The sequence below is a fragment of the Methanothrix sp. genome (genome assembly GCF_030055635.1).
Taxonomy (GTDB): Archaea; Halobacteriota; Methanosarcinia; order Methanotrichales; family Methanotrichaceae; genus Methanothrix_B.
The window spans coordinates 1-57,671 of record NZ_JASFYM010000008.1 but is presented as its reverse complement, the minus strand read 5'-3'; the positions used below and the strand labels follow the sequence as shown (position 1 = coordinate 57,671).

General features: G+C 54.5%; 48 protein-coding genes and 1 rRNA gene (1 of these 49 running past the window's edge). 29 read left to right on the top strand and 20 right to left on the bottom strand.

Annotation, left to right across the window (positions count from 1 at the left end):
- Positions 1-345, top strand: partial view of a hypothetical protein gene (locus QFX31_RS04785; RefSeq protein WP_348530981.1) — the 3' portion only. It extends 96 nt beyond the left edge of the window; the window shows 345 of its 441 coding nt (coding positions 97-441); the start codon falls outside the window, past its left edge; its stop codon occupies positions 343-345.
- Between the two features lie 38 nt (positions 346-383).
- On the opposite strand, the gene QFX31_RS04780 is transcribed toward QFX31_RS04785, so the two are convergent.
- Complete coding sequence (locus tag QFX31_RS04780; protein WP_348530980.1) at positions 384-1,796, bottom strand: DHH family phosphoesterase; 1,413 nt, start codon at positions 1,794-1,796, stop codon at positions 384-386.
- Positions 1,797-2,193: 397 nt separating this feature from the next.
- Here QFX31_RS04780 and QFX31_RS04775 point away from each other — a divergent pair, with 397 nt between their 5' ends.
- From QFX31_RS04775 to QFX31_RS04755, 5 genes are all read left to right on the top strand, one after another.
- On the top strand, positions 2,194-2,787 hold the full coding sequence (locus QFX31_RS04775; protein WP_348530979.1) for a VIT1/CCC1 transporter family protein: 594 nt from the start codon (positions 2,194-2,196) through the stop codon (positions 2,785-2,787).
- Between the two features lie 305 nt (positions 2,788-3,092).
- Positions 3,093-4,640, top strand: coding sequence for an ATP-binding protein (locus tag QFX31_RS04770; protein WP_348530978.1), 1,548 nt, complete (start codon positions 3,093-3,095; stop codon positions 4,638-4,640).
- A 9-nt stretch (positions 4,641-4,649) separates the two neighbouring features.
- Positions 4,650-5,777 carry an exonuclease SbcCD subunit D gene (locus QFX31_RS04765; RefSeq protein WP_348530977.1) on the top strand — a complete coding sequence of 376 codons (1,128 nt, stop codon included), beginning with the start codon at positions 4,650-4,652 and terminating at the stop codon, positions 5,775-5,777.
- Positions 5,764-8,940 (top strand): SMC family ATPase, encoded by a 3,177-nt coding sequence (locus tag QFX31_RS04760; protein WP_348530976.1) that lies wholly within the window; start codon positions 5,764-5,766, stop codon positions 8,938-8,940. Before QFX31_RS04765 ends, QFX31_RS04760 begins: the two co-directional genes overlap by 14 nt.
- A 444-nt stretch (positions 8,941-9,384) precedes the next feature.
- Positions 9,385-9,666, top strand: coding sequence for a hypothetical protein (locus tag QFX31_RS04755; protein WP_348530975.1), 282 nt, complete (start codon positions 9,385-9,387; stop codon positions 9,664-9,666).
- 158 nt (positions 9,667-9,824) lie between these two features.
- Here QFX31_RS04755 and QFX31_RS04750 read toward each other — a convergent pair whose 3' ends face one another.
- Positions 9,825-10,124 carry a hypothetical protein gene (locus QFX31_RS04750; protein ID WP_348530974.1) on the bottom strand — a complete coding sequence of 100 codons (300 nt, stop codon included), beginning with the start codon at positions 10,122-10,124 and terminating at the stop codon, positions 9,825-9,827.
- A gap of 194 nt (positions 10,125-10,318) precedes the next feature.
- Between QFX31_RS04750 and QFX31_RS04745 the strand changes: the two genes are divergently transcribed.
- A complete protein-coding gene (locus QFX31_RS04745; protein WP_348530973.1) occupies positions 10,319-10,879 on the top strand; it encodes an aldolase in 561 nt (186 codons plus the stop codon).
- A gap of 503 nt (positions 10,880-11,382) precedes the next feature.
- Here QFX31_RS04745 and QFX31_RS04740 read toward each other — a convergent pair.
- Both QFX31_RS04740 and QFX31_RS04735 read right to left on the bottom strand, forming a co-directional pair.
- Positions 11,383-12,117 (bottom strand): tetratricopeptide repeat protein, encoded by a 735-nt coding sequence (locus QFX31_RS04740; protein WP_348530972.1) that lies wholly within the window; start codon positions 12,115-12,117, stop codon positions 11,383-11,385.
- Positions 12,118-12,298: 181 nt separating this feature from the next.
- Positions 12,299-13,525: an ORC1-type DNA replication protein gene (locus QFX31_RS04735; protein ID WP_348531009.1), complete on the bottom strand. Its 1,227-nt coding sequence runs from the start codon at positions 13,523-13,525 to the stop codon at positions 12,299-12,301.
- Between the two features lie 998 nt (positions 13,526-14,523).
- Here QFX31_RS04735 and QFX31_RS04730 point away from each other — a divergent pair.
- From QFX31_RS04730 to QFX31_RS04720, 3 genes are all read left to right on the top strand, one after another.
- Positions 14,524-14,781, top strand: a complete 258-nt coding sequence (locus tag QFX31_RS04730) for a UPF0147 family protein (RefSeq protein WP_297759605.1) — start codon at positions 14,524-14,526, stop codon at positions 14,779-14,781.
- 946 nt (positions 14,782-15,727) lie between these two features.
- Positions 15,728-16,147 (top strand): Sjogren's syndrome/scleroderma autoantigen 1 family protein, encoded by a 420-nt coding sequence (locus QFX31_RS04725; protein ID WP_348530971.1) that lies wholly within the window; start codon positions 15,728-15,730, stop codon positions 16,145-16,147.
- Positions 16,148-16,624: 477 nt separating this feature from the next.
- Entirely contained in the window at positions 16,625-17,308 is a 684-nt protein-coding gene (locus QFX31_RS04720; protein WP_348530970.1) for an Ada metal-binding domain-containing protein, read from the top strand.
- A 791-nt stretch (positions 17,309-18,099) separates the two neighbouring features.
- On the opposite strand, the gene QFX31_RS04715 is transcribed toward QFX31_RS04720, so the two are convergent.
- The 5 genes from QFX31_RS04715 to QFX31_RS04695 form a co-directional block, all read right to left on the bottom strand.
- Positions 18,100-18,870, bottom strand: a complete 771-nt coding sequence (locus QFX31_RS04715) for an ABC transporter ATP-binding protein (protein ID WP_348531008.1) — start codon at positions 18,868-18,870, stop codon at positions 18,100-18,102.
- A gap of 359 nt (positions 18,871-19,229) precedes the next feature.
- Positions 19,230-20,402, bottom strand: coding sequence for a nucleotide sugar dehydrogenase (locus QFX31_RS04710; RefSeq protein ID WP_348530969.1), 1,173 nt, complete (start codon positions 20,400-20,402; stop codon positions 19,230-19,232).
- Between the two features lie 11 nt (positions 20,403-20,413).
- Positions 20,414-20,983, bottom strand: a complete 570-nt coding sequence (locus tag QFX31_RS04705) for an acyltransferase (RefSeq protein WP_348530968.1) — start codon at positions 20,981-20,983, stop codon at positions 20,414-20,416.
- Positions 20,980-21,891, bottom strand: coding sequence for a Gfo/Idh/MocA family oxidoreductase (locus QFX31_RS04700; RefSeq protein WP_348530967.1), 912 nt, complete (start codon positions 21,889-21,891; stop codon positions 20,980-20,982). The genes QFX31_RS04705 and QFX31_RS04700 overlap by 4 nt, the downstream gene beginning before the upstream one ends.
- Positions 21,892-21,895: 4 nt before the next feature.
- Positions 21,896-22,987, bottom strand: a complete 1,092-nt coding sequence (locus QFX31_RS04695; RefSeq protein ID WP_348530966.1) for a DegT/DnrJ/EryC1/StrS family aminotransferase — start codon at positions 22,985-22,987, stop codon at positions 21,896-21,898.
- 102 nt (positions 22,988-23,089) lie between these two features.
- Here QFX31_RS04695 and QFX31_RS04690 point away from each other — a divergent pair, with 102 nt between their 5' ends.
- Both QFX31_RS04690 and QFX31_RS04685 read left to right on the top strand, forming a co-directional pair.
- Positions 23,090-24,280: an MFS transporter gene (locus tag QFX31_RS04690; protein ID WP_348530965.1), complete on the top strand. Its 1,191-nt coding sequence runs from the start codon at positions 23,090-23,092 to the stop codon at positions 24,278-24,280.
- A 440-nt stretch (positions 24,281-24,720) separates the two neighbouring features.
- Positions 24,721-25,860: a DUF2202 domain-containing protein gene (locus QFX31_RS04685; RefSeq protein WP_348530964.1), complete on the top strand. Its 1,140-nt coding sequence runs from the start codon at positions 24,721-24,723 to the stop codon at positions 25,858-25,860.
- 453 nt (positions 25,861-26,313) lie between these two features.
- Here QFX31_RS04685 and QFX31_RS04680 read toward each other — a convergent pair whose 3' ends face one another.
- Entirely contained in the window at positions 26,314-27,012 is a 699-nt protein-coding gene (locus QFX31_RS04680) for a hypothetical protein (RefSeq protein WP_348530963.1), read from the bottom strand.
- Positions 27,013-27,311: 299 nt separating this feature from the next.
- On the opposite strand from QFX31_RS04680, the gene QFX31_RS04675 reads away from it, so the two are divergent.
- Positions 27,312-28,742, top strand: a complete 1,431-nt coding sequence (locus tag QFX31_RS04675) for a hypothetical protein (RefSeq protein WP_348530962.1) — start codon at positions 27,312-27,314, stop codon at positions 28,740-28,742.
- Between the two features lie 895 nt (positions 28,743-29,637).
- On the opposite strand, the gene QFX31_RS04670 is transcribed toward QFX31_RS04675, so the two are convergent.
- On the bottom strand, positions 29,638-31,377 hold the full coding sequence (locus QFX31_RS04670; RefSeq protein WP_348530961.1) for a glutamate--tRNA ligase: 1,740 nt from the start codon (positions 31,375-31,377) through the stop codon (positions 29,638-29,640).
- Positions 31,378-31,382: 5 nt separating this feature from the next.
- On the bottom strand, positions 31,383-31,796 hold the full coding sequence (locus QFX31_RS04665) for an NUDIX hydrolase (RefSeq protein WP_348530960.1): 414 nt from the start codon (positions 31,794-31,796) through the stop codon (positions 31,383-31,385).
- 317 nt (positions 31,797-32,113) lie between these two features.
- Here QFX31_RS04665 and folP point away from each other — a divergent pair, with 317 nt between their 5' ends.
- From folP to QFX31_RS04650, 3 genes are all read left to right on the top strand, one after another.
- Positions 32,114-33,358, top strand: coding sequence for a dihydropteroate synthase (gene folP / locus QFX31_RS04660; protein ID WP_348530959.1), 1,245 nt, complete (start codon positions 32,114-32,116; stop codon positions 33,356-33,358).
- A gap of 4 nt (positions 33,359-33,362) precedes the next feature.
- The gene (gene cofE, locus QFX31_RS04655; protein WP_348530958.1) at positions 33,363-34,541 is read left to right on the top strand and encodes a coenzyme F420-0:L-glutamate ligase; all 1,179 of its coding nucleotides are present in this window, start codon (positions 33,363-33,365) and stop codon (positions 34,539-34,541) included.
- Between the two features lie 152 nt (positions 34,542-34,693).
- Positions 34,694-35,425, top strand: a complete 732-nt coding sequence (locus tag QFX31_RS04650) for a DUF128 domain-containing protein (protein WP_348530957.1) — start codon at positions 34,694-34,696, stop codon at positions 35,423-35,425.
- 61 nt (positions 35,426-35,486) lie between these two features.
- Here QFX31_RS04650 and QFX31_RS04645 read toward each other — a convergent pair whose 3' ends face one another.
- Positions 35,487-38,009, bottom strand: coding sequence for a cation-translocating P-type ATPase (locus QFX31_RS04645; protein WP_348530956.1), 2,523 nt, complete (start codon positions 38,007-38,009; stop codon positions 35,487-35,489).
- A gap of 5 nt (positions 38,010-38,014) precedes the next feature.
- Entirely contained in the window at positions 38,015-38,971 is a 957-nt protein-coding gene (locus QFX31_RS04640) for a TerC family protein (protein WP_348530955.1), read from the bottom strand.
- A gap of 85 nt (positions 38,972-39,056) precedes the next feature.
- On the opposite strand from QFX31_RS04640, the gene QFX31_RS04635 reads away from it, so the two are divergent.
- The gene (locus QFX31_RS04635; RefSeq protein ID WP_348530954.1) at positions 39,057-39,347 is read left to right on the top strand and encodes a hypothetical protein; all 291 of its coding nucleotides are present in this window, start codon (positions 39,057-39,059) and stop codon (positions 39,345-39,347) included.
- A 377-nt stretch (positions 39,348-39,724) separates the two neighbouring features.
- On the opposite strand, the gene QFX31_RS04630 is transcribed toward QFX31_RS04635, so the two are convergent.
- Together QFX31_RS04630 and QFX31_RS04625 are read right to left on the bottom strand one after the other, a co-directional pair.
- On the bottom strand, positions 39,725-40,405 hold the full coding sequence (locus tag QFX31_RS04630) for a type I 3-dehydroquinate dehydratase (protein ID WP_348530953.1): 681 nt from the start codon (positions 40,403-40,405) through the stop codon (positions 39,725-39,727).
- A gap of 42 nt (positions 40,406-40,447) precedes the next feature.
- On the bottom strand, positions 40,448-41,536 hold the full coding sequence (locus QFX31_RS04625; RefSeq protein ID WP_348530952.1) for a 3-dehydroquinate synthase II: 1,089 nt from the start codon (positions 41,534-41,536) through the stop codon (positions 40,448-40,450).
- Positions 41,537-41,995: 459 nt separating this feature from the next.
- On the opposite strand from QFX31_RS04625, the gene QFX31_RS04620 reads away from it, so the two are divergent.
- Positions 41,996-42,559: a toll/interleukin-1 receptor domain-containing protein gene (locus QFX31_RS04620; RefSeq protein ID WP_348530951.1), complete on the top strand. Its 564-nt coding sequence runs from the start codon at positions 41,996-41,998 to the stop codon at positions 42,557-42,559.
- Positions 42,560-42,821: 262 nt separating this feature from the next.
- Here the strand turns inward: QFX31_RS04620 and QFX31_RS04615 are convergent, their stop codons facing one another.
- Both QFX31_RS04615 and QFX31_RS04610 read right to left on the bottom strand, forming a co-directional pair.
- Complete coding sequence (locus QFX31_RS04615) at positions 42,822-43,706, bottom strand: permease (RefSeq protein WP_348531007.1); 885 nt, start codon at positions 43,704-43,706, stop codon at positions 42,822-42,824.
- A 93-nt stretch (positions 43,707-43,799) separates the two neighbouring features.
- On the bottom strand, positions 43,800-44,078 hold the full coding sequence (locus QFX31_RS04610; RefSeq protein WP_348530950.1) for a hypothetical protein: 279 nt from the start codon (positions 44,076-44,078) through the stop codon (positions 43,800-43,802).
- A 370-nt stretch (positions 44,079-44,448) separates the two neighbouring features.
- Between QFX31_RS04610 and prf1 the strand changes: the two genes are divergently transcribed.
- The 10 genes from prf1 (at position 44,449) to QFX31_RS04560 (ending at position 53,645) form a co-directional block, all read left to right on the top strand.
- Positions 44,449-45,690 carry a peptide chain release factor aRF-1 gene (gene prf1 / locus QFX31_RS04605; protein WP_348530949.1) on the top strand — a complete coding sequence of 414 codons (1,242 nt, stop codon included), beginning with the start codon at positions 44,449-44,451 and terminating at the stop codon, positions 45,688-45,690.
- Between the two features lie 69 nt (positions 45,691-45,759).
- Complete coding sequence (locus QFX31_RS04600; RefSeq protein WP_348530948.1) at positions 45,760-46,179, top strand: hypothetical protein; 420 nt, start codon at positions 45,760-45,762, stop codon at positions 46,177-46,179.
- Positions 46,176-46,937 (top strand): sugar phosphate isomerase/epimerase family protein, encoded by a 762-nt coding sequence (locus tag QFX31_RS04595; protein WP_348530947.1) that lies wholly within the window; start codon positions 46,176-46,178, stop codon positions 46,935-46,937. The genes QFX31_RS04600 and QFX31_RS04595 overlap by 4 nt, the downstream gene beginning before the upstream one ends.
- Positions 46,938-46,980: 43 nt before the next feature.
- Positions 46,981-47,652, top strand: a complete 672-nt coding sequence (locus QFX31_RS04590) for a translin family protein (protein ID WP_348530946.1) — start codon at positions 46,981-46,983, stop codon at positions 47,650-47,652.
- A gap of 3 nt (positions 47,653-47,655) precedes the next feature.
- Entirely contained in the window at positions 47,656-49,293 is a 1,638-nt protein-coding gene (gene sepS / locus QFX31_RS04585; RefSeq protein WP_348530945.1) for an O-phosphoserine--tRNA ligase, read from the top strand.
- Positions 49,271-49,975 (top strand): ribose-5-phosphate isomerase RpiA, encoded by a 705-nt coding sequence (rpiA, locus tag QFX31_RS04580; protein WP_348531006.1) that lies wholly within the window; start codon positions 49,271-49,273, stop codon positions 49,973-49,975. Before sepS ends, rpiA begins: the two co-directional genes overlap by 23 nt.
- On the top strand, positions 49,965-50,981 hold the full coding sequence (locus tag QFX31_RS04575) for an S-methyl-5-thioribose-1-phosphate isomerase (protein WP_348530944.1): 1,017 nt from the start codon (positions 49,965-49,967) through the stop codon (positions 50,979-50,981). The genes rpiA and QFX31_RS04575 overlap by 11 nt, the downstream gene beginning before the upstream one ends.
- A 254-nt stretch (positions 50,982-51,235) precedes the next feature.
- Positions 51,236-51,589 carry a hypothetical protein gene (locus tag QFX31_RS04570; RefSeq protein ID WP_348530943.1) on the top strand — a complete coding sequence of 118 codons (354 nt, stop codon included), beginning with the start codon at positions 51,236-51,238 and terminating at the stop codon, positions 51,587-51,589.
- Between the two features lie 128 nt (positions 51,590-51,717).
- Positions 51,718-52,446 (top strand): ABC transporter ATP-binding protein, encoded by a 729-nt coding sequence (locus QFX31_RS04565; RefSeq protein WP_348531005.1) that lies wholly within the window; start codon positions 51,718-51,720, stop codon positions 52,444-52,446.
- On the top strand, positions 52,434-53,645 hold the full coding sequence (locus QFX31_RS04560) for a SufD family Fe-S cluster assembly protein (protein WP_348530942.1): 1,212 nt from the start codon (positions 52,434-52,436) through the stop codon (positions 53,643-53,645). The genes QFX31_RS04565 and QFX31_RS04560 overlap by 13 nt, the downstream gene beginning before the upstream one ends.
- A gap of 21 nt (positions 53,646-53,666) precedes the next feature.
- Here QFX31_RS04560 and QFX31_RS04555 read toward each other — a convergent pair whose 3' ends face one another.
- Positions 53,667-54,374 carry a metallophosphoesterase gene (locus QFX31_RS04555; RefSeq protein ID WP_348530941.1) on the bottom strand — a complete coding sequence of 236 codons (708 nt, stop codon included), beginning with the start codon at positions 54,372-54,374 and terminating at the stop codon, positions 53,667-53,669.
- Positions 54,371-56,983 carry an ATP-dependent helicase gene (locus QFX31_RS04550; RefSeq protein WP_348530940.1) on the bottom strand — a complete coding sequence of 871 codons (2,613 nt, stop codon included), beginning with the start codon at positions 56,981-56,983 and terminating at the stop codon, positions 54,371-54,373. Before QFX31_RS04550 ends, QFX31_RS04555 begins: the two co-directional genes overlap by 4 nt.
- A gap of 536 nt (positions 56,984-57,519) precedes the next feature.
- On the opposite strand from QFX31_RS04550, the gene QFX31_RS04545 reads away from it, so the two are divergent.
- A 16S ribosomal RNA gene (locus QFX31_RS04545) occupies positions 57,520-57,671 on the top strand; the annotation flags it as partial.

The window sequence follows — 57,671 nt, the reverse complement described above, 5'->3', positions numbered from 1 at the left end:
GACCCTGAGGCTCATCTCTTCACCTACGACCAGAAGTTCAGGGAGAGCACGCGCTTCATGAACTACAATCTGAGCATGGTCGGTGAGAAGGAGTTCGAGGACTGCAGCAGGCTTTCATCGCGCATGGATCTCAGGATGTTCCCGAGCTGGACCGAGCTGGTCATAAACGCGAACTTCAGCGGTATGGGCAGGATGGGCTATGTTGTGTACGATGAGGAGCGCGAGCAGCCAAGGGAGGAGCAGTCGACGATCACACACATGTTCATAGGAAACTTCAGCATGGACGAAAGGTTGCTGGTTGCCAAGAACCATGCTGTGGAGTCCGGCTACCTGCCTCCTGTGTAGATCCGAGTCCTAACGGCGCCTGGCGAGGATCCCCGCATTCAAGCGCTCTGGTTTCTCCTCAGCTGCTCCCCGACGATTCTGTCAATGATCGAGAGGAACTCATCCCTGCTCTGTGGGGGTATTGTGGCACCGGCTGCGATGCTGTGGCCTCCTCCGACGCCGCCGACATCACCGGCTGATGCAGAGACCGCACGCGAAAGATCCAGGCCTGCTCTCACAAGGTCCTGTGTTCCCCGCGCCGAGACCTTGAGCATGCCATCCGGAGTGGATGCGAATGCCAGAATGGGCTTCGATCTGTCTGCTATCTGAAATACCATCCCCGCCACGATGCCCACTATGGTATCGAGTATATCCTCACCCGCATCGAAGTACTGTATGTTCGACAGCTGTATCAGACCGCGCTCCTTCACAAGCTTGATGCCATTGAGAAGGTTCTGCCTGTGCTGGCTCAGAAGAAGCCTCGCCTCCTCAAGCGCCCCATCCCTGTCGCCGAGGCATACATCCAAGCCGATCTTGGAGTGGCCGTACCTAGCCGTGGCGTTCAGCAGGGTGGAGAATTCGCTCGCATCCCTGAGCTCCGTGCCCTCCCTCTCACGCGTGAGCGTGTATACCTCCCCGACGAGACGCTCAAGCCTGAATCCAGGAATGCCAGAACGCAAACCATGACGGATCAGCGCGGAGACAACCCTCGCGCGCTCATCCCGGTCGAGATCTATCCACCTCCTCCACCGCTCCCCGCCGAGCCGTATCCCTATCTCCTTCAGGAAGGAGATGCACGCCTCCTCATCCCCCGATAATCCGGGAATGTAAGGATCTGTGGAGTACTCGAGCATCTTGAATACAGGACGCGTCTGCTTGCCGAAGAGCCTGAGATCCGGGCCGAAGGACAGAACGCCTGCTCTCGAGCCTGTATCGATTATCCTGCGGTTGAGACCGACGAGCCTGCCAGACGAGAGATCCTGGAGATCGCCGACTGCGCCAACCACAGCGAGCGCAGATAGATCCTCGTTCTTCCCCAGAGCATTCGCGAGAAGGAATGCGGCCCCGCTGCCGCTTATCTGGGTCGCGCCATCCCCGCCAAGAAGATGTGGATTGATGTGCACTATTCCCCTGTACCGCTCAGTGCTTCCAGGACGGTGGTGGTCAGCGATAACAGCTTTGATATCAAGAGCCGAGATCTCCTGGATGATGCCGCTTCCAAGATCTGTGAAGATCACCAGATCTGATCCCACATCTGCGATGCTCTCGAGCTCGTTTTTAGTAAGCTGCTTGAAGAAGAGAGGTGTGTAATCCATGCCCTTTCTCGAGAGGGCTGTGCATATCACTCCAGCTGCGGTCAGACCATCAGCATCGATATGCGATACAACCAGGACATCCCCCGCCCTGGAGATCGCATCCGCACCATCCTCAGCCAGCTTCCTCAGAGATGCGCAGAGGTTCTCTATGTTCACCGACCCCCTTCAGGAGATAAATCACACAACTTTTAAGCCTTCTGCGAGAATGCATCCGTCCTTCTGGATGAGCGTGCCTGTAAGCCATTCATCCACTGGGACATGTCTCCCTGGTGATCGCTTTTGCGTTTTCAGCAACTTAGAGGTCAAGCAGGTTGCTGGAATCGCACATTCATTTTCCAAAAGCGCATAGCAGGACCAGCACCTCCTCTGGAAGTCATCATATGTATGAGAGCGTTGGTGATTTCGTGAGGTACTGTGTCAGTAGGTGTTGATTTCTGACTGGACTTTCAATAGTTCGAGCTCGCCAGAAAATCCGTGAGCCCATCCTGAGGTCGCGCGTATCCCGGATTCAAAACGTTAAAGATCCTGTGAATCATCTCCTGTGTGGTAGATCGTGGTGACCTCGCGCATAGAGCTTTACAGGAGGTACCTCAAAGCCAGCGGCGCTCTGGAGATAGCCAGGCGTCTTTTCGTGATGAACGCATTTGATGGCGTTCTCACGATCATGGGCGTGGTTCTCGGAGCGTACCTCTCAGGCGTCCAGGATTCCGGATTTGTGATAACCGCCGGAGTGGGAGGAAGCATAGCGATGGGCATATCTGGAATGAGCGGCGCTTACATGGCCGAGAGGGCTGAAAGGATGAGGGACATCCGGAAGCTCGAATCCGCAATGCTCAGAGATCTCGATGGCACGCACGTCGTCAGGGCATTCAGAACTGCGAGCATCGCGGTCGCGCTCGTCGACGGCCTGAGCCCGGCGATCGCAGCCCTCCTCCTGATCTCACCGTTCTTCATGGTCCCGCTGATAAGCATGAGCGCTGCAGCAATGATGTCGCTCGCCCTGGGGCTGGTCGTGCTATTTCTCCTCGGGCTCTTCCTGGCCAGAATAAGCGAGGAGGTGGCGCTGATAAGCGGTCTGAAGATGCTGCTTGTCGGCGTTCTGACCATAATAATCGTGAGCCTTGCCGTATCTCCGGATTCGCTGTAAAGGCTCTCGATACTGATGAGGCAGTGGCTCATCCAGTTGAATTAGTGGATTGATAGAGAGAAAAGAACCCCAATGAATCCCAGAAACTCTGCCCAATCCAGATCTCCGATAGTCTGCGGAGGTGAGCCGAGATGGTTTTCTGTTCGGCCCGAAGGCCGGAGTTTGCGCCCTGCCGTCCCCCACATAGCATGAGGGTCTGTGTCAGAGGCCCTGCGTGCAGCCTCTCCAGCGGTCCGCGCCTACAACCCATTCCAGGCATCACAAAGTTCAAAGATGAATGACGTTCAGAAAGGAAGGGGATCGCCTTGAGTTCCACGGAGAGGATGGTGCTGAAGAGCATGCCAGGAAATGCGTACAGAATACTCGCAAAGGACGTGCGCTCATACGAGTTTGTAATACCATATGATGAGAAGGCAGATGTGGGGGAGATCTTCACTGTGGAGGACAGGGATATGCTCTTTCTCGCCCGTGTAGTCAATGTGCAGCACGACTCGAACTACGATGGGAGATGGGATACGAGTATCAGGGGCACGGAGCTCTATGATGAGGAGCAGATCTTCAACAGGGTCATCGCAGAGCCGCTCGGATGCATACCCCGCGATCAAACTAAAAGAAAGGGCGCATTCAGAAAGGCGAAGACCATACCCACCAAATTCTCCAGGGTGAAGAGGACAGAGGCGAAAGAGTTCGATTTTTTAAAGGAGACCATGGGCGATATCGAGGTCGGCGTCCTGAGAAACGGCAGCAGGGATACAGATGTGGCCGTGGCGCTTCACAGCAGCGTGATGGACCATCACATGGGCATATTCGCGACCACTGGAATGGGCAAGTCCAACTTCATGAAGGTCTTCGCAGCCTCATGCATGAAGCTGGCCTCCGAGAACAGATCCGAGTTCGGCCTCCTCATAGTCGATCCCCATGGAGAGTACCTGAGAGGCAGCAAGAACGCCAAGGGGCTTCTTCACCTCACCCCGTACTTATCAAGCCTGAAATGCTACTCCACCGAGCCGAGGAATTGCAGCCTCCCGGAGGTCAGCGAGCTCAGGATCTCCAGAAAGGATATACTGCCGGAGGACATCAAGGTGCTGCACGACTGGACCGGTGCGCAGATGGACGCCCTGGACAGCCTTGAGCGGATCTTCGAGGGGGATTCGTGGATAGATGAGATCCTCGATGAGAAGGGCAGAGAGGTGCTGACAGAAAAGGCGAAGTTATCAGAGAAGACGGTCGGCGTTCTTATCAGGAAGCTGGAGAACATACTTTCAAGAAATAAATATATAAAATCCTCTGAAGACTCCAGCATCCCGGGGATAATCGAGGGGATAAAGAGCGGGAGGGTCGTGCTTATCGACATCCCCAACCTGAGCGAGAGCAGCGAGCTCTTCCTTCTGTCATTGATATCCAGACGGATAATGGAGGAGTACAGAAACGAGGAGGAGGGCAGAAAGAAGTGCATGATCGTCATCGAGGAGGCGCAGAGGGTTCTTGGGAGTGACAGCAGGATAGCGCGCTTCGAGGAGATCGCCAGAGAGGGCCGGAAGTTCGGCGTGGGCCTTTGCGCGATAACCCAGCAGCCAAAGCTGATAGACAGGGAGCTTCTATCGCAGTTCAACACGATGGTCGTGATGGGGCTCGCAGACAGGAACGACAGGATGCGCGTGGAGGAGTCTGCGAAGCAGGATCTTTCGTCGCTGGATGTTGAGATCCAGACTCTGGAGAAGGGGGAGGCGATCATAAGCACGCTGAACGTGCCCTTCCCGATACCTGCGAGGATCCACAGGTACGAGGATTACATAGAGCGGCTCCGGCCGAGCGCCCCAGTAAGAAGATCATTCAGACCGACACCGGACTGAGGGGATAGTTTGAGAGTTGTCCACATCGCAGACACCCATCTCGGCTTCCAGAGCTTCAGCAGGATGGACGAGAAGGGCAGGAACCTCATGGAGGAGTGCATATACAGGGACTTCAGGCGAGCCATCGAGAGGATAATAGAGCTCAAGCCTGATGCGGTGGTGCATGCTGGCGATGTATTCCACCACGTCCGTCCCAGGATAAGACCGCTCTGTGTATTCAAGCAGTCTCTTGAGAGCCTAAGCAACGCCGGCATCCCTGTGATTGTGATAAGCGGGAATCATGATGCCCCCAAGAGCTACTCGGCGCTGAGCCCGTTCTACCTATACGATGGAATGGAGGACGTTTATATCGCCCACAGATACAGATACGAGCGATTCGAGGTCGGAGATCATGTCTTCCACTGCATACCATTCTGCTTCACCCAGGAGGACTACCTGGAGGAGTTCAGAAAGATCGATATGTGTGGTTCGGATGTGCTGGTGATGCATGGACTCGTGGAGGCGCTGCGTGATCAGAGCATGAACACGGTGGGAGAGCACATCGTCAGCGACAGCTTCCTGAAGAGCGATTTCAGCTACATCGCGCTCGGACACTATCACGATCAGAGGAGGATTGCTCAAAACACCTGGTACAGCGGCTCGATCGAGTACTTCAACTTCAACGAGGCTCCCCAGAGAAAGGGAGCTCTGATGGTGGATCTGAGCACTGGAGAGGTGGAGAGCATCGGGGTGCCGAACGTCGGGATGAGGGTCGTGGAGCTGGACTGCTCTGGAAAGACCGCTGAGGAGATACTGGATCTCATCGAGGAGAAGTGTGGAGAGGATAAAAATAAAATCGTCCGCGTCGACCTCAGGAGGGTAAACAGAGCCGCGTACAGAAGGATGGACCAGAGAAGGCTGAGCAGGCTTGCGTCCTCGATGTTTTGCCTCAAGATAAAACCTGAGTACGATGAGGTCGGAAGAGCTGAGGATATAAAACCTCCGGAGCGCCTCGATCTTGAGTTTATGCGCTTCCTGGAGGCCGAGATGGAAAAGATACCGAATGCAATCAGGCAGGATGTCATGAGCTACGGTACCGAGCTGATCAGAAAGGTGATAGATAGGAGAGGCACAGAGGGTATGGATGCATCTCAATAGGCTGGTGCTGCGAAACTTCAAGAAGTACAGGCAGGCGGACATAACTTTCCAGGACGGGCTCACGGGCATCATCGGAGGGAATGGAGCCGGCAAGAGCACGATCGTCGAGGCGATAGCCTGGGCGCTCTACGGCAACAGGGCATCAACTGTGGAGAGGAAGTTCATAAAGAATGTCAATGCGAGGCCGGAGGAACCGGTGGAGGTTCATCTAACACTATCCATTGGAAAAAAGGAGATCCTCATATCGAGAATCATGAAGGGGAAGGGCATGCTGCCCGATGCATCCCTCTGCATAAACGGCCAGCAGGTCGCCAAGGGCGTGCGCGAGGTTGATGCTCACCTCTCCAGGCTGATAAGGATAAGCTTCCAGGACTTCATGAGGACCTTCTACGCGAAACAGAAGGATCTTGATAATCTGATAAGAGAGGGGGGAGCCGGAAAGAGGGATTACCTGCTGAAGCTCCTCGGCCTTGAGGACATACGCGAGATCGGGCTCGAGATCACGAAGGAGGATCTGAGGGAGATCGAGACAGAGGTCAACCTGGCCTCCGGAGCGCTCTCGGAGCTGGGCGATGTGGAGAGGAGGATCGAGGAGATCAGGGCGCAGGAGGCATCGGCCAGAGCAGAGCTGAGCAGAAGGGAGATGTCGCTCAGAGATGCTGAAAGGGAAAGGGAGACGGCCGGCAGGGATCTCCAGCTCCTCGAGCAGAAGAGACGGGAGCATGAGCATCTGAGGAGAGAGATCGAGCACATTCAGGGCTACATCGCGGACAGAGAGAGAACGGTCAGAGAGGAGCGCGCCAGGCTCGAGGGGATTGAGAGGAAGAAGAGAAAGCTGGAGGAGCTCGCCTCCGATCTGAGGCGTCTGAATGAGATGAGGGAGAGACTCAATGAGCTGGAGGCAGCTCGGAGAGACTACGAGCGGCTGAGCTCGAGCCTGATGAGAATTCAGGTGGAGAGAAGAGAGACGCTACGCTCGCTGAAGGAGCTTGAAGCCAGGCTCGATGAGCTCTACAGATACCGCACTGAGATGGAGAGCCTCAGAGAGAAGGAGGATCTCTATGTGAGCACGGTGAGGGAGCTGGAGGAGCTCGAGAGGAAGAGAGAGAAATTCATGTCGCACGCCTCCTCCATCGCGGGCATGGATGCTGAGAGATCCGCGCTTTTGAGAGGCTACAGTGAGAAAGCAGGCATCGTCAGAGAGCTGCGCGATGCCAGAAGATCGCTCCCAGGTCTTGAGCGCAGGCTATCTCTCCTGGATTCGCTGAAGGGGGAGCTGGAGAAGCTTGAAAGAGCAAAAGAGAGGCGCCGCAGGCTTGATGAGCTGCTGTCTGAGAAAAAGACGCACATCGAAAGGCATGCCCAGCTCCTGAAGCGATTTAATCAGATTCAAAAAAAGATCTCCGAGATCGGCGATCTCGCCCGGGAGGAGGAAGAGCTCAGGGATAAGGAGATCCAGTTAGAGGATCTCACAGACACCCTGAATCGAAAGAGGACAGAGATCGAGAGCATCCGCAATCTCGCAGAGTCCAGGATGCTTGAGTCTCGGAACAGCCTCAGGCGGATCGAAAACCTTGGTGAGGATAGCCCCTGCCCGACATGCGAGCGCCCTCTGGGCGATCAGTACACCCGACTCACGGAGAAGTACAGAGATGAGATCTCCAGATACAGGAGGGACTGTGAGAGGGCTGCGGCTGAGCTTCTGGATTTGAACGCGCGCATCAAACACGCGCAGCATCTCAAGGAGAGCCTCAGGGCATCCGCAGAATCGCTGAGCCGGAGAAGAAGCGCTCTCGCATCGCTTGAGGCTGAGCAGAGAGAGGTCAGGCTCCAGCTCTCAGAGATCGAGGAAAGAATCTCAGAGCTGGATGGCGAGATCAATGCCATGGGGCTGGTCGATTATGATCCGGAGAGATACGAAGAGGTAAAGCGCTCTCTTACAGATTATGATGAGATCATCGATGAGAGGGCGAAGCTCCTTGCACGCCTCGAAACCCTCCCAGGACTGGAGAGCGATCTCAGGAAAACCAGAGAGAGGGTGTCTGCGCTGGATGAGAGGATCCTCGAACTCTCGAGGGGCATCTCCATTCTAGATTATGACGAGCGTTCGTACCTTCGTTTGAAATCGACCCTGTCGGATCTCCAGAGCCTCCATGAGAGATACAGGCTTCTGCTTCAGCGAGCAGGCGAGATTAAGGGCCTCGAGGAGCATCTGGAGACCCTGAGAGCGAGAGTCCGGAGGCTGGATGGAGATCTCCTGAAGGTTGAAAAAGATCTATCAGATCTTGGATTCAATCCGGATGAATACGAGAGGCTCAGAGCTGAGGCTGCAAGGCTTGCTGAGATCGAATCGATCGCGAACAGCCTGAGGATCGAGATCGCAGGTGAGGATTTATCAAGATCCAGAATGCTCGAGGCAGAGGCTGATCTGAAGAGGCTGCACGCACAGAGAGATGAGCTCAGCAGGCAACTTGCAGATCTGGGCTACAGCGATGCAGATTACGAGAACGCTACGAAGAGACTCACGGATGCAGAAGAGAGACTGAGACTCACAAACGAGGAATACGTCAGGATGCGCGATGAACTGAGGATGTTGGAGTGGAACCTCTCAAAGCTGAATGAGGATCTGAAGAGAAAGAGGGATCTGGAGAGGGAGCTAGATGAGTTCAACAGGAGAGCTCAGGTGATATCCACAGTCAGGGACATGCTTGTGAGATTCATGGATGCGCTCCTGGTGAGGGTGAGGGATGAGATCGCCCAGAATGCGGCCAGGATAATGGAGGAGGTCACAGGCAAGTACAGCATCCTCAAGATAGACGAGAACTTCAACATACTCATCGATGACAGGGGCACGGATTATCCGATATGGAGGTTCTCAGGCGGAGAGATAGATATGATCGCACTCTCTGTGAGGATAGCGATAAGCGAGTACCTCATGAGATCCTCTGGAGAGGAGAGCGGCTACTCATTCATGATACTCGACGAGGTCTTCGGATCGCAGGATATCGAGCACAGGGAGAGGATGATCAACATGCTAAGGAGCCTAGGAGTTAGGTTCCCCCAGCTGTTTGCAATAAGCCACATCAGCGATGTACAGGGCCAGTTCGACAGCACGATAGTGGTTAGCGAGGATGGCATGGGAAACAGCGTGGTTTATCAGTGAAACCGCCAAAAGGCTCACAGAACCTTCTGGAGCGCATCTCGTGCCTCGTATCATTAACATGAGGTCCGCGGGATCCGTGTGGCTTTGCGCTCTGAGGTGCTGTGTTGGATAGGTAATGAAAATCCACAACCAGAAGGCGATTCCAGGAATGCGTGGATGATAGATCAGAATCGATATCTAGGGACATTATCTCGAGAGGTTATCCAACAAAGCAGCTCTGAGGCATTTATTTCTGAGATGGAATTCATCGACGCTCTTATCCATATGATGACTTGCCAGAAGAGGCATCGGTCCTGCTATGCGTTCTTGGAAAATGAATGTGTGATTCCAGAAACCTGCTTGCTAGACCTCTAAGTTGCTGAGCACACAAGAGCGTTCATCGAATCGTTTCCGTGGCCGGTGAACAAAAACCAAGCTAACAAAGGTGCGTCTGAGGTGATGCAGATGGAGGATGTCGAGAGACAGCTCAATCTGATCCTCCTCGAGATCGCCAGCCTAGAGGATAAAATATGGGAGAGCATCGAGAGGCTCCGCGAGAAGGACAGGCTCTCACCGCATCTCGAGGAGTACGTTCGTGGAATCATGAGCGAGTTATCGTACTGGTCCGCGCTGTGTACCACAACCTCTGAATCGCCACATGTTCTCCTGAGGCGGATGGAGGTGCACCTCACAAGGGCCAGGCGCTTATCTGAACAGCTAGAGCAGCTGAGCGCGGCTAGCAGCTGATGTAACAGCATGGTGCGAACTCCACAGGCCTGAGAGAAAGCCACACGCAGCTCATGCGCTACAGCGCCACCCGGCACACATCAGATTTGCTGTAATCCAAAAAAGATATCGGCGTGCATCACGACAGCTTGATAGAAGCTTACAGCAAATTCGGCACATTACAGCGCCACCCTGAGCACTGCAATATATGACAGGAGACCGATGCAGAGAAGCAGGAGATCAACCGTCCTGCCCCGCAGGCCATGCCTCATCAGCGTAAAGCGGGCGCTTATCATGGTATGTATGAGAAAGAACAGCACAAGTACGGGATCCATGGTCGTATGTATCTGCGCCGCCTGGCGGGGGTTGATGATTATGTTCATGTGATTCTGCCAGGAGTAGCCGGTCACTATGAATATCACCATCAGCACCAGAAGGATCCATGCGCAGATCCTGTTGATTCTCACCAGCGCGCTCATCGGTCAGTACATATGAAGGATCGTATTAAAATGTGCTGGCCCACTTTGGGATGAAAGCACGGCACAGAGGTCAACCTGTGTTGATTTGTCTGGATGAAACCAACCCGCGCCCTAAACGCTTTTCATCCCTTTGGCACGCCTCTAATGTTGCATGCAGCGTTTCCATAGCCTGATGGTCATGCATAGGAGGTATCATGATCTGGATTGAGATTGCCAGGTTCGGGAAGAAGCTCGTCGAGCAGGGTCTGACTGGATCGCGCTTCGGCAACATCTCGGTGCTGACAGAAGATGGAATAGCGATAACACGCACAGGCTCCATGCTCGATGAGATTGACGAAGAGATGGTGGTTCTCGTCGAGAGAGACAGAGGATGTGCAGATGACAGCATAGCGAGCTGTGAGACCCCGGTCCACAGAGCCATATACCGCAGGACGGATGCCAGAGCGGTGATACATACGCATTCTCCCTATGCTGTGGCGCTATCGCTCCTGGAGGATGTGGTGGTGCCGATTGACAGCGAGGGGATTGCGTTTCTAGGCGAGATGCCTGTGGTCGACGGTCCCTTCGGCAGCGAGAAGCTCGCCTCCGCGGTATCGGAGGCCCTGATGAATCACAGGGCATGCATTTCACGCGGCCATGGAGTCTTCGCCAGAGGGGACGATCTGAGGGACGCGTACATCACAGCCTCGATGGCCGAGCACAGCTCCAAAATAAGGTATCTGGTTGTATGGGGGAGGGGCTCACCCAAAGACTGAGTGTTTTATTGGTACGAAAATGGTGGTAGTCTACCTTCATCGAGTTGATCTTGATGGGCCGGCTCCCTCAGATGTGTTTATTTTGAGGTTTATTTGGAGCAACGTCGGCATGGAAATCGACATCATGAGACCTGTCAATAATTGTCCGGCGCCGTACAGCGTGGTTGAAGGCTGCGAATCGCCTGAAGCTATTGCTTTTGCACTTATCCGCACGTCGTAGGTAGACTACCAAAATGGTCATTGAATGCATACCATTTTTCATCCACACGGGTGACACTGCGTCATGAGCGTTTTCCTGGACGCATGTGGTCGAATCCTGAGAGGCGAGCTCTGGTGAGCCCAACCGGCTGCAATGACTTCCCATCTCTCGCGAGGTCATCGATCCGCCGAATCATCGGCAGGCTTCATTTCATGAGCCACAGGATACGCGCTGCAGATGGTGATGAGTGCATACCAGGCTTTCTCTCCGGCCCGAAGACCGGAGTTTGCGCCCCGCTACTCTATCATGACGATTCTATCCTTCTCGCCATCTCCAGCGACTCCTCAGCCTCCTCGTGTCTGCCGAGGGCCCTCAGGCACCCGCCCCTGTTCATCCAGGCGGTCCAGTATCCGGGGTAGATCTTTATGGCCTTCTCGAAGCAGAGCAGCGCCTCATCATATCTCTTGAGAGCGACAAGCGAGACGCCCTTGTTGTTCCATGCATATGCATCAAATGGCTCCAGCATGATCGCCTCATCGTAAGATCTGAGGGCTTCCTCGTGCTGCCCGAGGTTATCGAGAGCAGCGCCACGGTTGTTCCAGGCCCTTCTCGCATCCTGCCCCATCGGATCGAGCTCGATCGCCCTGTCGTAGCTCCTGACCGCTTCCTCATACTCACCCAGGCTGTGGTGAGCGAACCCCTTGACGATCCAGCTTCTTGGGTTGAACGGGTCGAGCTCCAGAGCGCGCTTGCAAGCCTCAAGCGCCTCAGAGTAGCGATCGAGGTTGTTCAGAGCTGCAGCCTTCCCCCTCCAGGCCCTTGCATGCAAGGGATCGAGCTCAATCGCCCGTTCAAACGCATCCAGCGCATCTGAGTACCTCCCAAGAGCCCTCATGAGGTACCTGCCACGTGCTGCCCACAGATCCGCATTCATCAGATCGGTCTCAAAGAAACTCTGGTCGCAGGGCATGTCCGGCGCTGAAACTGCAAATGCGCTTTCATAATCCTCTTCATCCTTCCTGCCTGACTTCTCGCTCAAAACAACACCATCTTCAATCTCTAAAGTTGAGATACAAATACGCATCGGCGATGCGCAGATGAGTGTTTGACTCACCTGGATTAGAGCAGCCCCTGAGAGCCAGGAGCCATCTTGCAGAACGCTGCGGGTTCGGAGCTTCTCAGACACTCAAACCCTTCATCGCTGCATCTCTCTGCCCATCTCAGAGTGGACCGAACCGGGCCTGAGTCGGCACGCTGAAGCTCGCGAGGTCCTTGAGCCTGTAGTCCTGGAGCAGTATGCTCTTAAGCTTTGGCGGATGAACGCTCAGAGAGATCTCCTTCGTTCTTCCGTACCTTCCCTTGCTTATCACAACAGTATGGAGAATGCCGAGCATATCGAGCTCGGCTATGAGATCCGTGATCCTTCTGTGTGTGAGCGAGTCAGCCTCAACGAGTGGGCAGAGCTGCTTGTACATGCCGTAGACGGCGCTCGTTGTTATGTTCCTGGCTGCCTGCTCCTCCAGGAGGAGTATGCTGTAAAGAACAAGCTTCGACTGCGTGGGAAGCGTCTTTATGACCTCCTCCACCCTGTCCTGCTCGATCTTGTCCCTTGCGGCCTTCACATGCTCCTCGGTGATCATCTGGCTCCTCGCCCTCTCCGCGATCTCGCCAGCAATCCTGAGAAGGTCAAGCGCGCGCCGCGCATCACCATGCTCCCGCGCCGCGAAGGCCGCGCAGAGGGGAATCACGTCATCCGCGAGCACACCTGGCCTGAACGCCAACTCGGCCCGCTGCTCCAGTATGTCCTGTATCTGCTCTGCGTTGTAAGGCGGGAATATGATCTCGTCCTCGCCAAGCGAGGATTTGACCCTGGGATCCAGAAACTCTGTGAACTTCAGGTCGTTCGATATGCCTATGAGGCTCACCCTCGCCTGAACCAGATCTGAGTTTATCCTGGAGAGGTTATAAAGGACATCATCGCCCTTTCTGACAAGCTTGTCGACCTCATCGAGCATTATGACGACCACACGCTTCTTCTCATCAAGCGCGTTCCTGAACTCGGAGTAGACCTGATCTGTGGGCCAGCCTGTCATTGGGATATCCTTGTCGAAGTGCCTCGCGAGGTGTGCCAGGACCCTGTACTGTGTATCTACCACCTCGCAGTTGAGGTATATGACAGAGCATGCAGACCCTGCATCCGCCTCCTCCAGCTCCTTTCCCACGTATTTCGCGACGGCCGTCTTACCTGTGCCGGTCTTTCCGTAGATCAGGACATTTGAGGGTGTCTCGCCATGAAGGGCCGGAGCCAGGACAGACGCCAGCTCCTGGATCTGCTCCTCTCGGTGGGGCAGCTCCTTCGGAGTGTATGTGGGACGCAAGACGTCCCGCGATCTGAATATGCCTCCCTGTCCAACAAAGCTGGCAAATAACCCGCTAGAAGTGGTCACGAGAACTCCCTCGAACAATTCACTCTTGGCATGGAGGGTATTAAGAGTTATGGTGATCTCCCCTTTATTTCCAGTGGAAGGGGACCAACCCCTTCATTTCCAGTGGAGATGGACACGGGATTTAGCGGGAGGGTGGACCCAAACCACTGAAGAGCCTCTCGGGAACTGATGTCAGGTGGCACATGAGCCACGCAAGCTCACACGCCTCTGATCCCAGGTCACGTGCTTGTATCAGCGGGGCTCATCCCTGCGATTCAGCAGTGGAATTATCGGATGTGTACCCGAATAGCTGAACGATTCTGCCGTATTCGAGAGCCAGTAGTCGCCTTCGTTGAGTTGATCTCAATGGGCCGGCTCCCTCAGATGTGTTTATTTTGAGCAATGTCGGCATGGAAATCGGCATCATGTGATATGTCAATATTTATCCGGCGCCCTGCAGCTTGGTTGATGAGCTACGAACTGCCTGAAGCTATTGCTTTTACGCTTATCCACACGTCGTAGGTAGACTACCAGAGAGCCATGGGCGAGATATCCCACGGGCTCATGTAGTCGAACCGTCGGAGTGGCGATCTGGTGAGGATTCCTATTAACCTACTGTTCAATGATCTGGGCATGTCGCTGCATGCTTTTATCAAAGGAGTTTTATACCAGAATACTGGGTTTTTAGGAATCCTCTGGTAACTTCAATCAGGTACAATACACTCTGTCTCTTTCTGCGGGGTTACCGATCCGCCAAATCACCAAGATGAGCATCCCACGAGTCCGGCTGGACTGGATGCTGCGGATTTCAATGATGCGAGTACACAACCAGAGATGAGCCCAGATGGACAAAAGAGATCAGAGTTTGCCTCTCCGGGGATTTGACCACATGAGCTTTTGGGGATCCTCAACCATACTTTTAAATACAACGATATACATGCAGAGTGCAAGAGCTGAGGCGGGAACTGATCCTCAACCCTTTTGTAGCCCCAGAAAGCGCAACGGTGGTGATTTTTATTATGTCTGAGAAAGTGATAAAGCAATGTGTCGAGATTTTGGAGCGAATAATGAGCGACGATACCGTGCCCAGGAACATAAGGCGCTCTGCAGAGAACGTCAAAGGTATACTTCTTCAGGAAGGGCTCGCCGAAGCAGTAAGGGCAGCTTCAGCGATATCCATACTTGACGAAATCAGCAATGATCCGAATATCCCTCTCCATACAAGAACACTTATATGGAACGTCGCAAGCCAGCTTGAGACCATACCTGTCGGATGAAGCACGTAAAACACATGTGATTTCCAGAATACGCTTTAGCATTGAGTGCTGCTGTGTTGGATGGGTCATTAAAATCCGCAAGCATAAGACGATTCCAGGAATGTGTGGAGAATAGATTGGAATCGATATACAGAGACGTTATCTCAAGAAGTTATTCAACACAGCACTGAGTGCAATGAGATGCTCTTATGTATCCAGCAACTTTCATGCATCGAGGTTGCTGGATGCTCTCATTCAATCGCCACAAACGCATAGCAGCACCGCTATCTCTCCGAGCAGGTTATCAGATAGATAAGAGCGTTATGGGATATCTGCAGTGAATTCTGCAGGCTCAGGCATCCTTGGAGACAAGAACCCAGATTGAGTTCTTCCGCAGACAGGACAAGCTGGATGAGTGTTCGTAATGGAACCGAACTCTCCACGTAGTTCGGTGAATCAGTAATCTAGCAGAGAGGCAGAGCCTACGCTCTTATCCGCTTAGCAGCTTGGAGGTCATGCAGGTTAAGTTGCCTTAAGCACTCATCCATCTTCCAGCAGTGCTTGGAGGACCAATGGTTCTATGGGCAGGTTATTAAGTGGACAAGAGCGTAATGCTACATGAACACCACAGGATCGTGCATCTGAACTCCAAGTGCACAGCCTCTGAATGTACAACCTCAAAACCCTGCGTGCAGTAGTGAGTTGTGTGCTCTGATCATTGAACCCAGCGACATGTGACATTGCAGGATTTGTAACCTGCCATGCTAGAGAGTGCGGATTCCTGAAATTCCATTCAGCGATTCGGGCACGAGACCCGGTAGTGGAGGCATACCAACAGGATGAAAGCGTTGATGCACTGTTAGTTTCTGTCCAGAAGCGGCCGCCGACGTAGGAGGCTAAACACCCCATGTCATGCTTTCATGCTAAATATCTGAATGTTGATTCCATCATCAGAGGTGACTGAAAAATGGATGAAGAGGAGATGATCAGGCGCATCACGAGGATGATGGAGATCGGTGGAACCATGCTGGCGGAGCACCATGATTGTGGAGCTCCCCTCTTCCGCTACAAGGGGGAGATTATGTGTCCGGTCTGCTCTGCTTCTGGAGAGGGTGAGCATGGCGCTTCTGCTGGGCTGCCAGAAGAGAAAAATCTGCATGTTTCAGAAGGGCATATCTCAGAAAGCGCTGCTCAGCGCGGCTCAGTATCTGCCACAGCATCTCCGGGCACGGTTGATGAAAAAGATGCTCTTGCATCTGTGAGAACCTCGCTTCAGGCGAAGCTGAGAGAGCTGTGTGCGGAGATAGCCGATGAGCGGGATCTGTCAAGGCTGAAGTCGATGCTTGAATGCATCGAGATAACGATCAGAGCGCTTAAGCAGATTTGATTCCGGGCTTTGAGCTCAGATAGCTGGATATGCTGTCAGAGATGAGCATGTTCTGACGTTCGGCTGGGGTATGCTCCTCCCAGCCCCGAAGAGCGGGGTTTCCGCTACCCCTGCACCCCAGGAGTCTCTATGAAACGCTGCATGCGACATCAGAGGCGTGCCGAAAGGATGAAAGCGTTTGAGATGCGGTTTGGTCTCGTCCAAACAACACGACAAGGAAGGTCTACCCTCCATGTCGTGCTTTTATGTTAAAGCGCTCGAGATGCCAGTCAGTCTCGCCAAAACGAGGCGGCACGGGAGGCTGACTTTCCATGTCATGGTAATGGCACGGACTGCGGCGGTATGTGGGGCATTATGGCATGATGCTCATCCCATATTTCCATTGGAAATGAGGGGGTCCCTGTGTTCAGGTTCGTCTCTCTTATCTGTGCTTTGTTGGTTCTGATGTTTGTTCAGGGCTGCATTGAGCAGAAAGCTGTGGATCAGAACAGCCTTGTGGAGGTCCATGCGGAGAGAAATCTTGAGCTGGAGTTCGAGCCCGGGGTCTCCAGAGAGCTCTTCCTTGTCAGGGGAACTCTGGAACTCGTCTCCAACATTTCCGAGCCCTACCTGCTGCTCGAGGCTCATCTTCTCAGAGAAGGCCAGGAGGTCCTCCGGTCTAGATACCTCCTGATCGACGTCGCCCCGGGCCAGACCGCGTTCGAGTTCTCAAAAATCGCCAGGCTGCATCCTGGCAGGGGCTACACATGTCGCCTCGTGGTTTCCGGCGCGGATGGCACGATTCTGAGCGCTGAGCGTGCAGTTCAGATCCTAGAGAGCACCCAGGAACGCTCGATATATCCCCCATCGCTTTCACTCAGCGAGCCTGCTGGTGCATCAGGAGGAAATGAGGGTGTCAGCACGGAAGGTGGGGATGAGCAATCAGATGTCAGGGAAAAGGATACAGAAGACACTGGGGCGGGCCTCAATGTTACAGGCGGATCTGCAAAGCCTGAGCGGGATGGGACAAAGCAGTATGTAGGGAGCACCACCTCCAGGAAGTACCACCTCCCCGAATGCCGGTACGCCAAGAAGATAAAGCCTGAGCACGTTGTGATCTTCTCAAGCAAGGAGGAGGCGGAATCGAGAGGGTATGAGCCGTGCAGGGTGTGCAATCCCTGACGCGAAGCCAGAGTTTGAGCTCTGGCTTCTCATGGAAAAAGCTCATGACGCAGGGCCACCGTGTGGATAACATGATTCGTATCCACTGCATTTTCGTATCAGGAAGCTCACTGTACCTGTCAGGCAAGATAGGGATCATCGCTTCGGTTGCGATGGGGGTTTGATTTGATACGGTCGGGGGAAATCTCATGTACCGTCGCTTGAGAAATCCGCCACATGCGCCGATGATGACACCAGGTCTCTGAAGTGTGATGAGCCCTATGAGTTCTGAGGCGCATGAACCCCTGCACCAGCTTTGAGCTGACTGGTGCATTAAAAACATCTCGGGGTGGTTTATAGGAACGCAGGCAGAATACCCCTTCAGTGGAGAAGTCACATGTCACTGCGCATGCCTGGAGGCATGGCTGGGATGCGGCTGCTCTTGTGTTATGCGGGACGGCGGAGAGTTCGGGGTATTAGGATCTCTCTTGGCTCATGAGGTCGAACCATCGGAGAGGCGAAGTCTGGTTAACCTAACCAGCAGCAATCGACTTTGTTCCCTTCTGAAAGATAGGTAGTCTACCTTCATTGAGTTGATCTTGATGGGCCGGCTCCCTCAGATGTGTTTATTTTGAGCAACGTCGGCATGGAAATCGATATCATGAGACCTGTCAATAATTGTCCGGCGCCCTGCAGCGTGGTTGAAGGCTACGAATCGCCTGAAGCTATTGCTTTTGCACTTATCCACACGTCGTATAGGTAGACTACCGAGAGATACAGATCCGCTGAATCACCTGGATGAGCCTCTCGCTTTATTCCTGATCCTGTCCCGTTTCTGCCGAGCACATCTCCACGCTCACGAACTCGTCGCCGACCCGCCTGAGCTCGCAGACGATTTTTCCATCAACAAGCCTCAGTATGCGATCCGTCTTCTCCGCCATATCCATGTCGTGCGTCACGAGTATGAATGTTTGGTTGATTCTCTTGTTCAGGTCCCTGAGCATATCGTAGATCATCCTCGATGTTTTTGTATCCAGGTTTCCGGTGAGCTCATCTCCTATTACGATAGATGGCCTGTTGGCCAGGGCCCTCGCGACCGCAACCCGCTGGTTCTGACCGCCGCTGAGCTGGCTGGGCTTGTGGTCCAGCCGGTCTCCAAGGCCGACCTCCCTGAGAAGAGCGGTCGCGCGCTCACGCGCCTCTTTTCTCCCAACCCCTGCTATGAGCATTGGCATCATCACGTTCTCGACTGCCGTGAACTCGGGGAGGAGATGATGGTACTGGAAGACGAATCCAAGCTCCTTGTTTCTCAGCCTCGCGCGCTCGTTCGCGCTGATCTTTGTGACGTCGATATCTTTCAGCAGTATTGTTCCGCTTGTGGGAGTGTCTAGGAGGCCGATCATGTTCAGCAGCGTCGACTTTCCGGATCCGCTCGGCCCGACTATCGCCAGGAACTCTCCCTCCTTTATCGTGAGATTTATGTGATCGAGAGCCACCACCTCAACCCCATCCCTGTATATCTTGGTCAGATCTCTTATCTCTATGATGTTTCTGTTTCCATGTCTATCTATAACCGGATCCATGATCATATCACACTCTCAGCCGGCTTGGTTATAGCTGACAGGCTGCAAGCTCATATCGGGAAACTCGGGGCCCAACTACGTCAGCTTCGAACGGCTGGGGACATCGCATTGCCTCGTCTCTGCGAATTATTGAACATCCGGATCGATCTGAACTTTCGGGGATAGCTGGATTCCATTCTCCTCCAATCCGCCGATTCAGCTGGACGAGACTTCGCGTTTTCCTCATGCAGGGCTCTATATTGCGTGAGAACTCTAACAAAGCCGCATGGCACGGGATGGGCGATCTGTGCTCCCAGGTCTGGTTCGATCTGAGCATTTCACAAGCCGCGATGGCATCGGGACGGTTGAGACTCCGGCTTTCATCCCGGAGCTTCTCGGTGGCGCCTGAGCTTCACGCTGAGCTCGAAGGAATTGAAGACCAGATCCGCGTCCTGTGGATCCATCCACTCCAGGCCTGCTTTTGAGATCTCCTCTCTTGAGAGCATCTCATCGTGCGCGCCCACCTTCAGACCTCTGCTCTTCAGGAGCTTCGCAAGCGCCAGGTTCCTGCTGTGGTGGAGCTCCTTTGCGCCCTGACGGTACGTGATGCCGTGGATGCATATCCTGATCTCCGCCAGTGGTTTATCGATATGCATGCACGCGTCGATTATACGATCCATCCAGTAGTGTATCATGCGGTCGTTCAGCTCCCTGGCAGTTCTGAGCATGACCGCATTCTCTGCACGCTCTCTCCTCACCATCTCATTGATCAGAAACCATGGATAGACAGGGATGCAGTGCCCGCCTACGCCAGTCGATGGCATGTGTATGTGACAGTACTCGTGGTTCGCGTGCTCCCGGGCCTCGTAGAAATCGATGCCCAGCTCCTCTGATATCCTGAAGAGCTCGTTCGCCAGCGCGATGTTGACATCCCTGTAGCACCCCTCCATGACCTTTATCATCTCTGCGACCCTTGCAGATGATACAAGCCTCAGGTTCGGTATGAACCTCCTGTAAACGTCGTAGGCGACGATGCCGCTCCTCTCATCAACTCCCCCAATGACCTTCGGGAACTCCCTGAGCCTGGATATGCTGCATCCTGTCATTATCCTCTCCGGGGAGTGAGCGAGATAGAACTGGCCGAGCCTGAGACCGCTGCTCTCCTCCAGCCATTTCAGCGCTATACCTTCTGTCGTCCCGGGAGGCACTGTGGTCTCCAGGACCACCAGATCCCCACGCTTCAATACACCTCCCAAACTCCTGAATGAGCTCTCAAGCGTCCTGAAGTCCGGATTGTGGTTCTCGTCGATGAAGAGCGGGACTATTACTATGAACACGCTGCATGAAGATGCATCTCTGTATTTTGTCGTTGCGACGAGTTCCTTTCCACCGTGTCTCGATATGAGCTCGTCCAGTCCGGACTCGTGTGGTATGGGATTCTTCCCGCTGTTGATGAGATCGCATCTCCTTCTGTCTATATCCACGCCCACGACCTGAATTCCATGGTCTGCGATCACTGCTGCAAGAGGAAGCCCTGCGTTACCAAGGCCCACAACAGCTATCTTCAGGGTGATCCCTCCGTTTTGATGCAGACGGTCTCCCCGCATTCGCACAGGTACTCTTTCACCCCATCATCCCTCAACAGCCTCTTCAGAGGTCTGCCGCATCTGCAGACGTATCCCCGCAGCACGGCAGGGTTGCCGTATACAAGACCGTGCGGGGGGACATCATCTGTGACGACGCTGCCCGCCCCGACCATGGCGTACTCCCCTATGGTTATGCCGCAGACTATCGTCGCATTCGCGCCTATGCTCGCACCCCTGCAGACCTTCGTGGGCACGACCCTGTCCTCTGACCAGATGAACGCTCTTGGATACAGATCGTTCGTGAAAACTGCTGAGGGGCCTATGAAGACATCATCCCCAATATCGACTCCGTGATAGACAGAGACGAAGTTCTGGATCTTCACGTTATCTCCGATCCTGACATCCCTGTCTATGTAAACGCTCTTCCCGATGTTGCAGTTCCTCCCGATCCTGGCGCCCTCCCTGATGTGGGCGAAGTGCCATATGCTCGTGCCATCTCCGATATCAGCGCTCTCGACCACCGCAGTCGGGTGCTTCCTGTAGCTCATACAAGCCCCCTCGATATCTCAGCGCATACCTTCATGTTTCTGAATGCCTGCTCAGGCGTTACAGGGAACTCCTGCCTGCCCCTGACCGCGTCCAGAAACGCCCGGAGCTCGACCTTAAGCGGCTCCACCTTGCTGACGAGCACCTTCTCGATTATGTTCTCCTGTAGGTACCTCTCACCCTCCTTGAGGTACTTATCAGGCTTTCTGTAGATGTACACCTCCTGGGTCATGAAGTCGCCTTCTGTGGTGACTCCTTCCTCCTCTACATAGAAAGTCCTGAACTTCTTGGATGACAGGCGGCTCGCTGATAGGGAGACGATCGATGAGTCGAATCTTATCAGAGCTTCGCAGACGTTCCTCGTGCCGGCGCTGCTTATCGTGTAATCCTCTCTTCCCGGAAAGAGCACGTTGAAGACTATATCGATATCGTGGATCATCAGGTCCTCGACGACTGATGAATCTGTTATCCTCGAGGATCCAGGATTGTGCCTCTTTATCTCAACATATGCGGGCGACTTGATTATCCTCTTTATCTCTGTCACTATGGGATTGAAGCGCTCGATGTGCCCGACCCCAACCACCAGATCCCTCCCACGGATTGCGCTCAGGAGCCTCTCAGCCTCATCCAGCGTGAGGGTCATCGGCTTCTCTATTAGACAGTGTACTCCGGCCTCGATCACACGCATGGCGACATCGTAATGATACCTGGTGGGGACACAGATGGAGACAGCCTCTGATGCATCTAGAAGCTCATCGATGCTGTGGCATATCGTTGCAAACTCCCTCGCAGCCTCTGCATTTTTCTCCACAGAATCGTAGACGTAGAGGTTCTCCACGCCCTTCAGCTCGGAGTAGACGCGCACGTGGTTGCGACCCATCGAGCCGACGCCTATAACTCCAACATTCATCGAATCACCCTGCGCTGTTCACCGCATCCGCGATCCTCTTCAGATTCTCATCGCTGAGCCCTGGATGCACCGGAACGCTTATCACCCTCCTCGATACGTCCTCGGCAGCGGGGCAGCTCGATCTGATTCCTAGCTGTCTGTAAAGAGGCTGCTCATAAACAGGCATCGGGTAATGTATGCCTGTTCCGACGCCTCTCGACTGGAGGTAGCTGGCGAGAGCATCACGGCTCATTGGAAAATCGTCCTCGACTCGGAGAACGTACTGATTGTAGACATGCTTGCATCTGGGATCCCTCCAGGGCGTTGTTATGCCATCTCTGCTTATGTGCGAGCTGAGGTACTCTGCATTCCTTATCCTGGCATTTATGAATCCATCCAGTTTTCTGAGTTGCACAAGGCCTATCGCGCCCTGGATGTTCGTCATTCTGTAGTTGTAGCCGAGCATCACGTGATTGTACTTCCCGAGGTCCCCATGGTTCCTCAGAAGTCTCAGCCTCTCTGCAAGCGCATCGTCGTCTGCTGTTATCATCCCCCCCTCTCCTGTGGTCATGTTCTTCGTCGGGTAGAATGAGAAGCATCCTGTGCCGAAGCTCCCCACTTTTCTCCCCTCGTACTCAGCGCCATGCGCCTGGGCGCAGTCCTCTATGAGGATGAGATCGTGATCCTCGCAGATCTCGCTGATGGCCTTTAAATCGAAAGGCTGGCCGTATAGGTGCACTCCCAGGATTGCCTTTGTCTTGCTGTTCACCCTCTCAAGAACATCTTCAGGATCGATGTTGAACGTCCTGGGGTCGACATCTGCAAAGACAGGCCGGAGCCCCTGATAAAGAACTGCGTTTGATGTTGCGATGAACGTGAACGCCGGGCATATGATCTCGTCTCCGGGTTTAAAACCAAAAGCCCTGAGCGCGAGATCCAGCGCCACGGTTCCGTTGCTCACAGCTACCGAGTTTTTCACTCCAATGTATGTGGAGAAACCCTCCTCAAATCGCCTGACCATCTCTCCCTGAACAAGCATGCCGGACCTGATCACCTGGGATACGGCCTCTATCTCCTCATCACCCAGGAGCGGCCTGGCAATCGGGATGAAATCCATTATGCAGCTCTCCTCTTCACCTTTGTTTGAATCTTCCACAGAAAGCCTGGAGTATGAATGTTTCGCTGGGATGATATATTCGCTGTTGTAAAGATCTGCAGGATGGCAGAAGATCAGAGGGCTGAGGACGGCGGCAGAAATATCCTGTTCATCGGGATCGTGAGCTTATTGAACGACACCAGCAGCGAGATCATACAGCCGATCATGCCTCTCTTCATCACATCACTGGGAGGTGGTGCGTTTGCTGTGGGGCTGGTGGGAGGCCTCAGCGAGGGCATTCCGAGCATCCTGAAGATACTCTCAGGATATGTGGGCGATATTACAGGGAAAAGGAAGACCTTAGTCGTAGCAGGCTACGGGCTCTCTGCATTGGCCAAGACGATTTTACCACTATCAGGATCATGGCAGCATGTTGTCCTGCTTAAAAGCCTCGAGCGCTGCGGCAAGGGTGTGAGGGCAGCGCCGAAGGATGCGATAATCTCCGGATCTGTCGAGCCCTCGCATATCGGAAGGGGCTTCGGCACGGTGAGAGCGCTTGATACCTTTGGGGCGGTGCTTGGATCTGGAATGGCATACGCCCTGTGGAGCGCGGGGCTTGGATTCAGGGAGATCCTGGCGGTCGCAGCTGTTCTCTCATTGATGGCATTTATACCTCTCATTTATGTCAGGGACATACGGAGATCTCCGGTGAGGATCCTTAGGCCTGGAATCTCCTCGTTGTCACCAAGGCTCAGGTGGTTCATCCTGGTGGCATCCCTATTCTCGCTTGCGAACTTCAGCTACATGTTCTTCATGCTCAGGGCACAGGAGCTCTTCACGGGAGCTCTCGCAGTCGGAGCCCCCCTCCTGCTTTACGTGCTATTCAACGTGGTTTATTCTGGAATGTCCATACCAAGCGGGATGGCATCAGATCTCATAGGGAGAAGATGGACGCTTGCGATCGGCTATGCGTTGTTCTCGCTGGTCGCCCTTGGGTTTGTCTTTGTGTCATCTTCTGAGTGGCTCGTGCTGCTCTTCATCATGTACGGTCTCGTCTTCGCGGTGGTCGATGGGGCGCAGAGTGCTTACGTCTCGGATCTGAGCTGTGATGAGATCAGATGCACAGCACTGGGGGCTTATCATGGAATGGTCGGGATTGCATCGATAGCATCTGGCCTGATCGCAGGCTCGATCTGGCAGGTATACGGACCGGAGGCGACTTTCCTCTTCGGCGCTCTGCTGGCCGCAGCGGCTTCATGTGGCATGATCCTCGGGGAGGCTATGCTGTGGAGATCTGAGGAACTTCAGGCATGATGCAGGGCGTTGCATCATGAGCTCTGCACCTTTATGCTGTGTTGGATAACCTCTCGTGATGACGTCTCCAGATGTCGATTCCAATCTATTCTCCGTGCATTCCTGAAATCGTCTTCTGCTCGCGGATTTTCATGACTTATCCAACACAGCACACCTTTATGCAAAGCGAGACAGAACGTGTGACGATCTGTGTTCGTCCCAGCCGGTAGAATCTTCGATAGGCAAACTCTGGTAGCTTTGATCAATTGCAATGGGCTCTGTCTACCTCTCCAAGATAACGATCTGCCGGATCGGCGGGATGAGCCTGTGTTTTATAATAATATAAATATGTAAATACTCGTAGATACTTGGTATTGCAGTTCCATACGCCTAGATCATGATTGACCTGGCTGCAGGACGATGACAATAAATTTGTATAAAGCCAGCATCTATCATCATGAATGATACGCGATGAGATTGTGCTTCTGGTCTTGGCGCTGCTCCTCTTTTCAGGATGCATACAGCCAGAGGAGCCTCAGGTTGTTGCAGAAAGCGCCGTCTCGGAGGAATGGCGGCCCGACGGCGTTGTGGGTGTGAATGAGTACTCGCACCATCTAAAGCTCTACAGCACTCCCAGGCAGGGTTACACCGGTGGAGTGATGACGGTATCATGGAAGATAGATGATGAGCATCTCTACATGGCCTTAAATGGAAGCACTCGAGGATGGCTCGCCATCGGCTTTGAGCCCTCTGAGTGGATGAAGGACGCGGATATGGTGATGGCGTTTGTCAACGGGAGCGTGAGAGTGCTTGATGAATATTCTACAGGCAACTACGGCCCGCATATCGATGATACAATGCTCGGTGGCACATACGACATACTTGAGCATGGCGGCAGGAGCTACGGCGCACACACCGTTGTGGAGTTCAGGAGAAAGCTCGAGACCGGAGATCGCTTCGACAAAGTACTGAGACCTGAGCAGAGCGTATCGATAATCTGGGCGATGTCCGATAGCATGGATCCAGGTGTAAAGCACAACATCGCATACGGCGAGGGCATGATATATCTGGGAAGGCCCCAGAGCCCTGCACATCAGATCTCACAGAACCTGACCGAGAACGATATCGAGTGGATGCTCTTCATCTGGAAGGAGGAGAAGGCAGCCCGTGATCTCTACGGATCGCTTTATGAGAGGACAGGCCTGACGGTCTTCCTGGATCTTGTCAGGTCTGAGCAGAGCCACATAGATCAGATCGGAGCTCTCATGGATAGATACGGAGTGGAGACGCCTGTTCTGGAAATAGGCATTTTTGATAATCAGACTCTGCAGAGGGTTCATGATGAATTGCTCTCCAAAGCATCCTCAGATCATGATGCTCTCATGGCAGCCGCGAGGTTCGAGGAGATCAGCATCATCGATCTGGAGAGAGCGATAGCTGAGACCGGTAATAAGGAGGTAATCGATGTCTACAGCGGGCTTCTCGCGGGCTCGAAGAAGCATCTGCGATCGTATGTGGGGGATCTGAGGGATAGGGGCATCAAGTATGCCCCTGTTTATCTGAGCACGAGCGAGTACGAGGAGATTGTGAGAACTGCATAAAAAAGCAGGATCATCCCGCTGAATCAGCGGATCAGCACAGAATTACAGATCCTGATATCCCCTCTCTCCGATAATTCATGGGCTAGAGCATACTCGAGATCTCCCTCTGGTCTCTCTTCCAGTTAACTCGCACTCGGATCACTGAGATTCACAATGTCAAACCCTGGCGTCTTCGGGACGCTCTTATGCACCCAGCAACTTGGAGGTCATGCAGGGCGGTTGCTTGAGGCACTTATTCAGTCGAGGATTCCTATTAACCTCCTATTCAATGATCGGGATATGTCGCAGCATGCTTTTATCAAAGTAGTTTTATACCAAAATGTTTTTAGGAATCCTCAACCGACATGAATGCATAGCACCACCATCTCTCCGGGCAAGTTATCAGATGGATAAGAGCGCTTCGGGAAATCTCCATCGACTATTCGGGCTCTCTATCCAGTTAAAAAATGGACCTCAGAGAGGTCCGATGCGTATCTCGTTCTGGCCTGACTGCGAGACCGGAGCTCTTGGCCCTGCTCTGACGGAGAACCTGATCCTCTGGCTGTAGCTGTTGCCGCTCGGATCGTTTGTCTGTATGTAGTTTCTTCCAGACTGATACATCGGGGCGTTGTTCGTGCCGGCGAGGATTGTGCCGTACAGCCCCTGATCGACGGTGTTGTAGCTGCCCATGATGTATGCGGAGTTGCTCATCGTCTGGCTCGGATCGACATGTGCAGGCAGCATGTTTATCGTCTGGACCACCTGCTGGGTCAGTGCATTGCCGTTGCCCACTAAAGTGGCCGTATTCCATCCGCTCTGGTATATCTCATTGCCGCTGGCGGTCTGTGAGACGAGCTGGTTGACCGTGTTCAGGTCTCCGACCACAGCGACAGCATTGGCCGCGCTCTGTGATATGGTGTTGCCATTTGCGCTCTGGGATGTGCTCTGGCCGACCGTATTGCTGTTGCCGATGACAACGGCTGCATTCGCGGCGCTCTGCGTTACGTAGTTCCCGGAGGCGCTCTGGCTTATCTTCTGGTTTACATTGTTGTTATCGCCAACCACCACCGCGGCATTCGAGGCGCTCTGGCTCACATAGCCACCGGATGCGGACATGTCTATGGACTGCGACACGGTATTGCCCCCATGATATGCGGAGGCAAGCGGTATCATAAACATCAACATCAATGCAATGTATCTCATACCATCACCTGCGGGTTACGGGGCCCCAGGAAGGGGCCCCGCCCGGCGAGTTTCCCCCACGCCCCAACCCGCAAGAAAAACGTATCTGTGGCGGATTTAAATTCCTATTTTTCATATAGGTTCAATATCAGCTCAATGTATACCCCGATGCGGTTAGTGGTGCTGATATAGATCCAGACGGAATATTTGGAAATAAATTAATAAATTAAATCGAATTATTTTAGTACCTCCTGTTGATAGTAGTAATCATGCGAGTAATATCCATAATCATGTTGCTCTTGCTGGTCAGCGCAGCCGGCGCGATCACCGACGCTGACTACAGCATTACCAGATCGAAGAAAAGCGCCGCAGAGATATCAGGCATGGGTTACCATGGAACCCACTCCGCGCGTCTAAGCGTGTATCCGGGAGGATCGTCCAAGAGCGTGCCGATAACCATCAGCCCCACGCGAATAGATTCTCTCGATAATCTCAACCTCTGGCTTCACCCGGCATCGAACAGGGGATCCATCGAGCTGGAGGTCATGCTCGACGGAAATAACGATGGAAAATCGAGCAGCAGCGATCCAGACGACGCGAGCATTCTGATCAGCCTGGCCTCCTGGAGCGATGGCAGGTGGCTTGACACAGGTGGGAATTCCAACGGCTGGCGCGAGTTCGATGCATCAGAATCGAGGCTGAGCATAAGGAGCAAGGATCCTGAGAAGAGCAGGAAGGAGGTTTTCTGGGAAGATGCTCAGGAGATCCTCCGGGGGATGGATGTTGTAAAGGTCTACATACGCCTCAAAGGCGCCACGAAGTATGAGGGCGTCTCCTGCTACGTGGACTACGTCAGAATAGCAGGGGAGGTGATAAGCTTCGAGCCTCTGGAGAGGAACTCCATAAAGAAGGCGAAGCAGAGCAGTGTCAGTCCAGGAAGCACGATCACCTACACCATAACATACGGGAACAACCTTGAGGTCCCCACTGATGTTGTAGTGCGGGAGTTCTACGACCCGAGAACGCTCTTTCTCGAGGCGTACCCCCCGCCGGATCCGGGGACAACGAATGTGTGGACCATAAGGGGGTTGAGGCCGGGTGAGCACGGCCAGATAACAGTGAAGGTGAAGACGCTGAGGGGATCAGCAACCGCTGGGATCGATGGAAGGGTGACAGGCTTCGGGTATGCATCGGTGTACCGCAGGATGTCTACCGAGCGGGAAGCATACTATGTGACAAACAGCGTCCGAATCGATGGTGGAGGTATCAACCGGAGTGCATCGGCCACAACAAAGGTCAGATCGCAGGCAGGATTTGTTTTTGAGTTCGCAGAGCATGGATCTGGGAGCTATGCATCATCCGAGGAAACGGATTATTCGACGACATCGATAGTCTTTCAGGGCGAATCGCTGGCTAACCGCTCGCCAGTCACCCTCAACCTGAGCATGAGGAGCATAGACTACAACAGCACATGGGGGCTGAGCTGGAGCTGTGAGAACCAGAAGCTGGCGAGCTACATGCGGGAGAGGTATTACGGAGATTTTATAAATCTCAGCAGCACAGGGATCATGAGAAGCACGCGATCCACATTTGAGAGCAGAGGAAGCATTGAGGGCATTGCAGATCTAAGATACATGAGCAGAGGATCTGAGGTCGGGACAAGGCTTTACGGGAGCTTCACGATCAGCTCTAAGGGAGTTGTGCAGAAGAAAAGCCGATAGGGAGATGTCGCGAGGGAGGGGAGGGTGCCTCCCCCGCATCCTACAGGAGGTATGGAGGACGCTTGGATAATCCCACTCTCTTACCCGCGCCAGTGAAGCGTGTGTTGGTTCTCCTTATATCTTTATGTTTCATCTATATCTCATGTAGATGTCATCTATGTCAGATGCGTCAGGTATGAATGAAAGCACACAGTGTTCAGATTCTGCTGTAAACGCTCCTGTCTGTTTACGGGCGTCTATGTCTTCAGGGGAACAGTCTCGGCTCTGAAAGATTGGGTCTGTTAGAACAGTCCGTCAGAAATCTGGTCATGGGCTCAGATTACCGAATGATTCTGGTGGGATCGACACCCACAAACAGATACTCTGAGGATCTGAACGGGTGAGCATTTTCAGTCTCCGCTCTTGTGTGTTCAGCAACTTAGAGGTCAAGCAAGCAGGTCGCTGGAATCGCACATTCATTTTCCAATAACGCATAGCAGGACCACTGCATAATCTGGCAGGTCATCATATGGATAAGAGCATCCGTCTCAATGATAAGGAGTCCGCACCCAACTAGAGATGGTGTTCGACGATCTTGGCCGCAGTCCGCTGCACATATGAAAGCAAGGTGATTGAGAAGAGAGCAAAAGTCGATTGGATGTAGGGTAAAGGAGGGAGATTGTAATGATAATCGACTTTTGCCGAGGTCTATATCCGACTTTCGTCGAATATAAACCTTCCGGTTACACCATCACATCATCTTATTTAAAGCTATCTAACGGCATGCGGGGGGTCCGGAGGCGGATGCCGCGCAGATCCCGGGTCCGGTGATGGGATCGTGGTGCTGCTCCTGTTCTGCGCCTCCTGCGTTCCGGACATCTGGCAGTCGCATATGTCTAGTGAGCGCACGCAGCGATCACCTGTGCGCAAAGTACGCGACTACCTCCTCTCCAACAGAATCTATTCTGACGAAACCGTACCTCTCGAACTGGACGATTCTGTCTAGCTCATCCGAGATGCCATTCTCCCCAATGCCGCTATCGATCCTCTCGGGACCGAGGACCCGGACAGGAATGCCGTCGACCGGAGCCCAGTGGATTATCCTGAGCCTGAGGCGTTTCGCGGTCTCCGGGCTCAGATCGATGAACTCAGCCCTGAGCGGAGATACCTCCTTTATCTCTATGTTGCACAGATCCTTGAGCCTGATCCTGCTTCCGGCCTCGAGCCCATTCGCATCATCTCTGCAGAGGAGAACCCTGTTTCCGGCCCTGATCTTTCTCATGCCGCGATCTATCGTGGGATGGAGCGGCGCCTCCGCGACCTCAGGAACATCGCCTTCGATCTCGATCTCAACCGGGTCCCATACGAAGAACCTCCTGTTTGCGATCGGGTCAACAATCCGCCTGTTCTCCGCGTATATCGAATCCATGCTGATGCTGATGTCCGTCTCCCCGACGCCTAGGTCTATCATGAACTTCCTGAGAGCCTCCGCGGTGATGCCCCTGCGCCTTACGGCCCTTACAGTCGGAAGCCGCGGGTCGTCCCAGCCGCTGTACTCACCTGCCTCTATCGCTTTCCTCAGCTTGCTGGTGCTGAATGCCCCGAACTGGAATATCTTCACCCTCCCCCAGTGGAGGACCCTTGGATATACCCAGCCCATGTGATCGTAGAGATACCTCTGCCGCCGCTCGCTGTCTATCAGGTCCTTGCCCCTCAGGATGTGTGTCACTCCCAGCAGATGATCCTCCACAGCGGATTCGAAGTCCAGCAGCGGCCAGACGCGGTACCTGTCGCCCACAAGCGGGTGGCTCTTTGTCACTATTCTGAATCCAGCCCAGTCCCGTATGGCCGGATCTTTATGCTTTATGTCTGTCTTGACACGCAGCACAGCTTCGCCCTCTTTGAAGCTGCCATCAAGCATTTTATTCCAGAGATCCAGATTCTCATCGACGGTGTGATCCCTGTGCGGGCATGGCATGGCCGCATCCTTCAGCGATTTGAAGGCGGCCTGCTCGCACATGCACACATATGCACCGCCCCTGCGGATCAGCTCCTCAGCGACCTCATAGTACTTTTCAACCCTCTGGCTTGCAGCGACGATCTCATGAGGCTCTGCCCCTAGCCACCTGCAGTCCTCTATGTACCAGTCGTACGCCTCTATCATCGGTCTTTTGTTGACAGGATCGGTATCATCGAAGCGGAGGATGAACTTCCCGCCGTACATCTTCACGTACTCTGAGTTGATTATTATCCCGCGTGCGCTTCCGAGTGTAGGGGGGCCATTTGGATTCGGCGCGAAACGCATGACGACTCCCCCCTCTGCGCCCTCCAAAGGCTGCAGCCCCTTCGCGGGCTCTTTTCTGGCGCTTATCTCCTCGATGAGCTCTGGTGCGATCTCCCTGAGCCGGGCCTCCCACTGCTCAGGGCCCATCTGCTCTATATCCTTTAGCACGCTGGTTATGAGCGGGGCTATCTCCCTAGCCCTCGGCCTGAGATCCGGGCGCTCTCCCATGAGCTTGCCCATGACAGCGCCGTGATTGGGCGCAGATCTGTACTTTACAGCGTTCTGCAGCGCGAACTTCTCGATCAATTCCCTGATATCTTCCGTCACCGGACTCCTCCTGGCTTTGCCCTCGCCTCCGCTAGATATGGCCATGTACTTTAGACCATCGCCTTCAGCGCATCGCGTATCATCCTGGCGTGATCGAATGCCAGATCAGGCAGCTCATCAGGGCGGAAGAGTTGCACATCAGATGCATCAGAGCCGGATCTGAGCTCGCCATGCCCATCCGCAAGATAGCATACTGAGACGACATGCCCCCTCGGATCGCGGTCCGGATCGGAGTAAACGCCCACGAGCCTCACAAGAGATGCGCTCACTCCTGTCTCCTCCATGACCTCTCTCCGTGCTGCATCCTCAACAGTCTCGCCGATCTCAACAAATCCTCCGGGAAGCGCATAAAACCCCATAAACGGAGGGTTCCTGCGGCGGATGAGGACTATCCCATCATTCATCCTCAACACAACATCAACTGCGAGCAGCGGCGTCTGTATTCGTGAACGGATATCGCCCATTCGACCATCTCCAGGAGATACTGCATTCCAGGGGTGTATCAGCATTTGGTCGTGTACCCACACCATCGAAATCCCCAGCGTACAATCCGCCCAGACCCGTGAAATATATCGGCCAGGACAACCACTCCCAGCAGGATCATTCATCTGTTCGAGCCCATTAGCCATCGTTCCACGAGCCGTCATTTCTTCCGGATGCATTGGCTCCCGGGCTGCACAGCACGATGTCCGGACCTACCGCGCATGATCTCCCTAAACAACAGAATATGCCATATAGTAGGTAATACAAAAGACGCCTCTGTAATCAAGGGGCGTTCCGATTGACCATAGAGGGCGAGCTGGGCAGGTTGAGGGTTGGAGACATCCATCCCGTCAGGCTCATGGGGATAATCAACCTGAGTGCTGAGTCGTTCTACAGGGGATCGGTCTCCACACCTGAGAGCGCGGCATCCTTCGCCATGAGGATGGTGGACGAGGGTGCCGAGGTGATAGATGTCGGAGCAGTCTCCACAGCGCCCGGCTCTCCTTTCATCTCAGAGGATGTGGAGCGGGAGAGGCTTTTCCCTGCTCTGGAGAACATCATGGATAATGTCGATGTCGAGGTCTCGGTGGACACCCAGCGGGCATCGATAGCAGATCTTGCTTTGTCGAGGGGCGCAAGCTGCATCAACGATGTCTCATGTCTGAATGATCCCTCGATGGCAAGGGTGGTAGCAGAGCACGACGCATCGCTGCTCCTCATGGCCTCAAGGGAGCGGCCCGGCGATCTTCTGGAGCTGAAGGATATAGTCCCCAGGCTTGCAGCTGCTGTCAGCACCGCTGTGGAGAGCGGGGTCGATCAGAAGAAGATTCTCATCGATCCGGGAATCGGCCGTTGGATCCCTGAAAAGACATACGAGTACGATCTTGCGATTCTTGATGGGATGAGAAGCCTCCGCTCGCTGAGGAAACCTGTAGTCGCAGCGGTCTCCAGGAAGTCGTTCATCGGCGCTGTTCTGGATCTGAAGGATCCTGCTGAGAGGCTGACGGGATCGATTGCTGCAACAGCCATCGCTGTTTACAACGGAGCACATGTGGTGAGAACCCACGATGTAGCTGTATGCAGGGACGCGATCAGAATCGCCCAGGCTGCCCGCGGAGGTCTCAGGCGCTCCGGCAGGGTGGAGCTTCTCAGCACAACAGGCTCGGCCGAGGAGCTGAGGTGTATCCTTGACTGGGTCGGGGTTGATCCGGGAGCTCATGATATACTCTGGAAGAAGGGCTCGTTTCTGGCAATTGCAGTTGATGGGATAACCCCTATGGAGGCGCTGGTGATAAAGCAGGAGATGCTGGCAGCTGGCGGAGACGCTGCGGTGCCAAGAGGCGCCCTGAGGTGCGATCCCTCAGCAGACAGAGCTGTGATATTCGGGACGCTGGCCCAGATCGAGAGGCTTTTGGGAAAGCTCAGGCTTCAGCCGTTCTGTCTGCCATCGATAGCGAGCGAGATAGAGAGCGTCCTCCACACAGATGCTAGCAGGTACAGGCTTGCTGGTAATACGGCCTCCGGTCAGCAGCGTAAGGGGTGAGATTTTGGAGATCTTCGGTATAAAAACAGGTCTTCTGAGGCCCGGCGAGGATATCATAGAAGCTCTCAGGAGGGGAATTGATGAGGCAGGCATATCTCTCAGGGACGGAGATGTGATCGTCGTCTCTGAGAGCTTCGTCGCAACCGGAGAGGGGCGCGTGGTATCTCTCGCTGATATCACACCAAGCTCACGCGCGATCTCCCTCGCCTCCAGATATGAAAAAGATCCAGCAGAGATGGAGCTGATCCTCAGGGAGTCTGATGAGATACTTGGGGGAATCCCGGGTGTTGTTCTCGCCCTCAAGGACGGTTTTCTCTACCCGAACGCGGGAGTGGATCACTCGAATGCCCCTCCAGGGCATGTGGTTCTCCTTCCCTCAGACCCGAAGGAAGCAGCCTCGAGAATAAGGAGCGCGCTATCGAACGGCGCCAGGATTGGTGTGATCATAGGAGACAGCAGAACGCATCCTCTCCGGCTCGGATGCGTCGGCGTTGCGCTCGCATGCGATGGCATACTCCCTGTGGAGGACGCCCGCGGAAGAAGGGATCTCTACGGCAGACCCCTGAAAATAACGGTTAAGGCTGTGGCCGACAACCTCGTATCTGCTGCGCAGCTCGTCATGGGCGAGGGGGATGAGGGGATTCCTGCGGTTGTGATACGTGGAGCGCCGGTCGAGCTATCAGATTCGGGACCTGTTGCGATACCGAACATACCGCCGCACGAGTGCATGTACATCGGCGTCCTGAGATCGATACCACGTCCGTACACAGGCGAGTACGATGATCTCGTCAGATCAGCCATCGATGCCAGAGACCAGGCATATGCTCCGTACTCGAAGTTCAGGGTCGGAGCTGCTGTTCTCTGCAGAAGCGGCAAGATATACAGAGGCGCAAATGTGGAGAATGCGTCATCTGGCGCCGGAATATGCGCTGAGAGGGTTGCGATTGCAGGCGCAGTGGCTGCGGGTGAGAGGGAGCTCGTAGCGCTTGCTGTTGCCGGAGATCTGCCCAGGCCAATAACGCCATGTGGCATATGCAGGCAGATGATGCTTGAGTTTGGGGATATGGATGTTGTGATGGTTGGGTTAGATGGCGATGCGCTGATGGTGAGGGCAAGCGAACTGCTGCCAAATGCATTCACACTACCATGCGGATCCAGATCTTCAGGATCTGAGCGGCATTAGGCGCTCATGATACGAGAGCACCATGTGGATGAAAAATCAGCACCATCCAGGGCATTTTTCGCGTCAAGAACGACGAAGGGTTGTGCACATTTCTCGCTGGATCCTCAGGCGGATGCTCATGTATTTATCACTCATTGCATATCCCTGCTGTAATGAAGGAACCGCTGGTCTTTGCCCTGGGCAGGATAGAGAATCTGATCCATCAGGTCAGCCTCGACCCGGATAGAGGGGCTGGGAGGGTTGTAACAAACAGATCCCTCGTGGCCAGGAAGGACCTTCAGGAGACGCTTGAGGTATTCAAAGATGCGATAGACAGCGATCTCGCGGTATCTCCCCTGGTCAGGCTGGAGGATGCGGGGGATAGGTTCAGGATTTACACGGTCTGCAGCATGACCATTGACGGGTATCTCATAAAGCACGGGATACCTGTTCGCCCCAAGGGCGGCGGGCTCATAGAGGTGATCGACAGGGAGACTGTGCGCTTCACGGACATGATAATGTACTGGGCCACGACCATAGATCCCCTGGATCTTCTCATAGCTCAGGAGCTGACCGGCATATGCGATATGATGCGCACCGGGACCGGAAGAATACTCGGAAATCTGCATGAGGCCCCGATGATCTCCCGCGATGCAATAGAGGATCTGCTCGATGAGCTGCGGGATGCGGGGATCATGGGGGTTGTGGAGCTCGGCGAGCCGAACATGGAGGTTCTTGGAATGCCGGTGGAACGTGACCATCTTGGGATTGCGCTCGTCGGGGGCACAAACCCTGCCGCGGCCGCGGTGGAGCTCGGGCTTGATATCGAGACAGAGTCAATATCCGGGCTCACGGATATCTCCGAGATGTGCCACATAGAGGATCTGATCGATCGCATGCTCTGATCAAGCTCCAAGCACATCGTTGAACGCAGCGTTCCGGTGCTGGGCTTTGAGCATCGCTCCTTCATGCCAGGCAGGCCCGACCTCTTCTGAATATCAGCTTCCACGCCTCAAACCACAGCACGCTCGCGGAGGCCAGGGCGATGCACATTGCTATGTCGTTTGGGTGCAGGAATCCGAAGTGGAACATCCACCTGAGTGATGGTATGTATAGTATCATCGAGAGGAGAATCAGTGTCCCCCCGAAGATCATCCATAGCGCTGAGTTTCTGACCCTCATGCTCTGGAGTATCGTCTGGGACCAGGATCTGTTTGTGAGTATCAGGAACAGGTTTGCCAGAACAAGCGTGGTGAAGATCAGGGCTCTGGCCTCGTTCATGCTCCTCTCAATGCTTGTGAGGTAAAGAGCTGAGAGCACTGCAAGAATGCTTGTCCCCTGAAGAGCGCCCAGACCGATCACGCTGCTGCTGAAGAGCGAAGCCTTTGGATCCATCGGAGGCCTGGACATCACATCGCGCTCCTCAGCCTCGGCCTCGAATGCTATTGAGCACGCAGGATCTATTATGAGCTCCAGGAAGGCGATGTGCACAGGCAGGAGCAGCAGCGGCTGGCCGAGAGCAACAGGCAGGATGGACATGCCCGCGATCGGAACGTGGATCGCCAGTATGTACGCAGTCGCCTTTCTGATGTTGTCGAAGATCCTCCGCCCCAGACGTACCGCCCTGACTATTGAAGAGAAGTCATCGTCCAGGAGCACGATGTCCGCGGACTCTCGAGCGACATCTGTGCCCCTCGATCCCATGGCGATGCCTATGTGAGCTGATTTAAGGGCGGGAGCGTCATTGACACCGTCTCCGGTCATCGCAACTACCTCTCCATCTCTCTTCAGGAGCTCTACGAGCCTGAGCTTCTGCTCGGGAACCATCCTGGCGAAGACGTTCGCATCTTTCAGGCGTTCTGAGAGCTCTTCATCGCTCATCGACTCGATCTCAGGTCCTGTCAGCACAGAGCCGGGATGAAGATTTATCGCAGACGCGACTGAGGCTGCAGTGATCGGGTGATCGCCTGTGATCAGCATCACCCTCACGCCAGCTCTCTGGCATTCATTTACTGCATCAGGCACGCCTGGCCTGATGGTATCTGAGAAGCCGAGCAATCCAAGAAACTGAAAGTCGAACCCGTGCTGCCCATCCGGCAGCTCTGATTCTGAGATCGCGGCCCTGGCAACCCCCAGAACGCGCAGCCCGTCCTCTGCCATCCTCTCCACGACTTTGCTGAGCTCCTCAGCTTCTTCCCTCTCAAGATGGCAGAGATCGAATATCGATTCGGGTGCGCCCTTCGCGGCTATGACATACTCACCCCCGCGCATCCAGACCATCGACATCGCGAGTATGTCATCGGTGAGCGGATACTCCTGTACGAAGGTCCAGTCGTCGTGGATGTGCTCTGTCCTGTTGAGCTCCCTCCTCCCCAGCTCCTGGAGCGCGATCTCCATCGGATTGAACGGGTCTCTTCTCCCAGCGAGGATCCCGAACTCTACGACATCGTGAACCTCCTCGGGAAGCACCCCATCCACATCGTGGATCCTGCCCCTGGCGAATATCTTCCTGACACGCATCCTGTTCAGGGTCACGGTGCCTGTCTTGTCGGTGCACAGAACGGTTACAGATCCCAGGGTCTCTATTGCAGAGAGGTTTCTGGTGAGCACATTTATCCTGGAGAGCCTCCAGGCGCCGAGGGCGAGAAAGATCGTGAGGACGACAGGGAACTCCTCCGGAAGTATCGCCATTGTCAGCGTTATCCCTGCCAGAAGACCGCCGAGAAGATCGCCGGTCTCGAGCGCATATGCTATCAGCAGGACTGTGCTCAGCGCAAGCCCGAAAATTGTGAGCCTGCGAACAATTGATCGCGTCTCAATCTTGAGCCTGCTCTCCTCCAGCTCTATGCTTTTGAGAGAGGCCCCTATCCTACCCATCAGCGTCCTGGAGCCGGTGGCGACCACCCTTGCCAGCCCCCTTCCCTGAACGACAAGCGTGCCGGAGTAGATGAATGGCAGCCCGTCTCCACCTGGTGGCATGACCTCTGGATATTCCTGATCCTCGCAGGATACCTTCCTGACAGGCATCGATTCTCCAGTCAGTATCGATTCATCCACCATGAGGCTGGTGCAGGAGATAACTGCAGCATCCGCCGGCACCCTGTCCCCCTCCTCGAGGACTATGAGATCTCCACGGACGACCTCCCGTCCGGGGATTCGCACCGGCACTCCATCTCTGATCACGAGAGCCCTTGGGCTCGACAGGGCCCTAAGAGCATCAAGGGCGCCCTCTGCCCTCCTCTCCTGGTAGAGTGTTATGGAGATCACCACAAGCACGAAGAATATCAGAATCAGCGCCTCTCTGCGGTCTCCCAGGAGAAGGTAGATGCCTCCGCATGCTATTAGGAGGGATATCATCGGCTCCTTCAGAACCTCCATGGCGATGGATAGAAGCCCGCGACCCCTCTCGGAGGGGAGCTCGTTGTAGCCCTCCTCCCTGAGCCTCCTCTCTGCCTCCGCGCTTGATAGACCTGCGGCTGTTATCTCCATGACAATCACTTGCCTGAGATGCTCTTCAGGCAGCTAAGGACCTGCTCTCTGTCAGAGGGCCTCGCCAGAGATGCCAGTATCGAGACCAGCAGAACCAGTGCGACAACTCCAAGGGCAAAGGTGACCGGTATCTCGTACAGATCTGAGAGAAGCATCTTGACGCCAACGAATATCAGTATCAGTATCACACCGTGATTGAGGTAGTGGAACATGTGTGCGCAGGCGGCCAGGGCGAAGTAGAGCGCTCTCAGCCCGAGCACCGCAAAGACGTTGGATGTGTAAACCACGAACGGATCGACAGTAACAGCAAAGACCGCCGGAATCGAATCCACAGCAAATACCAGATCGGTCACCTCAACCGCGATCAGGACGATCAGAAGCGGAGTGGCCATTGTTCTGCCGTAGGCTCTGGTGATGAACCTCCCGCCGTCGTATTGGTCTGTCGCCGGTATCACGCTTCTGAACATCCTAACAACCGGGTTCCTGTCCGGCTTTACGTTGGATTCCCTCTGGAGGGCCATCTTGATCCCTGTCACTATGAGAAAAGCCCCGAACAGATAGATGATCCAGTCGAAGTGCTCTATGAGCGTCAGACCGGTCGCTATGAATAATGCTCTCATGAGGAGCGCAACGACGATGCCCCAGAAGAGGACCTTGTACTGATGCGTCTCGGGTACCTGGAAGTAGCTGAATATCATCAGGAATACAAAAAGGTTGTCGACGCTCAGCGACCTCTCTATGAGATAGCCCGCCAGGAACTCCAGGGCCCTGTCCTGGCCGTGCCAGAAGAATATTATTATGTTGAATATGAGCGCGATTGCAGTCCAGATCCCGCTCCAGATCAGCGATTCTCTAACCGATATAACGCTCGATCTTCTGTGGAATACACCCAGATCGACTGCGAGAAGCAGTACGACGAGAACGCCAAAGCCGATCCAAAGCACAACCTGGTTCGATGTCAAGGGGACACATCCGTCGAAATTTTGCGATTTGACGAAACCACAATACGTATTCGCCGATATTTAAGGCCTTTCCATTGTGGTCTTTGTGCGCCATGTGCTTGAGGATTCCTATCAGCCTCCTTTTCAAGATCTGGGCATGTCGCTGCCTGCTTTTATCAAAGGAGCTTTATACCAAAATGCTTGGTTTTTAGGAATCCTCGCTTGTGTCAAGAAATCCGCAGCGCACAACCTGTACCTGTCGATCGCGTCCAGAGCTCTTGATTCCTGCGAAGTTAGCAATCTCATCCCCATGATTCGGCAGATCGGTGATCCGAAAGAGGCGAAGCTGAATGCCGCTGTGGGGTTACAGAGCCTCTCCGGCGATTCAACAGCATGAGCCAGACGAGGATTCCTATTAACCTCTTGTTCAATGATCTGGGCATGTCGCAGCATGCTTTTATTAAAGGAGTTTTTATACCAAAATACTGGGTTTTTAGGAATCCTCAGACACTTTAAACACATCCTGAACCGATGACGCATGCATGGTAATGGCCAGCCACTCCTCCCTGAGGGAGTTCACGCCGCCTCCAGGAGGTTCAGTCCCGAGGCGAGCATCCTAAATCCACACAGCCCTCACTGCAACCGAAAGATTTATATTCGACTATAGACGTAGGCGGATGTGGCAAAAGTCGTACCATTTTCCTCCCTCCTACATCCCAAACGACTTTTGCTCCCTCCTTTCATTTTCGCCTTATTCTTTTAGGCGCTTAAGCCTCATCTTGCGCCAAGGCACCTGAGAGCGATATCCAGCTCCCTGACGCTCATCTGACCTGGAGCGGTGGGCTCTGTCACGTAGCCGTAGGTCAGCACAGATCCGTAGAGTGGGGCCACAGCCCTCAGATGCCTCCCAACAGCGCCCATGCCGATCACGCACAGGGGATGTGATTCGTCCAGAAGAATCCTCAGTAGATCCAGCGTCTCCCGCATGGTGTGTGGGGTGACGGCTATCTTCACCACATCGGCGCCCGCGCGCCTGGCGTCCTCTATTATGGATCGCATGTTGTCTGGCACGCCATTGAAGTCGTGATAAGATACCAGAGCAGGGCATGAGATCTCCTCCATCAGCCTGTTCCTGCCTGGCGCCATCAGCTCGATGTCGATGATATCGGAGAAGCGCGAAGCTTCCATGAGAATGCCTATCCTCAGCTCCTCCGACCCCCTGAAGGAGCCGCCCTCTGACGAGATGCGGTTCGTTGCCATCAGCGGCAGCGATACTGTGGACCTTATGTCTCTTATCACACCGGGATCCTCGAGAAGATCGAGACGCACCTCTATGATGTCCGCCCCCTGCGCCTCGGCGATCTTCGCGGAGCGCTCAGCATCCGACCCGAGCGATGCAACGATCGCAGGGGTTTTGATTCTAAACCCGTTAAGATCAAGCGTTCTGAAGCACATCTCCCACGCACGTCTCCAGTGTTGGACATCAGCGGTGAATGCTCATCTCTCGATTATCGTCTCCTCGATGCTCATGCCGAAGTGCCGCGCGCTGCTCTCCATATGCACCAGAACCTTGTCGCCAGGCTTCAGCTCAGCCACCGATATCGGAGTTCCGTCATGGGATACGAGCTTTATCGTCTCCGCATTCTGGAGAAGCGTGCTCACCCTGTCGCCATCGACCTCAGCCTCGACAAGTATCATCGGCCTCCGTTCGATCTTGACCCTGCCGACGACTGCGCTTCTCGTCATCCCGTCCTTATCCACGATCGTGACCTCATCGCCGCTCTTGAGCTCGGAGAGGTACCTGGTTTTTTCCCCAACCCGTATGTATGCATGAACAGCTCCGGCGTTCACGCGGAACGGCCTGGCTGCAACATATGGACTCTCCTCAGCCTCGCTCTGGACCAGGAAGAACGCTCTCGACTGTGATCCCACAAGCATCCCCTCGCCTCTCCGCATTAGGCTGCAGGTATCTACGCACACCCTGTCGCCCATGCCGACCGGTTTGACAGCGACCACGGTTGCGGCCTTCAGATCTATCCTGCTCATCCCCAGGCGCTCTGCAGCCGCCTGCACACGCTTGATCTCAGAGGGGTCCCTGGTATCGAGAAGCACGCCATCAGCGCCATGCTCAAGCGTGGAGAGGGCTACCTCGGCCTCCTCTGAGGAGCGGACACAGCTGATTATCCTGCACTCGTATCCCTGGAGTGCTGCGATCATGTTCTCCAGGGGTATGACCTTCCAGTCGGTTCCGACAATGAGGAGATGATCAACATGTTTGCCGAGCTCTGTGGCGAATATCTCATCATCCTTGGAGCGTATCTCGACATACCCCCCAATGGGCCTGCCCATCTTCTCGACGGTCTCGATCTGACTCACCCTGGGCACGGATGGATCAAGTATAAGAAGATCCTCGGAGCCACGCTCGCGTCCAAAGCAAGCGATCTTTATGCTGCCGAGCTCCCTCACAAGGTCTATGTGATCTCTGTTCACAACCACAAAGTCGAAGCCGGACTCGAGTGCTGTGGTTATGAGCGGCTTTACATCATCCCATTCAGGTGCAAGCGCCATGAGCCATTTCTCTTTCATAATACCTCCCCTGCTCAGGGATGGACTTTGGACTTCCAGCTAGACTGGCATGAGGCCTCAGTGATGCTGGTATGCTACTAAGACACATACCTCTATATTAACCCTCGGACTGAATGGGCTAGCATATCTTTCGGGCTCTCGACAGCTTTCGGTACAGCCCTCTGATCACTTTGATCTTGTTGAGAGCCCTGACAGAGAGAGCAGCTGGGCGCAAGCTCGGTCATCAAGGCCGGAGAGGAGGTCCAAAATAAAGCATTAAAAGCGACGAGGGTCACACTTTCTCAGATTTCACAAGGCTTATAATGTTTCGTGATGTACATACGCATGGAAGTCTGAAGCGTCCTGATCTCTGCGGACGCCAGAAAGATGTTCATGTGCCAGCATGATTGGGGAGAGGGGGCCTGTTTGATGGGTGGACCGTATCCAGTTATGCGCCCTTGTTCGAGGCCTGGATAAAGCATGATCTCCAAGATATACATATCTCACAGCCAGTCTGACGCTGATCTTGCGGGGGATCTCAGCTCTGCGCTGTATCGCATCTTTATCGATACGCTCACATCTCAGTTCAGATACCATCGCGGCATCTCCAGGGGAGAGCGGGCATCCTTCGGCATAAGATCATCGGAATGCTTTGTGCCCATAGTGACATCAAACTCGATATTCTCCAGAACGGTCAACATGGAGATCGGGTTTGCCAGGGCGATAGATCATCTCATAATTCCGATCGCAGAGAACGGAGTGGAGATGCCATTCTTCATAGAGGATATTGTACCCATCACGTTCTCATCAGGCACATTCGCGAACGCTGTGGCGGATCTGATAAGAATCGTCAGATCCCTCACCAGGCTGGAGTGGCTCAGGGTCAGGTGCCCGATATGCGGAGAGGAGATGACTCAGTACCTCACGCCTCAGGAGAATGTGGACCGCGCAATAAGCGAGAACAGGTACCTTGAGACAGCATGCTCTTTCTGTGAGGCTTCGATCTCACTCGACCCGAGGACGTTCTCGCCCATTGCGGATTGAGCTCGGAAGCTGAGCTCGATGCATGGGGAGCTTAAGAGAACGATGCGCGCAGCTGCACTCTTATGATGTGCGAACCATCGTGGTGTGAAGGAGCTGAGATTCATTGCTGGAACCTCATCACAACGATGCAGGCTCCGGGCGGCAGCTCCATCAGAAAGAAGTTCACCACCTAAACAATATCTGACCGTTCGCGTTGCATGCTCAGCTTCACTGCATGAAGACGGAAACGTCCTTCTTCGCTCCTGCGAGTTAAAAACATGACCTACAGCAGGTTTGTCAGGTAACCTGCACTCACTGCTGTGGTGAGGATGGTGAGCACAAATGCCGCAAGCAACCTCTTCTCGAACATAGCTGACAGCAAGGAGAGCTCCGGAATGCTTGCTCCAGCACCACCTATGACGAGCGCGAGCACAGCCCCGACGCTCATGCCCTTCTCGATGAGAGCCAGGCCGATTGGAAGGATCGTCTCTGCCCTGATATAGAGAGGAATGCCGATGAGGGCAGCCGCGGGGATCGCAAGAGGGTTATCCCGCCCAGCAACCTTAACTACGAGATCTGACGGCACAAAACCGTAGATGAACGCACCAATGCCCGCACCAAGCAGAAGATACGGCATGAGCTGGCGGAAGAGCGTTAGGGCGAAATCCGCCGATCTGCGTATCCTCGATCCTGCATCCCGTGCATGCTGATCATCCCTCACGAAAGCCACAGATCTCACCTGCGACTCGAAGCCAAGGGCATCCAGTAGCAGGCCGGCTGAAACAGCAACCACGAAGGTTATTGTGAGGTACAGCAGAGCAACCCTCCATCCAAGCAGCACAACGAAGAGCGATAGTATCACGGGATTTAGCAGCGGTGAAGAGAACAAGAATGACATACAAGCTGCAAAGGGCACGCCGGCATTGAGCATACCAAGAAGCAGCGGTATTGTTGAGCAGGAACAGAACGGCGTGAGTGCTCCAAAACCCGCGCCTAAAACGCTTCCTGCAACAACATTCCTGCCCCCAAGAGCTCTCTTTACACTCTCCTCAGGTACGTACTCGTGAAGGAGTCCTACGAGAAATGTCACGCCTATGAACAAAACGGTCAATTCCAATGCGATCTTCATAAAGAAATTTATGGCCACCGCCAAATTGTCATAAAACACCCCAACCACCCCGAATACCAAGAGCTATGATGCAGGTAACGCATCAGGTATCTGGCATCGAAAAATATGAAGATGAGCGGATGATGCTCCGCTCTACTTCGTTCTGGCCTCGTAATACCGCCTGTACTCCCTCAAGAATGCCTCTTTGTAAATCTGTTCCGCTCCCTCAGCGATGTAGTTGAATTTTCTGAGGTCCTTTACAAGCTCATCGCCGGTCGAGTCGTCAGGCGTCTTTCCCTTTTTGAAGTATTCCTGGAAGACCTCGTTCATCCCCATGATGCCTATGATGCGCCCTCCGACGTTTATCTGCTGAAGGCTGACAACACGCCCGCAGCAGCCACCACTCATCCTTCCAAAGACCTTGTCCAGCAAGCTACCACCCAGAACGTATCGATCTTAATTGATATATAAACATTATCCGAGGCAAATTCGACAATTTTGGAAAACTGAATAGAAAAATACAAATCCATAAATGTTGATTTACATGATACACGCATATCGGGCCGTGTACTCGAATAGCTGAAGGGGCCTTCATGAACCAGCATGCACCGGCATAATGCTACATTAACCTATTAGGTCGCATGCCTCTGGATTCAGTTATAGGAGTACACAACCGCATATCGACTCAAGGAGACTGAGCTGCCCGACGCTAGCATTTGTTGGGTATCCCTGCATCGAGCTACGCAAAGGATTTTATCTAGGTCTGTGGCTACTTCAGCCAGTATCAATCTGAGGAGAGAAGATGGAGATCTCTGCACAGGAAAAGTACGAGTTCAAGCGTCTGCTGGATGAGCTCAGATCAAAATCGGGAAGGGGCACAGAGCTCATCTCCCTGTACATACCCCCCGACAAGCAGATATCGGATGTGATGGCCCAGCTCAGGGAGGAGCACGGCCAGGCTGCCAACATAAAGTCGAAGCTCACGAGGACCAATGTCCAGAGCGCACTGGAGTCAGCGATGGCCAGGCTCAGGCTCATCCCGAGAGCCCCCGAGAACGGCGTCGTGCTCTTCATAGGCGCTGTGGACATCGGTGGCAACAGGACAGACATGTACACAAAGGTCATAGAGCCGCCGGAGCCGATCACCACATACCGCTACCACTGCGATTCATCGTTTCTCCTCACGCCGCTTGAGGACATGCTATCTGAGAAGAAGACATTCGGTCTGATAGTTCTCGACAGGAGAGAGGCGACCATAGGCATACTCAAGGGAAAGAGGATCGAGCCTCTGAAGCATCTCACATCCACAGTTCCTGGAAAGCAGAGGAAGGGGGGTCAGTCTTCTCACAGGTTCCAGCAGCTGAGGCTCATAGCGATCCACGACTTCTACAAGAGGATCGGGGAGGCGGCGAACGATGCGTTTCTTAGCATAGATCCTAAGGAGCTGCAGGGCATACTCATAGGCGGTCCATCCCCGACGAAGGAGGAGTTCGTCGCCGGGAACTTCCTGCATCACGAGCTCCAGAAGAAGATACTGGATGCGTTCGATGTATCCTACACAGATGAGGCAGGCCTCTCGGAGCTCGTCGAGGCTGCGCAGGACAGGCTTCTGGACCTTGAGCTCACCCAGGAGAAGCTGGCCATGCGACGCTTCATGAAAGAGCTCGTAAGCGATAAAGGTCTCGCATCATACGGAGAGAAAGAGGTGCGTCAGAACCTCGCACTGGGCGCGGTGGATCTCCTTCTCCTCTCTGAGGAGCTCAGAAAGACCAGGGTCAAGGTCAGATGCCAGAACCAGAGCTGTGATTACTCTGATGAGAGAACAAGAACACCATCGTCCCCGGCGATAGGGACATGCCCCAAGTGCGGCTCGCCCCTCACGATAACGGAGGAGGTGGATCTGATAACAGAGCTCTCCCAGCTGGCGGAACAGAGCGGAGCAGCTGTGAGGATCATATCCACAGACTTCGAGGAGGGCGCGCAGCTCCTGCATGCCTTCGGCGGGATCGCGGCTGTGCTGAGGTACAAGACATCGCACCGCTGAATGTCTTCATGCTGCTGGGTCTAAGGAACTGAGCATGTAAATCTTGTATTTGTATGTAAACAAATGGATATGAGCATGATCGAGGTCACAGTCCGCGTATTGGTGAAGCCCACCGAGAGGGTGGAAAGGGTTGTGATGGCCATAGAGCGCATATTTCCAGGCCTGACGCTCGACATAAGGGATGATATGGTGCAGGGCTACGGAGGGATATCCTCTCTCGGGGTTTTCCGCAAGATACTGAGAGATGAGAGGATACTTGATACAGCGAGGTCTGTGATGCTTGCTGGAAGGATCGGAGATTCCTATCAGTTCAGGATAAGCAAGCCTGGGGCGTATATGGGGCGTGTGGGCTTCCCGCCAGATGAGGAGCCGCTCGGATCGATTCACGTCGAGATCTCCGGCAGTGAGAGGGTCATCGACTGGCTCGCGCCCCGGACCGTCGATGGGAAGCCTGTAATGGAGATAGAGCTTGATGAGGTGGAGGCATGATAAGTTTCTCCTCAAGCGCGCTGGTGGACAGGCCGTTCGACTGGGCGTACCAGCTTGAGGATTTAGGATACACGGGCTGGGAGATCGTCTGCGAGGGAATGCAGCGGCTCACCGAAGAGAATGTGGATGAGGCGAGGAAGATAGCGGAGACCACGGATCTGGTTATAACACTGCATCTGCCCTACTCTGATCTGAACCTCGCATCGGTGAACCAGCCGATATGGGAGGAGAGCGTCAGGCAGATGAAGAGCTGCCTGACACTGGCAGCGGATTTCGCAGAGCTTGCAGTCGTTCACCCGGGACATCTCTCCCCTCTCGGGACGCAGGTGCCGGACCGCGCGTGGGAGCAGAACATTCTCGGGATAAGGAGCATATGCGATCATGCAGAGGATCTGGGAATCACAATTGCTGTCGAGAACATGGTCAACATACCCACACTCCTGGGAAGGGCGCCGTTCGAGATCGTCGGAATCATTGACACAGTCGACAGGGAGAACCTCGGGTTCACGCTCGATGTGGGCCACGCAAACACAAACGGGAACCTGAAGGAGTTTCTGCAGCTCAAAGACAGGATATCACACATCCACATACATGACAACCACGGGGAGAGGGATGAGCACCTTCCTGTCGGCTCAGGGACCGTTGATTGGCAGATGGTATTCTCCTCGCTAAACGGATACAGAGGCAGGTACGTCACAGAGGCCAGATCCCTCGTACAGGGTCAGACGAGCCTGAGCAGGATAAGAAGGTTCATGTAACGCGCGGTTCCAAGTGCTTGGATCCAGCCCGCAGATCCACAATATGAAGCCAGAAAATGAATCACCCGGAAACGATCTGGATGATCTCATAGATACGCTTCTCAAACACTTCGATGAGAAGGATGCTGCCAGGGAAGAGTCGCTGAGGCTCTCCAGAATCGTGATCAGATTGTCATCAACAGCCATACGCGCCGTTCACAGAAGAGAGCGGAGCGAGGCGGAGCGTCTCCTCAGAGAGGCGCGTGAGCACCTCAGCGCTATAAAGGACCTCTTGGCCACGCATCATGACGTGAGGTACTCAGGATTTGTGGACGATGCTGAGCAGGAGTTCGTTGAGGCGAGCGCTCTCTTCTCCCTGATATTCGAGGGGAGGATGCCAACGCATGAGGATCTCGATGTCGATCCGGTAAGCTATCTCGGCGGCCTTGGCGATCTGACGGGCGAGCTCAGGCGGAGCATACTGGAATTCATAAGAAACGGCAGACCTGAGGATGGTGAGGTTCTCCTCGAGATAATGGAGGAGATCTACCACATGCTCATGAGGTTCGATTACCCTGAGGCGATAATGCGCGGGCTCCGCCGGAAGACGGATCTGGCGAGGTCGATGATAGAGAGGACGCGCGGTGATATAACAAACGCCCTCCAGATACAGGCCCTGGAGAGGCACCTCTCCCTCCTGGAGGATAAGCTTAAAGGCTCGTACTCAGATCTGTAGAGCATGAAGTTCGACCCGGCCGAGATCAGAGAGGCTGCTGAAAAGGACTTTGATAGCGCCTGGAAGCGTGGCGTTGACTATCTCGAGAGACCCTCGCTGGAGCGGATCTATCCGAGGAGGAGCTATTTGCACGGAAGACCTCATCCCGTCTTCGAGACAATCCAGAGGCTGAGAGAGGCGTACCTGCGCATGGGGTTCACGGAGATGATGAACCCTGTTATAGTGGATGCGCAGGAAGTCTACAGGCAGTTCGGATCCGAGGCGCTTGCTGTTCTTGACAGATGCTTTTACCTTGCAGGCCTCCCCAGGCCGGATGTTGGCATCTCAGAGAGCAGGCTCTCGATGATCAGGTCGATACTGGGAAGGGATATCACCGCTGAGGAGATAGAGGCTCTCAGAGAGGTCCTGCACAGCTACAAGAAGGGAGCTGTGGAGGGGGACGACCTGGTTCCAGAGATATCTAAAGCTATCAACGCATCGGACTCCCAGGTCTCGATGATGCTCGAGAGCGTATTTCCGGAGTTCAGAGAGCTCAAACCGGAGCCCACAAGCAGGACACTCAGAAGCCACATGACCTCTGGGTGGTTCATATCGCTCTCGAACCTCTGGTACAGGTCGCCCCTGCCTGTACGTCTATTCTCTGTGGACAGATGCTTCAGAAGGGAGCAGTCGGAGGACGCAGCCCGCCTCATGTCCTACCACTCAGCGAGCTGCGTCGTGATGGACGAGGAGATGTCGGTTGATGAGGGAAAGGCGATCTCGGAGGGTCTCCTGAGCCAGTTCGGCTTCGAGAACTTCAGGTTCAGGCCGGACGAGAAACGCTCCAAGTACTATGTCCCTGGCACGCAGATAGAGGTCTATGCCTACCATCCAGGCCTTGTGGGATCTGAGACAAAGTACGGGAGCGGCTGGGTCGAGATAGCAACATTCGGGGTGTACTCACCGACTGCGCTTGCCCAGTACGATATTCCATATCCTGTTCTTAACCTGGGGCTCGGCGTTGAGCGCCTGGCGATGATACTCTACGGATCGAAGGACGTGCGCGCGCTCTCCTATCCGCAGCTGCAGCCCGACTGGAGCCTGAAGCCTATCGAGATAGCCAGGATGATACATGTGGATAAGAGCCCAATGACACCTACAGGGAAAGAGATCGCGAGATCGATCGTGGAGACGTGTGTGAGGTACGGAAATACCCCGTCGCCGTGTGAGTTCGACGCGTGGGAGGGGGAGCTCTTCGGCCGGAAGGTCAGGGTCTCTGTGGTCGAGCCGGAGGAGAACACGAAGCTCTGCGGTCCAGCTTACCTGAATGAGATCGTGGTGTACAGGAATGAGATTCTCGGAATACCGAGAACGCCGAAGTGGGAGGCAGCCTTCGAGGAGGGCGTCCAGACCGGCATAAGATTCATAGATGCGTTCGCTGAGCTGGCAGCACATGAGATCGAGATCGCGACCATTGAGGGCAGGGATTCCGAGACCAGGGTGAGGATTGTGAGGACCGCGGGCGAGATAAATGTCAGAATCGATCCGGCGCTGGAGAGGTACATCACCAGCTACAAGAAACGGATAGACATCCGCGGGCCGGTGTTCACGACCGTGCGCTCAAAGCTGCTGCAGGGGGATCAATACGGAGAGAAGGCCTGAGAGCAACATCGATGAAAAAAAGCTCGCCGGCGAGTCTGCTGCATCGCTCGTCAGGGATGGCATGGTCGTGGGCCTCGGCACAGGCTCCACGGTCGCATGGACGATCAGAGCGATCGGGAGGATGGTGGATGATGGCCTCGATGTTCTTGGCGTTCCAACATCCTATCAGTCAGAGGCGCTGGCGATAGAGTGCGGGATTCCGCTGACAACACTGTCACAAAATCCGGTGCTGGACCTGGCCATAGACGGCGTCGATCAGATCGATACAAGAATGAACGCCATCAAGGGCGGAGGTGCGGCGCACACCAGAGAGAAGGTGGTATCGATCGCCGCCAGGCGTTTCGTGGTTGTGGCAGATGGATCGAAGTATGTGGAGGTGCTGAGCAGACCAGTTCCTGTAGAGGTGCTGCCCTTCGCGGCAAGGGTCGTCGAGCGGGAGCTCATGAGGATCGGCGGGTCCCCTGTGATCCGTCAGGCCCGTATGAAAGATGGGCCGGTGATCACTGACAACGGGAACTTTGTGATGGACGTATCATTCGGAGAGATCAGGGATCCTGTCTCTCTATCTCAGGAGATATCGCAGATACCGGGGGTTGTCGAGCACGGGATATTCACGAAGATAGATGAGCTTCACCTCGCGCGTCACGGGAGGGTGGAGGTGATCAGGAGAGATGATCTCTGAGTCCAGGACCATCTGGTGGGATGATGGTATAAAAACCATCGACCAGACCAGGCTTCCTGCGGAGCTTGTCGTGATCACGATCAGAAGCGTGAAGGAGCTCGTAAACGCGATCACCTCCCTAAAGATACGCGGCGCGCCCGCGCTCGGCGCTGCCGGTGGGTACGGCGTCGCCCTTGCAGCGATGAGGTCCAGATTTCCTGACAGGGATGGTGTGCTGCACGAGATGGAGATCGCTGCGGAGATGATTAAAGGCTCCAGGCCCACAGCGATCAACCTCTCATGGGGAGTCGAGAGGGTTCTGAGAGCTGCCCGGTCGGGAGAGGTCGCTGATGAGGTTCGCGAGATCGCGCTTCGCGAGGCTGAGAGGATCGCCGAGGAGGATCTGGTCATCAATAAAATGATCGGCAAACATGGCGCAAGGCTCCTGAGCGATGGCGACAGGGTTCTGACGCACTGCAACGCCGGCAGGCTTGCCTGCGTCGGCTGGGGTACCGCGCTCGGAGTGATACGCCAGGCCGTGCTGGATGGGAAGGAGATTCATGTTTACGCCTGTGAGACCAGACCCCTGAACCAGGGATCGAGGCTCACCGCCTGGGAGCTGATGGAGGACGGCATAGATGTGACCCTGGTGTGCGACAGCGCATCCGGCATCCTAATGCGCAGGGGCATGATCGACAGTGTGATAGTGGGAGCTGACAGGATCACGAGGGATGCGGTCTTCAACAAGATAGGAACATACACGCACGCTGTTCTCGCTAAAGCACACGGAGTTCCATTCTATGTGGCAGCGCCGCTTTCAACCTTCGATGCATCACACGATGAGAGCGAGATAGTGATCGAGGAGAGAAGCGGAGATGAGCTCAGACGTCTAGGAGACTCAAGGCTTGCGCCGGATGGCGTTAAGGTTTACAATCCTGCGTTCGACGCCACACCGCTTGAGCTCGTCAGTGCGATAGTAACTGAGAAGGGAGTGTTCAGGCCACCGCTCATGCCTCCTGGGATTTAGGATCTGAACGATCTGATGCACCATGGGTTCATTGCTGACCTGCAGGCTTAATGGAGCCTCATGTCATAGGTTGCGTTTCAGCACGATCAGTGGTTCAGATCCGCGATCCAGGTCTGATGGCAGTATGGCGCAAGATCCATCAGGCCCGAGAGGAAGCACAGGTAAAGCAACAGTTTGATATCCTGCCAGAGGTATCTTCAGGCAGCTTCGAAGACTCGCTTTGGCAGTACAAAAGCTTCTCTTTGGAGGTCAAAATGAGGTCGATAGTGGTCATCTCTGTACTGGTTCTCATTCTCGCATCCGGCTGTCTCGAGCGGGATGGTTCCCGAACAGCCTCGCTCTCTCCTGAGCTGACCGCGAAGATCATCTCCCCGAAGGCGGGAGCTGTTCTGTCTGGAGGCCCTGTGGTCATGGAGGCAGCTGCGAGCGGCGGAAGAGGCCCGTACACTTACGAATGGTGGTCGAGCATGGACCGGTACCTGGGGTCGGGGAGCAGAATAAAGGTCGACTCGAGCAGGCTGAAGAAGGGCGAGCATCTCATAGTCGTGAAGGTACGTGACTCCATGGGGAGAGATGTTCAGGGGAGCGTCATCGTGGATGTGGTCTAGAGCTCCGCGTTCTCAGGTCCCTGCTGTATACGGCTCTAATTCCCTTCATTGGGCTTCGCGGTCTGATGCGAAAGTGTAAATAAACTGAGATCTCAACAGAACTCTACCAACCCCTGGAGGTGTTCGGGCTGCTTGAGATAGAGGATCTGCATGTCAGCATCGGCGGCCGTATGGTTCTGAAGGGCATAAACCTCAAGATCGATCGTGGAGAGAATCATGCCCTCTTCGGGCCGAACGGCTGCGGCAAGACCACGCTGCTCAATACAATAGCAGGCGTGCCCAGATATGTCGTGGAGAGCGGGAGGATACTGTTCAAAGGGAAGGATATCACCTATTTGCCGATGGATGAACGGGCCAGGATGGGGATAGGGATCGCGTTTCAGAGCCCGCCTGCGATAAGGGGGCTGAAGCTGAAGGATCTCATAAAGCTGTGCAACCCCCAGGCAAACCCGGAGAAGGTGCTGAGGGAGATGAACTTCCTGGAGTTCGCGGATCGCGAGGTCAACCGCGGGTTCTCCGGAGGGGAGATCAAGAGATCCGAGATGGCCCAGCTGCTTGCGCAGAGGCCGGAGCTTGTGATGCTGGATGAGCCTGATTCGGGAGTGGATCTGGAGAACATAAAGCTCATCGGGAGGGCGATAAACAAGCTCACCGAGAAGGACACGAAGCCCAGCAAGAGGATCCGGTCTGGGATAATAATAACACACTTCGGCCATATACTCGATTACATCTCGGTAGACAAAGCACATGTGATGCTTGAGGGCACGATCGTCTGCACAGGCAGCCCGAGGGAGATACTGGAGCAGATCAAGACAAGAGGATACGAGGGGTGTGCCAGGTGCCTATGTCCGACATAGCTGAGAGGGCGAGGAAGGCTCTGGGCAAGAAGGCGACCTACGGCCCGGACGTGGATCTCGAGAAGTACGATGTCGAGGCGAAGCCGCATGAAGAGGTTCAGAGCCTCGAGGAGGTACCGGAGGATGTCAAAAAGGCAGCGCTGGGCGTTGGCGTGAGTCTGGAGAAAGAGGTCGGCGGCGCATACATCCAGATGGATCAGACGCCTGTGGTCGCGAGATCCTCCACAGAGGGGATCGAGGTGCTGGATATAGCCACTGCCCTGAAGAAGTATGATGGGCTGAAGGATTACTGGTGGAAGCTTGTGCCTGTGGACCAGGACAAGTACACAGCAGATGTTGCGCTTCACCCCCCTGCAGGGTACTTCCTGAGGGCGAAGAGGGGCGCGAAGACGATATTCCCGCTGAAGAGCTGTCTCTATCTCGGGCAGACGAACCTGAATCAGAGAGTGCATAACATAATTATAGCGGAGGAGGGCAGCGAGCTTCATGTAATAACAGGATGCACGACGCCCAGCCATGTGCAGAGGGGTCTGCACATCGGCGTGTCTGAGTTCTTCATAAAGAAGGGCGCGCACGTCAGCTTCACAATGATCCACAACTGGGGGCGTGAGGTCGAGGTCAGGCCCAGGACAGCAATATACATGGAGGAGGGCGCCACCCTCTCGAACAACTACATCTGCCTGACGCCTGCGAAGACCCTGCAGACATACCCGAAGGCAGTACTGGATGGGCCAGGAGCGGTAGCAAGCTTCAACACCGTCCTCTATGCGAAGGAGGGGCACCTCGACACAGGCAGTGAGGTCGTGCTCAGGGCGCCCAGATGCAGCGCCGACTCCATAACAAGAGCGGTCTCGGTCGGCGGTGAGATAATAACCCGCGGGAAGATGATCGGAGAGGTGCCTGATGTCAAGGCGCATCTCGAATGCGTCGGGCTGATACTCTCCGAGAAGGGGAGGATCGACTCCATACCGGAGCTTGACGGCAGATGCGGCGGCCTCGACATGTCTCATGAGGCTGCTGTCGGCAAGATCTCAGAGCAGGAGCTTGAGTACCTCATGGCGAGGGGCCTGACGAAGGATCAGGCGACCGGCGTCATAGTCAGAGGTTTCCTGGACGTGGAGATAAAGGGCCTGCCGGAGTCCCTCAGGGAGGAGCTGAGGAGGATAACGCAGCTCCAGGAGCTGCATGGAGGATCATGAACGGAAGGGGGAACGCCCCCACTACATGCGCCTGATCTCCGGGAAGACCATCACCTCCCCCTCCATCTCGACCACAGGATGGAGCTCCCCGGTGTCAATCCTCCTGAGCAGGGGTGAGAGCAGATCGGAGCTCTCGATATGGTTCACAGCCACACCCTGGCATAGCAGGTTGAAAGCAGGCAGCACCATGATGTCCATGCCGTCCATGATACCCCTGCCGAAGAGGTAGCACGGTATGCGCATCATCTCCACATCCAGCACCGGATGCTCGTGGCCAATTATCAGATGGCCGTGCTCCATCAGGTCCTCATCACCATGAGATACCGTGTACCCGCCATCATCATATCTGCTCTGAGCTCTGTATCCCATGTATGGCAGCATCCCGTCATGTGTGCCTGAAACGAGAATCAGCTCACATGACGAACGAATTCTATTTAATATGAGCTCAAGTTTCTTTCGTATCCTCTGATCAGCCCGTCCGAATGAGTGCACCACATCGCCGGCGAGAATGAACTTCCTGGGATTGAATCTCTCTAGCACTGCATCAATCCTTCGCAGAAGCTCCTCGCGCTCCCTCAGCGGGAAGACGAGACCCTGGGCGAAGAGCTCATCCTCCAGACCTATGTGAATATCAGAGAGCACACAGGTCTTCGTCTCTTTAATATAGATCGATCCGAGAAGAAAATCGAACCTTTTAATCAGATGCTCTTGCAGATCCTCGATGCTCACGCTGCACTCTCTCCAGCAATCCTCTCCATAACCCTTCTCTGGAACTCCTTCAGGAGCGCGAGCCTGTCCTGCGCCAGAACGACATCGGGAGCGCCAATGGATGCTATTCCGAATGCCATCGGCCCAGGCGACGGGCTTGTCTTTCTCACGATCTCTGTCTTTCCGGTGCTTATCGCTCCAAAAACGCTCTTTATGTTGTCGAGCTCGAACTTGTCCTCGATTATCTCGCGGTAGCTCTCCCTCAGAACTGCAAAGTCCTCGAGCTGCTTTGCGAGACCTATGAGCATATCTGCGGATACCTGCTGTCTCCTCGCGCTCTTCCTGTGCCCCATGTAGTTCCTCAGGATCATGAAGAACCTGGTGGCATTTATCCTGAAGACCCTCTTCAGGAGGTTCGTGTTCTCGACCGCCCTCCTGAGGAGATCCTCACACATCTCTGGCCTGATTGATTTTAGAGCTGCAATGGGATCAGCCCTCGATCTCTCAGGGATGGATAGCATGAAGCCTGTGTCCGCGATCGAGACCAGAACATTGCTTCTCCCATCCCTTGAAAGGATGTACGCAACCATCCTGCTGAACCCGTCGTTGAACCTGAGCCCGTAGTTGGTCATGAAGTAGTACACCCTTCTCCCCTTGGTGTCCCGTGTCTCCTCCACAACGATGCGTTTGTCTGTTGAGACCGAGTCCTCCCCGAGGTATCTGATCTGCTGCTCGAATATCTGGTAGATGCTCCTGGCGCTGTTCTCGTCTATCGGGAGCGTCTCGAGGAGATGCTGAACGACCGCATCCTCATCAGCTCTCCTCATGAGCTCCAGCATGTGCGCCTTGAACTGAAGCACCCTCAGGCCGAGATCGAATGAAAGAGGTAGCTTCTCCGAGAACCAGCTCGGTATCGTAGGGCGCTCTCCTGTGGGATCGACATAGATCTTTCCGCCGCGCCGGTATCTGAATGCATACGATCTGCCGCCGAGGACGAAGACGTCGCCCTTCGACAGCCGCTCCAGGTACTTCTCATCAAGATTCCCGACCCATCTCCCATCCCTTGTGACGACATCGCAGGAGAACTCGTCCGGTATCGTCCCGAGGTTGAGCATGTATATCATCCTGGAGTTCCTGCCGCGTTTGCCGAACTCTCCCGTCTCGGGATCGTACCAGATCTTCGCATAGATGTTCCTCTCCTCCAGATCGGCATAGGCGCCCGAGAGATAGCGCATGACAGACCTCAGATCGTCCTCGCTGAGGTCCTTGTAGCAGTACGATCTTCTTACGATCCTCAGCGCATCATCGATCCGCCATCTCCGCTCCAGCGCCATCCCCAGGATGTGCTGGCACAGAACATCAAGGCAGTTTCTGGGTATGTGTATCCTGTCGACGAACCCCTCCCTTGCGCATCCGAGCATCACTGCGCACTCTATGAGCTCGTCCCTGTCGAGAACAACGACCCTTCCCTTGACAACCTGATCCAGGCTGTGTCCTGCCCTTCCTATCCTCTGGAGCAGAGCAGCCACAGACTTTGGAGATCCTATCTGGAGGACGAGATCGAGATGGGGCATGTCTATCCCGAGCTCCAGCGATGTGGAGGATGTCACGACCTTCAGATCCCCTGACTTAAGCCTCTCCTCAACATCCAGCCTGCTCGTCTTCCCCATAGAGCCGTGATGGCATCCGGAGTTGCTCTCGTTGTAGCGATTCGGATACCTCGCCCTGAGGTTGTAGAGGATCCTCTCTGCCCCGTTCCTGGTGTTTGTGAATATGAGCGTGTTTTTGTGCTCCTGTATCAGCTCATCCAGGGTCTCGTAGAGCGCGCGGCTGAGCTCTCCCGGGGTCGTGGAGATGAGATCGGGCACCGGGCATATCAGCCTCAGATCGAACCTTCTGGAGAACCGGGTGTCGATGATCTCAACCTCCCTGTCAGCGCCGCCGAGAAATGCGGCGACCTCCTGGAGCGGCTCGATGGTCGCGGAGCAGCCGATCCTCACAAAGCTCTCCCCACCCGTCTCTCTTTTAAGCTCCTCCAGACGCTCCAGGCTGAGCGAGAGGTGAACGCCTCTTTTTGATCCGGCAAGCGAGTGTATCTCATCAACTATGACCCACCTGACGGTCCTGAGCTTCTCCCTGAAGCGCGGGGAGTTCAGGAGCAGCGCCAGGCTCTCAGGCGTAGTGTTCAGTATGTGCGGGGTCTTTCTGAGCATCTTCGCCCTTTCTGATGATGATACATCCCCATGCCTGATGGCGTGCCTGATCTCCACACTCTCTATACCATGCTCTGCAGCGATCTCCTGTATCTCAGCCAGCGGTCGCTCCAAGTTTCTGTGTATATCGTTGGCCAGCGATCTCAGCGGCGATATGTATAGGCAGTACACGCTGTTCTCGAGGCCGTCTGTTCTGGAGAGTATGAAGAGGCTGTTTATTATGGAGATGAAGGCGGACAGTGTCTTTCCCGATCCGGTTGGTGAGCTTATGAGCACGTTCTTCCCCGCGTGGATCAGTGGCACTGCGAGCCTCTGGGGTGGGGTGAACAGCTTCTCTCTTCCACCAAAGCTTCTGATCCACCATTCCCTAACCGTATCATCGAAGAGTGATAGTATATCCTCGTCTGAGCGATCCATCTCCATGAGTTCTCTTGGGCGCGGAGATAGATCTTGTGGTCGGCTGAGCTTTGAAGAGCTGTTTCCTCGAATCGCTGAGCGATTTCACCGAACCAAGTGCCGCAGCGGAGATGTTTCCATGAGCATGGGCTGATTGCGAGCTGCGGGTTAAATGATACGAGTACACGACCTGCCAAATACATCGCGATCATTCGTGATCAGAAACATTTATATACGGACTGCACAAGGAAGAGCACGTTCCTGATGTGCTCTGCAGCTGACGAACGCAAAACACACAGGAATATTGTGGTAGGGCGATCATGCGATCTCAACGGGAGATCGCACCGTAATGTTTATATACTAGTAAACCCTACATATGAGGGCCAAGATGTGGCGAAGAGATCGCGGAGATAGGCGCGGGTGCAGACGGGCCGTGGAGGCTTGGATGAGTGCACTGGTTCCGCTCTGCGGTACATTTTGTTGGGGTGGAGACGGGAGTTTGATCTCCCTGTCTGACGTTGGTCAAGTGGCGACCCAGCCAATTCCGGCCGATGGTAATACTGGTTGATCCTGCCAGAGGTTACTGCTATCGGGGTCCGACTAAGCCATGCGAGTTGAATGTCCGGAAGGGCATAGCGTACTGCTCAGTAACACGTGGACAACCTGCCCTGAGGACTGGAATAATCCCGGGAAACTGGGGGTAATTCCA

Bases quoted from the DNA above. Each gene is read 5' to 3' on its own strand.
- QFX31_RS04760 (WP_348530976.1), top strand. From the start codon at position 5,764: ATGCATCTCAATAGGCTGGTGCTGCGAAACTTCAAGAAGTACAGGCAG.
- QFX31_RS04755 (WP_348530975.1), top strand. From the start codon at position 9,385: ATGGAGGATGTCGAGAGACAGCTCAATCTGATCCTCCTCGAGATCGCC.
- QFX31_RS04750 (WP_348530974.1), bottom strand. From the start codon at position 10,124: ATGAGCGCGCTGGTGAGAATCAACAGGATCTGCGCATGGATCCTTCTG.
- QFX31_RS04745 (WP_348530973.1), top strand. From the start codon at position 10,319: ATGATCTGGATTGAGATTGCCAGGTTCGGGAAGAAGCTCGTCGAGCAG.
- QFX31_RS04730 (WP_297759605.1), top strand. From the start codon at position 14,524: ATGTCTGAGAAAGTGATAAAGCAATGTGTCGAGATTTTGGAGCGAATA.
- QFX31_RS04725 (WP_348530971.1), top strand. From the start codon at position 15,728: ATGGATGAAGAGGAGATGATCAGGCGCATCACGAGGATGATGGAGATC.
- QFX31_RS04715 (WP_348531008.1), bottom strand. From the start codon at position 18,870: ATGGATCCGGTTATAGATAGACATGGAAACAGAAACATCATAGAGATA.
- QFX31_RS04705 (WP_348530968.1), bottom strand. From the start codon at position 20,983: ATGAGCTACAGGAAGCACCCGACTGCGGTGGTCGAGAGCGCTGATATC.
- QFX31_RS04700 (WP_348530967.1), bottom strand. From the start codon at position 21,891: ATGAATGTTGGAGTTATAGGCGTCGGCTCGATGGGTCGCAACCACGTG.
- QFX31_RS04695 (WP_348530966.1), bottom strand. From the start codon at position 22,987: ATGGATTTCATCCCGATTGCCAGGCCGCTCCTGGGTGATGAGGAGATA.
- QFX31_RS04690 (WP_348530965.1), top strand. From the start codon at position 23,090: ATGGCAGAAGATCAGAGGGCTGAGGACGGCGGCAGAAATATCCTGTTC.
- QFX31_RS04685 (WP_348530964.1), top strand. From the start codon at position 24,721: ATGATACGCGATGAGATTGTGCTTCTGGTCTTGGCGCTGCTCCTCTTT.
- QFX31_RS04680 (WP_348530963.1), bottom strand. From the start codon at position 27,012: ATGATACCGCTTGCCTCCGCATATCATGGGGGCAATACCGTGTCGCAG.
- QFX31_RS04675 (WP_348530962.1), top strand. From the start codon at position 27,312: ATGTTGCTCTTGCTGGTCAGCGCAGCCGGCGCGATCACCGACGCTGAC.
- QFX31_RS04670 (WP_348530961.1), bottom strand. From the start codon at position 31,377: ATGGCCATATCTAGCGGAGGCGAGGGCAAAGCCAGGAGGAGTCCGGTG.
- QFX31_RS04665 (WP_348530960.1), bottom strand. From the start codon at position 31,796: ATGGGCGATATCCGTTCACGAATACAGACGCCGCTGCTCGCAGTTGAT.
- QFX31_RS04650 (WP_348530957.1), top strand. From the start codon at position 34,694: ATGAAGGAACCGCTGGTCTTTGCCCTGGGCAGGATAGAGAATCTGATC.
- QFX31_RS04645 (WP_348530956.1), bottom strand. From the start codon at position 38,009: ATGGAGATAACAGCCGCAGGTCTATCAAGCGCGGAGGCAGAGAGGAGG.
- QFX31_RS04630 (WP_348530953.1), bottom strand. From the start codon at position 40,405: ATGTGCTTCAGAACGCTTGATCTTAACGGGTTTAGAATCAAAACCCCT.
- QFX31_RS04625 (WP_348530952.1), bottom strand. From the start codon at position 41,536: ATGAAAGAGAAATGGCTCATGGCGCTTGCACCTGAATGGGATGATGTA.
- QFX31_RS04620 (WP_348530951.1), top strand. From the start codon at position 41,996: ATGATCTCCAAGATATACATATCTCACAGCCAGTCTGACGCTGATCTT.
- prf1 (WP_348530949.1), top strand. From the start codon at position 44,449: ATGGAGATCTCTGCACAGGAAAAGTACGAGTTCAAGCGTCTGCTGGAT.
- QFX31_RS04600 (WP_348530948.1), top strand. From the start codon at position 45,760: ATGAGCATGATCGAGGTCACAGTCCGCGTATTGGTGAAGCCCACCGAG.
- QFX31_RS04595 (WP_348530947.1), top strand. From the start codon at position 46,176: ATGATAAGTTTCTCCTCAAGCGCGCTGGTGGACAGGCCGTTCGACTGG.
- QFX31_RS04590 (WP_348530946.1), top strand. From the start codon at position 46,981: ATGAAGCCAGAAAATGAATCACCCGGAAACGATCTGGATGATCTCATA.
- sepS (WP_348530945.1), top strand. From the start codon at position 47,656: ATGAAGTTCGACCCGGCCGAGATCAGAGAGGCTGCTGAAAAGGACTTT.
- QFX31_RS04575 (WP_348530944.1), top strand. From the start codon at position 49,965: ATGATCTCTGAGTCCAGGACCATCTGGTGGGATGATGGTATAAAAACC.
- QFX31_RS04570 (WP_348530943.1), top strand. From the start codon at position 51,236: ATGAGGTCGATAGTGGTCATCTCTGTACTGGTTCTCATTCTCGCATCC.
- QFX31_RS04560 (WP_348530942.1), top strand. From the start codon at position 52,434: ATGTCCGACATAGCTGAGAGGGCGAGGAAGGCTCTGGGCAAGAAGGCG.
- QFX31_RS04550 (WP_348530940.1), bottom strand. From the start codon at position 56,983: ATGGATCGCTCAGACGAGGATATACTATCACTCTTCGATGATACGGTT.